Source organism: Saccharopolyspora sp. NPDC050642 (assembly GCF_040654735.1).
Lineage (GTDB): Bacteria > Actinomycetota > Actinomycetes > Mycobacteriales > Pseudonocardiaceae > Saccharopolyspora > Saccharopolyspora elongata.
On sequence record NZ_JBFAIN010000053.1, the window covers coordinates 1 to 48,358 of the forward strand.

Below are 48,358 nucleotides of genomic sequence, written 5' to 3' on the forward strand. Positions count from 1 at the left end.
TACCAGGACCCCACGCCCACACCTCTTCACCCCCCCCAGCACACACCACCTCACGACCTCAGCCCCCATTCCACTGAGATCACCTCAATGGAAATTGCGGGCCATCGGCGTGTCGGGTCCCGACACGCCGATGCCTGTGGACAACTCCCGCAATTTCAATGGAAATCAGAGGTTCGATTTCCATTGAAATTGCGGAACCTCGAGCCCGGATCCTCGAACGGCCCCGGTCCGAAGTGGACCGGGGCCGTTCGAGGTTCTTCGCACTCGACCGCGGGCGCCCTCGGGAGGCGCCGCCGGGTCAGGCGCGGCCGTCGAAGAGGCTGGTGACCGAGCCGTCCTCGAAGACCTGGTGGATCGCCTCCGCGACCAGCGGGGCGATCGACAGGACCGTCAGGTTCGGGAACCGGCGTTCTTCCGGGATCGGCAGCGTGTTGGTCAGCACGACCTCCTTCGCGCCGCAGGACGACAGCCGCTCCACCGCCGGGCCGGACAGCACCGCGTGGGTGGCCGCGATGATGACGTCCTTCGCGCCCGCCGCCAGCAGCTGCTCGGTGGCCTTGGTGATCGTGCCGCCGGTGTCGATCATGTCGTCGACCAGCACGCACAGCCGGCCCTCGACGTCACCGACGACGCGGTTGGCGACCACCTGGTTGGGCTTGCTGGGGTCGCGGGTCTTGTGGATGAACGCCAGCGGCGTGCCGCCGAGGTCGTCGGCCCACTTCTCCGCCACCCGGACCCGGCCCGAGTCGGGGGAGACCACGGTGATCTGCTCGCCCGCGTAGGTGTCGCGCATGTAGCTGGCCAGCAGCTTCTGGGCCATCAGGTGGTCCACCGGGCCGTCGAAGAAGCCCTGGATCTGGTCGGTGTGCAGGTCCACCGCCATGATCCGGTCCGCGCCGGCGGTCTTGAACAGGTCCGCCATCAGCCGCGCCGAGATCGGCTCGCGGCCCTTGTGCTTCTTGTCCTGGCGGGCGTAGCCGTAGAACGGCATGACCACGGTGATGCGCTTGGCGCTGGCGCGCTTGAGCGCGTCCACCATGATCAGCTGTTCCATGATCGCGTCGTTGAGCGGGTTGCAGTGCGACTGGATGACGAAGGCGTCGCACCCGCGAACCGACTCGTCGTAGCGCACGAAGATCTCGCCGTTGGCGAACTTGTAGGCAGCCTGGGGCGTGACCGTTACGTCGAGCTGCTTGGCCACCTCCTCGGCAAGTTCCGGGTGACTGCTGCCGGAGAAGAGCTTCAGGCTCTTCTTCGGAGTCGCAGACATCGCACTCACGGTCATCGTCCCTCCCCGTAAGACGCCCGTCATTGGGCGTCATTCGTCGGATTGGTGGTTGGTTCTTTCGACAAAGCCTGTTGTGCGGCCTGGTCTGCGGCGGTGCCGGGGCGGCGTCTGGCGACCCAGCCTTCGATGTTGCGTTGCTTCCCGCGGGCGACCGCCATCGCGCCGGGCGGGACATCCTGGGTGATCACCGAGCCGGCGGCGGTGTAGGCGCCGTCGCCGATCTCCACCGGGGCGACGAACATGTTGTCCGCGCCGGTCCGGGCGTGTGATCCGATCACGGTGTGGTGCTTGGCCACCCCGTCGTAGTTGACGAAGACCGTGGCGGCGCCGATGTTGCTCTGCTCGCCGATCGTCGCGTCGCCGACGTAGGTCAGGTGCGGCACCTTGGTGCCGTCGCCGATCGCGGCGTTCTTGGTCTCGACGAAGGTGCCGATCTTGCCCTTGGTGCCGAGCCGGGTGCCGGGGCGAAGGAACGCGAACGGCCCGACCTTGGCGTCCGGCCCGATCTCGGCGCCCTCGCCGTGGGTGCGCACCACCGACGCGCCGGGGTGGATCACGCAGCCGGTGAGCGTGGTGTCCGGGCCGACGACCGCGCCCTCGCCGACCTTGGTGCCGCCGCGCAGCTGCACGCCCGGCTCCAGCACGACGTCGCGGTCCAGCTCCACGTCGCAGTCCAGCCACACCGAGTTCGGGTCGATGATCGTGACGCCCGCGTGCATCCAGCGCAGCAGCAGCCGGCGGTTGAGCTCGGCGCCGAGGCGGGCCAGCTGCACCCGGTCGTTCACGCCCTCGACCAGCCACGGGTCGGTGCAGATCAGCGCGCCGACAGGGCGACCGTCGCCGCGCGCGATCGACAGCACGTCGGTCAGGTAGAGCTCGCCCTGGGCGTTGTCGGTGGACAGCCGCTTGAGCGCGTCGGCGAGCACTTCCGCGTCGAAGGCGTAGACGCCGGAGTTGATCTCGGTGATCGCCGCCTGCTCGGGGGTGGCGTCCTTCTGCTCGACGATCCCGGTCACCTGGCCGTCGGCATCGCGCAGCATCCGGCCGTAGCCGGTCGGCTCGTCGACGACCGCGGTCAGCACGGTGACGGCGTTGCCGGCTTCGCGGTGTTCGGAGAGCAGGGCGCGCAGCGCTTCGCTGTCGAGCAGCGGCACGTCGCCGTAGCTGACCAGCACCGTGCCCGTGAGGTCGGCCGGCAGCTCGGAAAGCCCGCAGGAGACAGCGTGTCCGGTGCCGAGCTGCTCCTCCTGCACCGCGGTGACGACCGTGCGGTCCAGGGCGTCGGCCAGGCCGGTCAGGTGCTCGGCCACGGCTTCGCGGCCGTGTCCCAGCACGACCACCAGCGAGTCGGGGTCGAGACCGGCCGCGGCGCGCACGGCGTGTTCGACCAGGGGCCTGCCCGCAAGCCGGTGCAGGACCTTCGGCGTCGCCGATCGCATCCGAGTGCCCTCGCCCGCGGCGAGCACGATCGTGCTGACGGTTTCCGAAGACGCATCGCTGCGGGAGGAGGGCTGGGCGGTGTCGCCCTGGAGCATCAGCGCTCTCCCTTGATCTCTAGATGCGGCTCGGCGGCGTGGTTCAGCCGTCGGGCCGACGGTGCCTGTTGCGTCCAAGCGGGTGAAGGGTAACCGGCCCGGTACCCCCACGGCTCCGGTGCCCCTGCGCGCCTGTCCAGCGGATGTGATGGTACCGCCGACCGGCCCTAATACGTGCTCGAAGCCAGCCTTCTAGCTGCGGTTATGTGATCTTCGATGCACTCCGGGCGGTCCGCGGTGGGCCTCGCTGTGGCCGATCACACGGGTGTTTCCGCGCCGATCGAACGGCGGGTCCGGTCGGCGCGGCCCGGCGGGGGAGGCCGCCGGGCAGCACCTGATCGGGTTAGAGAGCGTCCGGGGGAATCCACACCGAGTTATCCGACGGCCCCTCGGCAGGCGGGCTGCTCGGCGGCGTGGCGGTCACGCCGGAGAACGCCGAGACGCGGTTGCCGCCGCCGCGCTTGGCCTGGTACATCGCGGCATCCGCGCGAGCCAGCACCTGCGCGGCCGATTCCTGCGGGCGCATCGCGACGACGCCGATCGACAGGGTCACCCCGTACGAGACCTCGCTCGGCAGGCTGTCGACGGCCTCGGCGGTGCGCTGCAACGCCGCCTCGGCGGCGCCGAGCGTCGCGCCCGGCAGCAGCACGACGAACTCGTCACCGCCGTAGCGGGCCACGAAGTCGTCGGCTCGCAAGGTTTCGCGCAAGGTCATCGCGACCGTGCGCAGCACGTCGTCGCCTTCCGCGTGCGAGCAGCGGTCGTTGACGCCCTTGAACCCGTCGAGGTCCACCAGAGCCACTGCCAGCGGCTGCGCGTCGGGCGCGGTGAGCATCGTCTCCAGCCGGTCGTCCAGCGCGCGGCGGTTGGACAGGCCGGTAAGCGGATCTTGCAGCGCCTGCCGGGTGATCGCGTCGTGCTTGTGGGTCAGCCGCGAGTTCTCCAGCCTAATGACCAAAGTGGACAACCGGGCCTGGCGCATCGCCCACAGCTCGGTCTCCAGCTCCAGCGCGTAGTCCCGCAGCGCGGCGGGGCGGCCGCCGAGGTCGACCAGCTGCGCGTGCTCCCGGGCCAGCGAGATCCGCAGCGTCGGCTCCGAAGTGTCGGTCTCCATGTCGGCGCGGGCATCGGAGAGCACCTGCACCGCCTCGTCGCTGCGATCCGCGCGGGTCAGGCACCGGGACAGCGCGATCGCGACGATGATCTCCTCCCGCGGGTGGATCGCCCGGTCCAGGCTGCGCAGCACCTCCAGTCGCTCGATGTACTCGATGTGCGGCTGGGCCAGCGCGTGGGCGGCACCGAGCACCGGGACCTGTTCGGCGGCGGGGCGGTCGGACACGCGGGGGAACAGCGACTCCCGCCACGGGCCCTCCACCGCGACGGCGATCTGCGAGGCGGTGTCGAACCGGGTGTTCGCCTCCTCGTACTGCCCGATGCGCTCCAGCCGCAGGCCCCAGCCGAGCAGCATCCGGCACCGGTTGATCATGTGCACCGCGATCTCGTGCGGGCCGCCGCTCTCCCGGATCCGCTGGTGGGCGCGGGTCATCACCTCGTCGGCCGTCTCGTAGACGCCGAGCTGGGTGAGCACCAGGCCGATGTCGATCAGCGAGGTGGCAAGCAGCCGCTCCCACGACCGGCGGCCCAGCGTGCGGTCCGGGACCAGCTCGTCGTCGAGCATCGCCAGGCCGTGCGCCACTTCGGTCAGCGCGCTGTCCTCGCTGCCGCCGATCAGCGCGCGCCGGCTGCGCAGCGCGTGCGCGTCGGCTTCCAGGACCCTCAGCCCGTGCCGGCGGGTGTGCATGAGGAGCTCGTCGAGCAGCGGATCAGCGCTGTCGACCAGGCCGGGTGTCGCCAGCCGCATCGAGGCGCAGTGCCGCAGGAGCTGGCCGACGATGCGCGGCTCGCCGCGCCGCTGGGCCTCGGCGAGCAGGTCGTCCGCCTCGCGGATGGTGCTTCGCTGGCCGGACGCATCGCTGTGCTGGCCGACTGCGTTGAGTTCGCGTGCGCGCCCCACGAGCCAGGCGTCGGACACCTCGCTCAGCGTGGTCATCGGGTCTTCGCGCACGGCGGTCGTGTCGTCGCGCAGCGGCGCACACCCCCTGTTCACCATCGCTCCCCGGCGGCCCGGGCGGCGCGCTGGGCCTCACGAGGGGCTGCGCGCCGCGCCGGGTCCGGGAGGACCGCTCGCTCCGCCGCCAGGATTCGAACCTGGACCATCGGAACCAAAATCCGAGGTGCTGCCTTTACACCACGGCGGATCGGGCGCTGTCTGCCCGCGATGCCGGTTTGTGATCCCCGGCACCGCGGCCCGAGCTTACCGGCCCGGGCCGACAGGCGGTGGTACCCGGCCGACATCGTGGCATGCCCCCGTCGCCGGGTCGGCGTCGGGCTTGCGGGTTCTCGGGTTTCCTCGCGCGCTGGCACGTGGATGGGACGTACGCCGGCGTCCGCCGGTTGCGTACAAGATCACCGCTGTTCGGGTGAACAAGGGCGATTCGGACACGCCCGGAGGGGCGCGACACGCCGCAATGTGCCGTCCGGGGGTGACGATTCGGCATCGAATAACTTACGCTTGCGTAGGTTACGGTCCCGTAGGGTGGAGGTGTTGCGGGGTCGTGATTCCCGGCGCTGACCACAGTTTTCCCACCTCCCCAACGCCATTCGAGGTATTGAGTATGACCGCAGCAACCGAGCGCGTGGCCACGTCAGAGGCCCGCGCCGAGTCCGGGCCGAAGCCCCTGATCGCGGGTAGCCGACCGTGGGTGGCACAGCTGTCGGTGTATGTGTTCGTCCTGGTGCCGTTCCTCGCCCTCGTGCTGGCGGTGCCGGCGGCCTGGGGCTGGGGGCTCGGCTGGGTGGACATCACCTTGGCGCTGGTCTTCTACTTCGCGTCGGGGCTGGGTGTGACGGTCGGCTTCCACCGGTACTTCACGCACGGCTCGTTCAAGGCCAAGCGAGGGGTCAAGATCGCGTTGGCCATCTTCGGCATGATGGCCGTGCAGGGACCGGCGATCACGTGGGTCGCCGACCACCGCCGGCACCACGCCTTCTCCGACCGCGAGGGCGACCCGCACTCGCCGTGGCGCTTCGGCAGCTCGCCCGCCGCGCTGGCGAAGGGCTTCTGGCACGCGCACATGGGCTGGCTGTTCGAGCGCGACCTGACCAACGAGGACCGCTTCGCGCCGGACCTGCTCAAGGACGCGGAACTGGTGAAGGTCAACCGGCTGTTCCCGCTGTGGACGGCCCTCAGCCTCGTGCTGCCCGCCGTGCTGGGCGGGCTGTTCACCTGGTCGCTGTGGGGCGCGTTCACCGCGTTCTTCTGGGCCGGGCTGGTCCGGGTGTCCTTCCTGCACCACGTGACCTGGTCGGTGAACTCGATCTGCCACATGATCGGCGAGCGGCCGTTCAAGAGCCGGGACAAGGCGGCGAACTTCTGGCCGCTGGCGATCCTGTCCTTCGGCGAGTCGTGGCACAACCTGCACCACGCCGACCCGACCTGCGCCCGGCACGGCGTGCTGCGCGGCCAGATCGACATCTCGGCGCGCGTTATCTGGATCTTCGAGAAGCTCGGCTGGGCCTGGAACGTTCGCTGGTCCAACGAGAAGCGGCTCGCCCGGATCTCGGTCACCGAGTACAAGGGCTGATCCCCACCCGGTTCGAGGTGCCCGCGCGGCGAAATCGCGCGGGCACTTTTTCATCAGGCCTGGACATGCGTGTCGGGCCAGCACCTTAGGGTTGTGCGAGTGGTATCACGGCGACGCGGGCGGACTGCGCCCGAACCCGAGGCGCGGCCGAAAGGGCGCACCGCACGGGTCAGGATGACGGGCAAGGAACGTCGGCAGCAGCTGCTGGACGTCGCTAGGGCGCTGTTCGCGGAGAAGGGCTTCGACGGCACGTCCATCGAGGAGATCGCGCACCGCGCCGGGGTGTCGAAGCCGGTCGTCTACGAGCACTTCGGCGGCAAGGAAGGCGTCTACGCGGTGGTGGTCGACCGCGAGATGCGCAACCTGCTGGACCTGGTCGTCTCCGCCCTGTCGGCGGGGCATCCGCGGGACCTCCTGGAGCAGGCGGCGCGGGCGCTGCTGGACTACATCGACAACAACACCGACGGTTTCCGGGTGCTGGTGCGCGATTCGCCGGTGGCCAGCAACAGCGGCACCTTCTCCAGCCTGCTCAACGACATCGCGAGCCAGGTCGAGCACATCCTCGCCCTGCAGTTCAGCGCGCGGGGCTACGACGCGAAGCTCGCCCCGCTGTACAGCCAGGCGCTGGTCGGCATGGTGGCGCTGACCGGCCAGTGGTGGCTGGAGGCGCGCAAGCCGAAGAAGGAGGAGGTGGCCGCGCACCTGGTCAACCTCGCCTGGAACGGCCTCTCCCACCTGGAGCACAAGCCCCGCCTGTCCACGAAGTGACGGTCCGCAGTTTCAATTGAAACTGCGGACACCCGGGTACTGGATCCTGGTGATCCTGTGTGGAGATCACAGTTTCAATTGAAACCGTGGGTCAGGTCGTGGTGATGCGGAGGACCTTGTCGTCGGTTCCGTTGGACGTCGTCACGTAGAGGGCTCCGTCGGGGCCTTGGCGGGCCGCCCGGAGCCGGCCGTGGGTGTCGTTCAGCTCCGGCGGGATCGACACCTCGTCGATCGCGCCGTCCGGTCGCACCTCGAAGAGCAGCAGCTTGCTGCCCTTGAGCGCGGTGACCGCGAGCATCCCGTCGAAGCGGCCCCACTGCGAGCCGGTCAGGAACGCCGCCGCGCTGATCGCTTCGGTGCGATCGCCGGACGACCAGACCGCCTTGACCGCGTCCGGGAAGCGGTGCAGGTCGGTCATCGGCACCGACTCTTCGTAGCTGCGTTCGGCCCCGCCGCGCGACGGGTCCCAGCCGTAGTTCCCGCCCGGCCGCAGCAGGTTGATCTCGTCGTCGACGTCCGGCCCGTGCTCCGCGACGAACACCTGACCGCCCGGCCGCGGCGCGACGCCCTGCGGGTTGCGGTGCCCGTAGGTGTACAGCAGCCGCTCGCGCGGGTTCGGCGAAGCGATGAACGGGTTGTCCGGCAGGGGAGCGCCGGTGTCGATGTTCATCCGCAGGACCTTCCCGCCGAGCGAGCCGCGGTCCTGCGCGATCGCGGGCCGCGCCGTGTCCCCGGTGCTCACCAGCAGCGCGCCGTCCTCGGCCACCGCCAGCCGGCAGCCGGAGTGCCGCCCGCTGGGGTTCACCGGCAGCCCGGTGAGCAGGTCTCCGACCCGGTCCGCGCGCGAGCCGTCCTCGGCCAGCCGCCAGGTGATCAACCGGACGTCGACCGCGGCGCCGTTCTCCTGGTGCGTCTGGCAGGTGATGAACCGCCGGTTCTCGGCGAACGACGGGTGCACCAGCAGGCCCATCAGCCCGCCTTCGCCCTCCGCGAGCACGTCCCCGAGGTCCGCCTGCACCGGCCGCACCAGCGCTCCCGGCCGGTGATCGGCGAGCAGCGCGAGCCGGCCGGGGCGCTGGCCGACCAGCGCGGTGCCGTCCGGCAGGAACCCGATGTCCCAGGGGTGTTCCAGCCCGGCCGCGACGACCTCGACGCGCAGCGCCGACGGCCCCGGGGCGGCCGTGCTGACCGGTGCGGGCCGATCGTCGCTGCTCGCGATGGCGCAGCCGGTCAAGGCGCCGATCAGCGGGAGCAGCAGGGTGATCGCGGCGAACCGGCGCATGGGCATGCGCACAGTGTGACACCGGCCATGCGGTGCGTTCGGGTCGTCGCGTTCGTGTCGTAGCGGAGTCGTAGTCTGGAACGCGTCGCCCCTGCGGTCTCGGCGTTCGTCCCGGGCAGAGGTGTGCCCGCATTCGCCATGTCTTGCTGCGAGGTAGCTCCATGAGCCAGGCCGGTCCCCTGCGCGGACTGCTCGAAATCGTGCTGCGCGATCCCGCCATCCGGCAGGTCGTGGCGGCGGCCGGGCGTCCGCGCCTGGTGCTGGAAGGCCCTGTCGCGGCCCGGTCGCTGACCGCCGGCGCGCTGGCCGCCGAGGGCGGTGCCGGGCGGCCGGTGCTGCTGGTCACCGCCACCGGCCGGGAGGCGGAGGAGGCCGCGGCGGCGCTGTCGGACCTGCTCGGCCCGGCCGGCATCGAGGTGTTCCCGTCCTGGGAAACCCTGCCGCACGAACGACTTTCGCCGCGCGCCGACACCGTGGGCCGGCGGCTGTCGGTGCTGCGCCGCCTCGCGCATCCGGAGGAGCACGCGCACGGCGCCGTCCAGGTGCTGGTGACCACGGTGCGCAGCCTGATCCAGCCGATCGCGCCCGGGCTCGGCGAGCTGGCGCCGGTGCGGCTCGCGGTCGGCGTCGAGCACGACTTCGAGGAACTCGTCGAGCGGCTCGCGTCGCTGGCCTACGACCGGGTCGACATGGTCGAGAAGCGCGGCGAGTTCGCGGTGCGCGGCGGCATCGTCGACGTGTTCCCGCCGACCGACGAACACCCGCTGCGGGTGGAGTTCTGGGGCGACGAGGTCACCGAGATCCGCCCGTTCGCCGTCGCCGACCAGCGCTCGCTCGCGGACTCGCCGAGCACCGAGCTGTTCGCCCCGGCCTGCCGGGAGCTGCTGATCACCGAGCCGGTCGCCGAGCGCGCCGCGAAGCTCGCCGAGCAGCACCAGACCGACACGCACCTCGCCGAGATGCTGGAGAAGATCGCCGGCGGTGCCCCGGTGGAGGGCATGGAAGCGCTGATCCCGGCGCTGTGCGAAGGCGAGATGCGGCTGCTGACCGACCTGGTCCCGGCGGGCACGCACGTGCTGCTCGCCGACCCGGAGAAGATCCACGCCCGCGCCGCCGACCTGGTGCGCACCGGCCAGGAGTTCCTGGAGGCCTCCTGGATGGTCGCCGCCGACGGCGGCAAGGCGCCGATCGACCTGGGCGCCTCGGCCTACCGCAGCCTCGCGGAGGTCGCCGAGCACACCCGCTCGATCGACCTGCCGTGGTGGCCGCTGACCCAGCTGACCAGCGAGGAGGGCGAGGACGACGACGAGGTCATCCGGCTCGTCCTCAAGCAGGTCGATGCCTACCGCGGCGAGATCGAGCGCGCCTTCGCCGACCTGCGGGCGCACACCGCCGCAGGCGGCGCGGCGGTGCTGGTGGTGGCCGGTGCGGGCACCGCCCAGCGCGCGGTGCAGCAGCTGCGCGAAGCGGAGCTGCCCGCGCGGCTGGCCGAGGACGGCCTGGCGGCGGAGCCGGAAGCCGGCGTGGTGACGGTGGTGCGTGGCGGGCTGGAGGACGGCTTCGCCGCGCCCGGGATCGCGCTGGTGGTGCTCACCGAGGCGGACCTGACCGGCGGCCGGGGCGGCACCTCCACGAAGGACATGCGCCGGATGCCGTCGCGGCGGCGCAACGCGGTCGATCCGCTGGCGCTCAAGAACGGCGACTTCGTGGTGCACGATCAGCACGGCATCGGCAAGTACGTGGAGATGGTGCAGCGCACCGTCGCCGGTGCGACCCGCGAGTACCTGGTGCTGGAGTACGCGGCGAGCAAGCGCGGCCAGCCCGGCGACCGGCTGTTCGTGCCGACCGACCAACTCGACGAGGTCACCCGCTACGTCGGCGGCGAGGCGCCGTCGCTGAGCAAGCTCGGCGGCTCGGACTGGAAGAACACCAAGGCCAAGGCGCGCAAGGCGGTCAAGGAGATCGCCGCCGAGCTGGTGCAGCTGTACGCGGCCCGGCAGTCCTCGCCCGGGCACGCCTTCGGCGGGGACACGCCGTGGCAGCGGGAGCTGGAGGACGCCTTCCCCTACACCGAGACCGGCGACCAGCTGGCCGCCATCGACGAGGTGAAGGCCGACATGCAGCGCCCGGTGCCGATGGACCGGGTGATCTGCGGCGACGTCGGTTACGGCAAGACCGAGATCGCGGTGCGCGCGGCGTTCAAGGCGGTGCAGGACGGCAAGCAGGTCGCCGTGCTGGTGCCGACGACGCTGCTCGCCCAGCAGCACCTGAACACCTTCACCGACCGGATGCGGTCGTTCCCGGTGGCGGTCAAGGGCCTGTCCCGGTTCACCGACCCGATGGAGTCCGAGGAGACCATCAAGGGCCTGGCCGACGGCGCGGTCGACATCGTGATCGGCACGCACCGGCTGCTGCAGACCGGGATCCGCTACAAGGACCTGGGCCTGGTGATCGTCGACGAGGAGCAGCGCTTCGGCGTCGAGCACAAGGAGCACATCAAGGCCCTGCGCACGCACGTGGACGTGCTGACCATGTCGGCGACGCCGATCCCGCGGACGCTGGAGATGAGCATGGCGGGCATCCGGGAGATGTCGACCATCCTCACCCCGCCGGAGGAGCGGCACCCGATCCTGACCTACGTCGGCGCGTACGACCAGAAGCAGGTCGCCGCCGCGATCCGGCGCGAGCTGCTGCGCGACGGCCAGGTGTTCTTCGTGCACAACCGGGTGCACGACATCGAGAAGGTCGCGCGCCAGCTGCGGGAGCTGGTGCCGGAGGCGCGGATCGTCACGGCGCACGGGCAGATGAACGAGGACCGGCTGGAGAAGATCATCCAGGGGTTCTGGGAGCGCGAGCACGACGTGCTGGTGTGCACCACGATCGTCGAGACCGGCCTGGACATCTCCAACGCGAACACGCTGATCGTGGACCGCTCCGACCTGCTCGGCCTCGCCCAGCTGCACCAGCTGCGCGGCCGCGTCGGGCGGGCGCGGGAGCGCGGCTACGCCTACTTCCTGTACCCGCCGGAGAAGCCGCTGACCGACACGGCGCACGACCGGCTGGCGACCATCGCGCAGAACTCCGAGCTCGGCGCGGGCATGGCGGTCGCGATGAAGGACCTGGAGATCCGCGGCGCGGGCAACATCCTCGGCGCCGAGCAGTCCGGGCACATCGCGGGCGTCGGCTTCGACCTGTACGTGCGGCTGGTCGGCGAGGCCGTAGAGAGTTACAGGGCCGCGTTCTCGAAAGACTCCGGTGCGGAGCCGGGCGAGGTTGAGGAGGAGCTCACCGAGGTCCGGGTCGACCTGCCCATCGACGCGCACATCCCGCACGACTACGTGCCGGGGGAGCGGCTGCGGCTGGAGGCGTACCGCAAGCTCGCGGCGGCGTTCGACGTCGAGGCGCTGGAGGCGGTGCGAGCGGAGCTCGTCGACCGGTACGGGCAGCTGCCCGAGCCGGTGGAGCGGCTGCTGAAGGTGGCGCGGTTCCGGCAGATCTGCCGCGAGCACGGGGTCCGCGAGGCGACCCTGCAGGGCGCGTCGCTGCGGCTGGCGCCGCTGGAGCTGCCCGACTCGAAGCAGGTGCGGCTCAAGCGCCTCTACCCGAAGGCGGTGTACAAGCCGACGGTCCGCACGGTGTCGGTGCCGAGGCCGACGGAAGGCGCGGCGGGCGGCCGGATCGGCGCGCCGCAGCTGCGCGACGAGGCGCTGCTGGACTGGTGCACCAAGTTCCTGGAGGACCTCACCACCGCCCCGGCCCCGGTCGCCTGAGCGCCGGGAGCGCGAGGTTTCGCCTGGTGAAGCGCCCGTGAGCGCTTTGGGGCGCCACAGCACCCCGAAGCGCTCACGGGCGTTGCGCGCCTGGCCGCGGCCTCGTGGAGCTGAGATCTCCCAGGTGGGCGCGCCCGTGCTTCTGAGTTGCCGGGATCCCGCCCTGGCGTGACGGTTGATCCGGCTTCGCAGGGCGTCACGAGGAGGCGCGGCATCATGACCAGGAAGTCCTCGGAACCTAAGAAGGCGGGCAGCGGCATCCCGCAGTCCCCCGCCGCGTTCGCCGTCGAGCAGGCGCCCCGCACCGACTTCGTCGTCTTCGGGGTCACCGCCGCGATCACCGTCTTCTTCGTCTGCTGGGGTGTGTTCTCCACCGAATCGCTGGCGCGAACGTCGTCCGCCGCGCTGTCCTGGCTGGTCACCAACATCGGCTGGGGCTTCGTGCTCGCCGCCACCGGGTTCGTGGTGTTCGCGCTGTGGCTGGCGATCAGCCGCTACGGCGCGATCCCGCTCGGGCAGGACGACGAGCAGCCGGAATTCCGCACCGTGTCGTGGATCGCGATGATGTTCAGCGCCGGCATGGGCATCGGCCTGATGTTCTTCGGCGTCGCCGAGCCGCTGGCGCACTTCGTCAAGCCGCCGCCGGGCACGGTGCCGCCGCTGAGCGAGGCGGCGGTGGAGAACGCGATGGCGACGTCGCTGTTCCACTGGACGCTGCACCCGTGGTCGATCTACGCGGTCGTCGGGCTGACCATCGCCTACGGCAGCTTCCGGCGCGGCCGCAAGCAGCTGATCAGCGCGGCGTTCACGCCGCTGCTCGGCAGGCGCCACGCGGAGGGGTGGGTCGGCAAGCTGATCGACATCCTCGCGCTGTTCGCGACGCTGTTCGGCTCCGCCGCGTCGCTGGGGCTGGGGACGCTGCAGATCCAGAGCGGCATGCAGTCGGCCGGTTGGATCGCCGGCGTCGGCACCACGATCCTGGTGCTGATCATCGTGGTGCTGACGATCTGCTTCATCTTCTCGGCGGTGTCGGGCGTGGCCAAGGGCATCCAGTGGCTGTCCAACATCAACATGGTGCTGGCCGCGCTGCTCGCGGTCTTCGTGTTCGTGGTCGGCCCGACGGTGTTCGTCCTCGACCTGCTGCCCACCACGATCGGCGTCTACCTGCGCGACTTCGGCGAGATGGCCTCCCGGTCCGGCGCCACCGGCGGCGCGGCGATGAACGACTGGCTGTCCAGCTGGACGATCTTCTACTGGGCCTGGTGGATCTCGTGGACGCCGTTCGTGGGCATGTTCATCGCCCGCATCAGCCGCGGCCGCACCATCCGGCAGTTCGTGGCCGGCGTGATCCTGGTGCCCAGCGCGGTGAGCCTGGTGTGGTTCGCGATCTTCGGCGGCAGCGCGATCCAGGTGCAGCAGAGCGGTGTCGACGTGTACCGCAGCGGCGGCGAGGAGGCGCAGACGTTCGCCGTGCTGGACACGCTGCCGCTGTCGGCGATCACCACGGTGCTGGTGATGATCCTGGTGGCGATCTTCTTCGTCTCCGGCGCCGACGCGGCGTCGGTGGTGATGGGCACGCTGTCGCAGCGCGGTTCGATCGAGCCGAAGCGGTGGATGGTGGTCTTCTGGGGCTCGGCGACGGGCGCGGTGGCCGCGATCATGCTCATCGTCGGCGGCGAGAACGCGCTCAGCGGCATCCAGAACCTGACCTTCCTGGCGTCGGCGCCGTTCGCGGTGGTGATGGTGCTCCTGTGCGTCGCGCTGATGAAGGACCTGCGCGAGGACCCGATGATGCAGCGCGGCGTGAAGGGCGCGCAGGTGCTGGAGCAGGCGGTCATCCACGGAACGGAGCGCCACGGCGGGGACTTCCAGCTGGAAGTGGGTCCGGCCGAAGACGGTCCGAAGGAGTCCTGATCGTCCGCTGTGGATAGTCCACTGAGGACTTGTGGTCGCTGGTCCCCGGTGCGGTGGATCGAGCGCCAGATGTCCGGAAGATCAGTTCGGTGCGATGCGGAACCTCCCGCGCCGGGGTGCGTCTATGGGAGAAAGGCTTTCCCGGCGAGAGGTTCTGACGATGTCGTTGCGCAGCAAGCTGGTTCTGGCGACCGGTTCGATCGCGCTGTCCGCGCTGGCGTTGACCGGATGCGCCACGGGCGCCGAGACGCCGGCCCCCGCGCCCTCGGCCGGTGGTTCCGCGCCGATCGGTGGCGTGTCCAACCTGACGTCGTCGGCCACCAAGCCGGAGATCCGCGCCGGTGTGCACGGCGGCGAGGAGCGGGTCGTGTTCGACTTCAGCAAGCTCCCGAACGCTTCGGGCCTGAAGGTGATGAAGCACGAGATCAACTCGCAGTCGCCGGCCTGGGGTGGCTCGGGCGAGCCGGTCGAAGGCATGACCGGCAAGGTGTTCCTGCACATCTACGTGGAGATCGCCGACCAGGACCGCAGCACCGCCGGGCCCGAGCAGCTCGGCCAGAAGCTGGCGAAGAGCGCGGTCGTCAACGACAACTCGCACGGCACCGGCGAGCTGACCATCGGGCTTTCCCAGGGCGTCGACTACGAGGTGCTGGTCGAGGGCGAGAAGGTGATCGTCAACATGGCCGAGGGTCCGTTGGGCCGTTGAGTCCAACCGGTGTCACGAGCGTCGACTTCGGACTGTGTCGAGGCTTCACCGGAACGTGACTTCGTGAGAGGGTGCCCGCTGTGAGGTTCCGCATGCCGCGCCACGGGCGCCTTCTCGCATCGATCGCCGCAGCCGGCCTGCTGCTCGCCGGTTGCGGCTCCGGCCCCAGCCAGGTCGGTGCCGCCGCCATCGTCGGCGAAACCCGAATCCCGGTCTCCGAGGTCCAGTCCTGGTTCGGCGAGGTGCTCGCGAAGGAGCCGGACCTCAAACCGCAGCTGCAGCAGCAGGGGAACCTCGACGAGCTCGGCAGGCAGCTGGCCGCGCAGCTCGTCCGGCAGGAACTGGTCGACCAGGCGGCCCGCGACGAGCGGCTGACCGTCACCGATCAGCAGATCACCGACCGGATCAACCGGATGGGCGGCCCGCAGGCGGCGACCGAGGGCAAGATCTACACCCCGCAGAACCTCCGCGACGTGGTCCGGACCCAGCTGCTGACGACGGAACTCGGCCGCAAGTACTTCGACCGGCTCGAGATCACCTTCGACTACACCCAGGCGACCACGCGCGGCGAGGCGGAGGAGAAGGCGCGCCGCATGGCGCAGGGCCCGGCGGAGGCCGCCGCGGTCGTCAACGAGGCGGCCAGGGCGGGCGTCCCGGCCGCGCTCGACCAGAAGTTGCGCGCCACCGACAGCCCGCAGCTCGCGGCCTCGACGCCGCTGTTCGGCGCGCAGCCCGGCACGGTCCTGGCCTTCGAGCCCGAGCAGAACTCCGGCCAGTGGCTGATCGCGCGGATCAAGGAGCGCCGCACCGACGTGCCGCCGATGCCGGCCGCGGGCGGCGCGGACGAGCAGACGCTGCAAGGCGTCGGCGCGTACCTCCTCGGCATCACCGCGGATCGCGTCGGGGTGCGGCTCAGCCCGCGCTACGGGAAGTGGGACCCGGTGGGCCTGACCGCGGTCCCGAGCGAGGGCGAAACCACTGGATTCCGCCTCACCGGCCGACCCGCGGCCGGCTGACCTCGGGGGTCTGCAGTTTCAATTGAAACTGCAGACCTCGTGTCCGTGGTCCGCGGTTTCGATTGAAACTGCGGGTCCTGGTCATGGTGACCAACGCCTCTGCACCTGCGCCCACGGCACGGGTTGCGGCTGGGACAATCGCAGCATGAGGGAGGTCCGAGTGGCGGAAGGTTCTGCGGTCGTTCTGGTCGACGACCGGCTTGGCGAAGTCCTACCGGCCGCGGCGTTGCCGCTGCTGCGCAGCGCGGCCGCCGTCTACGCCGAACCCGGTCTCGCGCCCGCTACGCGCGCGGCGCTCGACGCTCCCGCCCCGCCTCCGGTCGCGGACCTGCTGGCGCAGGCCGCCCGGGAACCGGTCGTGCTGGTCGCAGGCGAGCTCGGCTCCGCCGAGGCCGACGGCTTGCGCGCCGCTGGTGCGCGGGTGATCGCGGCCCCGGCGCCGGCCGGGATCGAGCTGCTGGACGCGGTGACGGTGATGGATCGGCTGCGCTCGCCCGGCGGCTGCCCGTGGGACGCCGAGCAAGACCACGACACGCTGCGCAAATACCTTGTCGAGGAGACCTACGAGCTGCTCGACGCGATCGACCTCCGCGATCGGGAGGCGCTGCGCGAGGAGCTGGGCGACGTGCTGCTGCAGGTCCTGTTCCACGCGCGGGTGGCGACCGAGGATGCGGCCGATCCGTTCGACATCGACGCCGTTGCCGCGGGCCTGGTCAGCAAGCTCGTGTCGCGGCACCCGCACGTCTTCGCGGGCGACCCGGAGCTGCTGGACGCCGAGTCGCAGCACGCCCGCTGGGAAGAGCTGAAGCAGCGGGAGAAGCAGCGCGAATCCATTGTGGATGGTGTGGCGCTGGGGCAGCCCGCGGTGGCCCTGGCCGCCAAGCTGGTGCAGCGCGCGGACCGCGCCGGGATCCCGGCGGACGCGATGCCGCGCGGCGAAGCGCCAGGTGAGGCGCTGTTCGGCATCGCCGCGCAGGCGAAGCTGGCCGGTAGCGATCCGGAGGACGAGCTGCGCGCGGTCGCGCTGGCCTTCGCCGAGCGCATCCGGGTGGCCGAGCGGCGGGCCCGCGAGTCCGGCCGGGAGCCGGCGGCGCTCACGGCGGCCGACTGGCGGGAGCTCATGTCCGATTTGCCGGACCCTGCGGGTGTGCGCTCGGAGTAGTGACGCACACTGATCGCGGGCGCGTCGGCTGACGAAACGGCGACTCGCGGCGATATCTCTCGATGGGGCATGCCTGCTGGATCGGCGCCCCGTGCATCTGGGTGCGTTGAGGAGGTTGCTCTTGCCGCGTCGGTTATGGCTGCTGCTGGCTCCCGTGATCACGTTGTTGGCGTCTTGCGCGCCGCAGGTTCCGACGTCGTCGACGCGGAGCAGCGGCGAGTTCGCGCTGCCGTCCGCGGTCGCGCCGCCCGACCCGGGCGTCGATCCGCCGTCGGTGCGGCTGCTCGCACCGGGCGGGTCGCCGCTGCCGGTGAGCGCCCGGCCGCAGGGGCAGCTGGCCGGCTGGTCCGAGTCGATGGCCGACGAGCTCAACATCCCGCGCGCCGCGCTCCAGGCCTACGGCTACGCGCAGCAGCTCATCGCGGCGAACTCGCCGAACTGCGGCCTGAGCTGGTCGGTGCTCGCCGGGATCGGTGCGGTGGAATCCAGCCACGGCCGCTACGGCGGGGCGCGGCTGGACGAGACCGGGCGGCCGAGCATCCCGGTCATCGGGCTGCCGCTGGACGGCAGCACCGGGGTCAAGCGCATACCGGACACCGACGGCGGCGAGTTCGACGGCGACCGGGTGTGGGATCGCGCGGTGGGGCCGCTGCAGTTCATCCCGAGCACGTGGCGCGACTGGCAGTACGACGCGGACGGCGACGGAGTCGCGGATCCGCAGGACATCGACGACGCGGCCGTCGCGGCCGGCAACTACCTGTGCAGCGTGGGCGGCGACCTGCGCGATCCGGAGCGGTTCTGGAAGGCGCTGCTGACCTACAACGAGAGCCGCAGCTACGGCCAGGAAGTGCTGGACTACGCCGACTACTACGGCAAGGCGAGCCGCCGCATCCCGAGCGAGGGCTGAGCACCGCGACCCCGGGCAAAGCCCCGCCTGGGCATCCCGCAGTTTCAATTGAAACTGGGAATCTCCGGGACGGAACACCTCTGGTGCGGTCTGCGAGGAGGTCCGGACGCGCTTCGGGGCGTCCGACGAGTCCCGAACGGGCTCTTGGGCGGGGGAACCCCGCGTCCTGTCGGTGTGGCGCGCCGTCCGGGCTGTGGAACGACTGATCGGACGCTGGAGGTCCGGGGCTACTAGCAAGTAGCCTGGGCGGCGTGATCAAGACCACCTCGCCGCTGTCGGCCGCCTCCGGGCGGCTCGCGGTCGCGGTTGGGCTGCTGGCCGCGATGGTCGGCGGGGTGGGGCTGGTCAGCGCGTTCGCCGAGCCGCAGGCCGCCCCGGTGGCCGCGCCGCCGCCCGAGCAGCAGGAGGTCGAGCCCGCGCAGGTGGCGCCCGGCTCGGTCGCGCCCCCGATCGAGGAACCCCTCTCGCAGCCCGGCCCCGACCTCGACCCGGCGCGCGCCGACCCGGTGCGGGAGTGGGCCGACGAGGTGTCGGCGGTGGTGGACATCCCGGCCCGCGCGATCGTCTCCTACGTCAACGCCGACCTGGCGATGCGCCGGTACCAGCCCGGCTGCCGGATCTCCTGGGCGACCCTCGCGGGCATCGGGCGCATCGAATCGAACCACGGCCGCTTCGCCGGCCGGCAGCTGCGCGAGGACGGCCGCCCGTCGAGCCCGATCATCGGGGTGCCGCTCGACGGCGGGCCGGGCATCCGGCTGATCCCGGACACCGACGGCGGCGCGTTCGACGGCGACACCGTGCACGACCGCGCGGTCGGCCCGATGCAGTTCATCCCGTCCACGTGGCGGAGGTGGGCGACCGACGGCAACGGGGACGGCCTCGGCGATCCGCAGAGCCTCGACGACGCCGCGATGGCCGCGGCCCGCTACCTGTGCGCGGGCGGCCGGGACATGACCACCGGTTCGGGCTGGTGGGCCGGGGTCTTCTCGTACAACAACTCGGTGGAGTACGGCCAGAAGGTGTTCGCGCTGGCGGAGTCCTACGCCGAAGCGGGCAACCGCCGCCGCTGATCACGCGGCACCCGCACGCCGCGATGGTGGAGGACCGTGCGGGTCAGATGTCGCGGGTGGCGATGTGGGCGTTGATCTCGCCCAACGCTTCCTGGTAGGCGGGCACCGGGTGCATCGTGGCGGCCAGCCTGATCTGGGCGCGCGCTTCGTTCAGGCGGCCCAGGCGCTGCAGCGTTCGGCCCAGCACCAGGCGCGCGTAGTGGTCCGACGGATCGAACTCCAGCACGCGCAGGAACGCCCGCTCTGCACGGCGCAGCTGGGCCGAGAAGTAGTACGCCCGCCCGAGCAGCAGCTGCACGCTCGGCTTGTCGGCGGCGACGTCGAGCACGGGTTCTAGGACGCGGATGGCTTCCAATGGACGGCGTTGCGCGAGCAGTTCCTCTGCTCGGCGGAACGCTTCGACGGTGCCTTCGGTCGTCATGGCGGGGACAACGTTACGTGTCGATCGGCTGTTCCGAGACGTCCGTCCGGATGGTCTTCCGGTGTCTTCGATGCGAACGCGGGCCGAACGCCGGCTTGCCGATCGGGGGCGAAATGTCCGGCCGGGGGCGAAGGCGAGCGAGCCTGCGGCGGCGGCTCTACCGGCCCGGTTAGGCTCGTAGGCGGTCGTCGGGCGTTCGGCCGATTCGCTGCGTGCGGGAACGCCGGGGCGGCCCGCTTCGTCCATAGTTCAAAGGCTGGTTAGGAGCACACGTGGCGATCATCGAGCAGGTAGGCGCCCGCGAGATCCTGGACTCCCGCGGGAATCCCACCGTCGAGGTCGAAGTGGCATTGGAGGACGGCACGCTGACCCGCGCTGCGGTCCCCTCGGGTGCCTCGACCGGCGAGCACGAGGCCGTCGAGCTGCGCGACGGTGACGCCGGCCGCTACGGCGGCAAGGGCGTCGAGAACGCAGTCGCGGCGGTGCTGGACGAGATCGGCCCGGAGCTGGCCGGCCTGGACGCCACCGAGCAGCGCGTCGTCGACCAGAAGCTGGTCGACCTGGACGGCACGCCGGACAAGTCCCGGCTGGGCGCCAACGCGATCCTCGGCGTCTCGCTGGCGGTGGCCAAGGCCGCCGCAGAGACCTCCGGGCTGGAGCTGTTCCGCTACGTCGGCGGCCCGAACGCGCACGTGCTGCCGGTGCCGATGATGAACATCCTCAACGGTGGTGCGCACGCCGACACCGGCGTCGACATCCAGGAGTTCATGATCGCGCCGATCGGCGCGGACACCTTCTCCGAGGCGCTGCGCTGGGGCGCCGAGACCTACCACGCGCTGAAGTCGGTGCTGAAGACCAAGGGCCTGGCCACCGGCCTGGGCGACGAGGGCGGCTTCGCCCCGGACCTGCCGAACAACCGCGAGGCGCTGGACCTGATCGCCTCGGCGGTGGAGAAGGCCGGCTACAAGCTGGGCCGCGACATCGTGCTGGCCCTGGACGTCGCCGCGACCGAGTTCTTCACCGAGGGCACCTACAACTTCGAGGGCTCCAAGCGCACCGCCGAGCAGATGGCGGCGTACTACCAGGAACTGCTCGGCGCCTACCCGCTGGTGTCCATCGAGGACCCGCTGGCCGAGGACGACTGGGACGGCTGGGTGAGCCTGACCGAGCAGGTCGGCGACCAGGTGCAGCTGGTCGGCGACGACCTGTTCGTCACCAACCCGGAGCGCCTCGAAGACGGCATCAGCCGGGGCGCGGCGAACGCGCTGCTGGTCAAGGTCAACCAGATCGGCACGCTGTCGGAGACCCTGGACGCGGTCAGCCTGGCCACCTCGTGCGGCTACAAGAGCATGATGAGCCACCGCTCCGGCGAGACCGAGGACACCACCATCGCCGACCTGGCGGTGGCCACCGGCTGCGGCCAGATCAAGACCGGTGCCCCGGCCCGCAGCGAGCGCGTCGCCAAGTACAACCAGCTGCTGCGCATCGAGGAAGCCCTCGGTGACGCGGCTCGCTACGCGGGCGAGCTGGCCTTCCCGCGGTTCACCCCGGAGAGCTGAGCCATGCCGGTCGGGCGCGCATCCGATCCACAGCGGCGAAACCGCCGGGGGGACTCCCCGGCGGAGCGCCGCAGTGAGCGCGCCCGCCGGGACGGGACCAAGACCTCGGGCCGGAGACCGGGGCGGCCGACGCCGACCCGGTCCCGCCCGAAGTCCAGCACCGGGGGAGCGTTCAAGCTCTCCTCGACCAGGCGGGCCGCCGGCCTGGCGATGCTGGTCTGCGTGATGGCGCTGAGCGTGTCGGTGCCGCTGCGCACCTACCTGAGCCAGCGCGCGGAGCTGGCGGCGCAGGAACAGCAGCAGATCGAGCTGTCCCGGCAGGTCCAGGAGCTGGAGCAGCGCAAGGAGGAGCTCTCCGACCCGGCGCAGCTGGAAGCGGAAGCGCGGGCCCGGCTGGGCTACGTCCGGCCGGGCGAGACGCCGTACATCGTGGAGGTGCCGACGGCGCCGCCTCCGCCGCCCCCGGTCACGTCCTCCGACGACGGCGCGCCGTGGTACGAAGAACTCTGGAATTCGGTGATGGGAAAGGGATCTTGACGGTGAACTCGGGCGTGCCGGCGATCAGCGATGCGGATCGGGAGTGCATCCGGCGGCAGCTCGGTCGGCCGCCGCGCGGGCTGCACGCGATCGCGGCGCGGGACACGGCCGGAGATCCCACGGTGGTGCAGACCTGGCCCCGGCTGGAGGACGGCACCCCGTTCCCGACGCTGTACTACCTGACCGCGCCGCAGCTGGTGTCGCACGCCTCCACCTTCGAGGCCGAAGGCCTGATGCGGGAGATGGCCGACCGGCTCGCCGCCGACCCGGACCTGGCGGAGCGCTACCGCCGGGCGCACGAGTCCTACCTCGCGGAGCGCAACGCGCTCGAATCACTGGGCACCGAGGTCAGCGCGGGCGGCATGCCGGACCGGGTCAAGTGCCTCCACGTGCACATCGCCCACGCCCTGGCGAAGGGCCCCGGGGTGAACCCGTTCGGCGACGAGGCGGTCGACCTGATCGCCGAACGCTGGCCCGAACACCGCTACCTGCTCAACCGCTGACCCGCCCCGGCGCACCGCCCCGGAGGTCCGGGTCGGACGTCCGGCTCGGAGGTCCGGGGCGGAGGTTTGGCGGCTCGGAGGTCCGCAATTTCAATGGAAATCAGAGGTTCGATTTCCATTGAAATTGCGGGAGCGTCACCGCGTCACCGCATCGGAGCGATCCGGTCGAGGAGGGCGCGGGCGCCCGGGATCGACGTCGCACCGAAGGTGCGTCCCGAGGCGCCGAGCCGCGTAGCGGCGAACGCCTCCGCGACGTGCGACGGCGCGTAGCGCAGGAGCAGCGACGCCTGGAGCGTCAGCGACAGGAGCTCCGCGAGGCCGCGCGCCCGTTCGGGCGCCGGCGCGGCGAGCTCGCCGCGGAGCGTGCGCAGCGCAGCGTCGTAGTCGGCGTGGCCGCCGGAGGCGGCTTCGAGCTCAGCGAGGACGGCGTCCAGTGTGGACGGTTGCTTTTCCAGGGCTCGCAGGAGGTCCAGGGCCGTCACGTTGCCCGAGCCTTCCCAGATCGAGCTCAGCGGCGCTTCCCGGTACAGGCGCGGCATTCCCGATTCTTCGACGTAGCCGTTGCCGCCCAGGCATTCCAGCGCTTCCGCCACCACCGCCGGGGCTCGCTTGCAGACGTAGTACTTCGCCGCCGGTAGCGCCAGGCGCAGCAGGTCGTTCTCGCCCTGCTCGACCGCCGCCGCCAGGCGCATCGCCAGCGTCGTCGCCGCTTCCGATTCCAGCGCCAGGTCCGCCACCACGTTCTGCATCAGCGGCTGGTCCGCGAGCCGGTGGCCGAACGCGCTGCGGTGCCGCACGTGGTGGGCCGCCTCCGACAGCGCGATCCGGACGTTCGCCGCCGAGCCGAGCACGCAGTCGAGCCTGGTCATCGACACCATCTCGATGATGCAGCGGACCCCGCGCCCCTCCTCTCCGATCAGGTGGCCCAGCGCTCCCGCGTACTCGATCTCGGCCGATGCGTTGGACTTGTTGCCCAGCTTGTCCTTCAGCCGCTGCAGGCGGATCTCGTTGCGGGTGCCGTCCGGCAGCACCCGCGGCACCAGGAAGCAGCTCAGCCCGCCGGGCGCCTGCGCCAGGGTCAGGAACAGGTCGTTCATCGGCGCCGAGGTGAACCACTTGTGCCCGACGAGCCGGTAGGTGCCGTCCGCGAGGGGCTCGGCGGTGGTGGTGTTGGCCCGCACGTCCGAGCCGCCCTGCTTCTCCGTCATCGACATGCCCGCCAGCAGCGCCGACTTCTCCTGCGGCGGGCGCAGCCCGAACTCGTAGGCGGAAGCCGCCAGCTTCGGCTCGTACTCGCCGGCCAGCTCCGGCGCGTACCGCAGCGCGGGCACGGCGGAGTACGTCATGGAGATCGGGCAGCCGTGCCCGGCCTCGACCTGCGACCAGAGGTAGAAACCCGCCGCGCGGCGCAGGTGCGCGCCCGGTCCCAGCGACCACGGCGCCGCGTGCAGGCCGTGGTCGATCGCGCGCGACATCAGCCAGTGCCAGGACGGGTGGAAGTCGACCTCGTCGACCCGGTTGCCGTAGCGGTCGTGGGTGCGCAGCACCGGCGGGTGCTCGTTGGCCAGCCGACCGTGCTCGCGTGCCTCGGCCGAGCCCGCCTCCAGCGCCAGCGCGGTGAGATCGCCGACGGCGTAGCGGGTGAGCGCTGCGCCCAGGGCCGGGTCGCAGGCGAGCGGGTCGAACCCGGCCAGCGGCGGCGGCTGGTTGGCCACGCCGTGGGTGGTGAACGCGGTCGGCTCGTCGATGAGCGTCATGCTCGGAGAGTAGGCGCAAACCCCCTCCGGAAAGCACGGGTTCGGGTGATCATTTCCGCCCGCACGGAGCAATGGGGCCGGTTGGCCGGGGCCGCCGCCAGTCGTACGGGTGATGTGCCCGCCCGCCATCCGGCGTTCCTCGAACCGGTGGTGTATCCAGGGATCCGTCTCGGTTTTTCCGGTGATGTTCGATCTGGGGATGGAGCTAGTGACGGCTCGCAACAAGCGCCACGGCAAGCACGAGTGGAAGTCGGTGCCGCGGCTCGGTGCCGCAGCGCGGCGGAGGGCGCGGAGGTGGGTCGCGCTGACGGCCCTGGCTCCGGTGCTGCTGGTGCCGACCACGTTGATGGCGGCGTCGAGTTCGTTCCTGGCGGAGCCGCGGCACCCGGTCCTGGGGGATCCGGACTCGCGCGAACTGGGCGTCAACGGAAACCTCCCGCAGGCACCGCTGCTCAGCCCCGAGGTGCTGGAACGGGCGGCCGATCCGCAGCGGCTCGCCGCCGAGGCGGAACACCAGGTGGAGCTGCCGACCGGGTCGCTGGGCATCCCGGAGCCGATGCTGGGCGCGTACGTCAAGGCCGCGCGCCAGGTGGAGCGCAGCTGCGGCCTGCACTGGTCCGTGCTCGCGTCGATCGGCCGGATCGAGTCGGGCCACGCGCGTTCCGGCAGCGTCGACGTGCTCGGCACGACGGTCCGGGCGGTCCTCGGCCCGCGGCTGTCCGGCGGGCCGGGCATCGCGGCGATCCCGGACACCGACGCGGGCCGCTACGACGGCGACCCGGTGTGGGACCGGGCGGTCGGGCCGATGCAGTTCATCCCGTCGACGTGGAACAAGTTCGCCGTCGACGGCAACGACGACGGCGTCGCCAGCCCGCACAACATCCACGACGCGAGCCTCGCGGCGGCGCGCTACCTCTGCAGCGGCGGCGGTGACCTGCACGATCCGCAGAGCCTCGCGGCGGCGGTGTTCCGCTACAACCACTCCGACAGCTACGTGCGGACGGTGCTGATCTGGGCGGCGGCGTACGCGAAGGGCGTGACGCCGACGCCGTCGGAGCTGGCACCGGAGGTCGGCGACGTGCTCGACGGCGAGCGCCTGCCGGACGGCCCGCAGGTGCTGGCGATGGGACCGGCGGCCCCGGCGCCCGCGCAAGCACCGTCCCCGGCGTCTGCGCCGCCTGCCGCGCCCGCGCCGACCGGCCCGCCGCCGCCCGCGCCGGAATCCCGTCCCGCGGAGCCGCAGATCAGCATCGCGCCGCCGGAGATCGCGCGGCCGTCCGCGCCGGAGCTCGACCCGCCGGTCGAGACCCCGCCGAACTCGACGCAACCGGGCCAGCTGCCCGTGCCCCAACCGGCACCGCCGGGCGCGACGCAGCCGGGCCCGCCGGCGACGGCGCCCCAGCCCGGTCCGCCGCCGAGCTCGACACCGCCCAGTCCGCCGAGCGGGACGCAGCCCAGCCCGCCGCCGAATGGGACGCAGCCCGGCCCACCGCCGAGCACGACGCAGCCCGGCCCGCCGTCGAACGGGACGCAGCCCGGCCCGCCGTCGAACGGGACTCAGCCGGGCCCGCCGCCCGACTCGTCCCAGCCCGGCCCGCCGCCTCCGGCAGACCCGGCCACGCCGCCAGGCGCCCCGCAGGACCCGCCGCCTCCGGCGGAGCAGCCCGCGGCTCCGCCGCCGGAACCGACGAGCCCGCCCTCGTCGACGCCGGACGAGGCGCCGAAGGCTTGCGATCCGACGGTTCTCGCCAACGGCGAGTTCGCCATGTCGCCGGGCGGGGTCCCCGGCGCGAGCGATCCGCACAGCGCGGTGCCGGGCCAGACCGTCTACGTCGATCAGGGAACGGCGGGTCAGCTCGCACCCTGCATCGTCCCGGACGGCTTCGCCGCCCCGCCTCAGTGAGCCTTCGGGGCCGCCGCACGGGCTGTCGGGCCCTCGTGCTGCGCGGTTTCGCGCGAAAACGGCTTCGCCACGCCTGTCGCGAAAACGGCGCCCCGCACCGAGCGGCCACCGCCACGTCGGGAACAGCCTCCGCAGCGGGTCTGAGGGCTCGTCGTCGCCGCATGTCGGGGTCGTCCGGGGAGCTCTGGGTGGCCGGTAGCGTTAGCGGTGGGTGCGCGGTGGGCGGCCCCGGCGAGCGAGGAGGACGCGGATGTCACGGGTGGCGGCTATCGACTGCGGGACCAATTCGATCCGCCTGCTGGTGGCAGACGTGACCGTGCACGACGATGGTCGGCGCGACCTGCGCGACATCTACCGCGCGATGAAGATCGTCCGGCTGGGGCAGGGCGTGGACGCCACCGGGCGGCTGGCCGACGAGGCGCTGGAGCGCACCCGGGCGGCGCTGGTCGACTACGCCGCGATCGCCGTCCGAAAGGGCGTCGAGCGGATCCGCATGGTCGCCACCTCGGCCACCCGGGACGCGTCCAACCGCGAGGACTTCTTCGCGATGGTGCGGGAAACGCTCGGGGTCGACGCCGAGGTGATCACCGGCGACGAGGAGGCGCGGCTGTCGTTCACCGGCGCGGTCGGCGACCTCGACCCGGAGGACGGGCCGTTCGTGGTGACCGACATCGGCGGTGGCTCCACCGAGCTGGTCGTGGGCACCTGGGACGGCGTGCGCGCGGACATCACCGCGGCGCATTCCGCCGACGTCGGCTGCGTGCGGCTGACCGAGCGCTGCCTGCACAGCGATCCGCCCACCGACGAGGAGGTGCGGGAGGCCGAGAAGGTGACCCGGCAGATCCTCGACGACGCGTTCGCCGCCGTGGACTGCTCGGGGGCGCGAACCTGGGTCGGGGTGGCCGGCACGGTCACCACTTTGTCCGCCATCGCGCAGGAACTGCCCGAATACGATCCGGTGGCAATTCATCTTTCCCATGTTTCCCAGAAAAGAGTCGAACAAATCACCGAGAACTTGCTCGGGATGTCGCACGACGAGCGCGCCGCGATCGGCGCCATGCATCCGGGACGGGTGGACGTGATCGGGGGAGGTGCGCTGGTCGTGAAGGTGTTGGCGGAGGAATTGGCGGAGCGCGCGGGCATTTCCGCCATGACTGTCAGTGAGCATGACATTCTCGACGGTATAGCCCTGTCTATCAGCTAGTTCCCGGTATGTGGACACCACATTCCACCTTTTGGGTGAAGAATCGACTGTACCGATTCAGAAAGTGACGGCTTTGTGACAGGGCATTGCCGTGAACGGGTTCTCACTTATGTTTACGCTCGTCTGACGCGGCGGTGAATGATCCGCCGCGCGTGATGACCCCGGAAATCACTGCTGGGGCACGCGTGGAAGCGGGAGGACCTACATGCGAAAGGGACGTTTGGCCGCAATGGTCGCGGCCCCGCTGGCGGTGGCGATGCTCGCCACTGCTTGCGGTGGTGGCGGCAGCGGCTCCGGAGAGGACGGCATCATCACCCTCGACTGGGGTGAGCCGGAGAATCCTCTGGTCCCGGCGAACACCACCGAGGAAAACGGTGGCTTCATCGTCAACGCCATGTTCACCGGCCTGGTCGAGTACCGAGCCAGTGATCTGAAGGTGGAGAACCAGGTCGCGGACTCGATCGAGAGCACCGACCACCAGAACTACACGATCAAGCTGAAGCCGGGCTGGACGTTCCACGACGGGACCCCGGTCAAGGCCAAGAACTTCGTGGACGCCTGGAACTACAACGCATACGGTCCGAACGGCCTCCAGGGTGCCAGCTTCTTCGAGCTGATCGACGGCTACGACCAGATGCAGTCCGAAGACCCGGACGGCGAGGACGGCCCGCAGCAGGCCCCGGCGCCGGCGGCCAAGGAGCTGGCCGGCCTCAAGGTCGTCGACGACAACACCTTCACGGTCAAGCTGAAGCAGCCGTTCACGATCTTCCCGGTGGTGCTGGGCTACTCCGCCTACATGCCGCTCCCGGACTCGTTCTTCAAGGACCCGAAGGCCTTCGAGGCCCACCCGGTCGGCAACGGGCCGTTCAAGTTCGAGTCCCGCGTTCCGAACCAGGAGCTCAACCTCGCCGCGTACGAGAACTACGCGGGCACGAACAAGCCGACCATCAAGGGCGCCAAGTTCAAGGTCTACGAGCAGCTCGACGGCGCCTACCAGGACCTGGTCTCGGGCAACCTGGACTTCCTGCGGGCCATCCCGGTCTCCGCGCTGGTCGGCGACAAGTGGAAGCAGGACCTCGGCGAGCGCGCGAAGCAGAAGCCGGGCCTGCTGACCCAGACGATGGGCTTCCCGATCTACGACGAGAAGTTCAAGAACCCCTTGCTGCGCAAGGCGATCTCGATGTCGGTCGACCGCAAGACGATCACCCAGCAGGTGTTCGCCGGCGGTCGTGACCCGATGGACGGCTTCGCCACCCCGGCTGTCGAGGGCTACCGCCCGAACCAGTGCGGTGAGGCCTGCGAGTTCAACCCGGAGAAGGCCAAGCAGTACCTGCAGCAGGCGGGTGGCTTCCAGGGCGTGCTGACCGTCGAGACCAACGGCGACGGCGGCCACAACGAGTGGGCGCAGGCCGTGGCCGCGAGCATCAAGCAGAACCTCGGCATCGAGACCCAGTTCGTCCCGGTCCCGACGTTCGGTGAGTTCCGGCAGAAGGCCAACTCGTTCAAGTTCTCCGGCCTGTTCCGGACCGGCTGGAAGGCCGACTACCCGAACATCGAGACCTTCCTGACCCAGCTGTACCGCACGAACGCGTCGTCGAACGACTACAAGTACAGCAACCCGGCGTTCGACGCGGCGCTTGACAGGGCGAACGCGGCTCCCACCGTCGAGGAGGCCACCGCCGCCTACGCCGATGCGGAGAAGCTGCTGGCCGACGACCTGCCGCTGGTCCCGCTGTGGTCGCAGCCGGTGCAGTACGGCTTCTCGGAGCGGATCGCTGAAGGTGAGGTCAAGGCTTACCGTGAGCTTGACCTGACCACGGTGCGCCTGAAGTAAGAACCGAGCCGGAGCCCGGCCCGCCGTGATCCGGCGGGCCGGGCCCTGCATTGGCTGTGATTAGGAGGCCCGAATGGGTCGCTACGTGTTGCGGCGGCTGCTGCAACTGATCCCGGTGTTCATCGGGACAACTCTGATCATCTACTTGCTCGTCTGGGCGATTCCGGGTGACCCGTTCGCGGGAAAGTGCGGCGACCGCGGCTGTCCGCCCGCCTACATCGCCGAGATGCACGCGAAGTACAACCTCGACGATCCGCTGGTCGTCCAGTACTTCAAATACCTGGGGAAGCTCCTCACCGGTGACTTCGGGGAGACCTACGCGGGCGTGCAGATCAGCACGCTGATCCAGAACGCCTACCCGACCACCATCAAGCTCGCCGTCGTCGCGCTGATCATCGAGGGTGTCATCGGCCTGGCGGCCGGCATCCTGACCGGCCTGCGCGGCCGCGGCTTCCTGGACAACCTGGTCCTGGTGTCCACCCTGTTCCTGATCTCGCTGCCGGTGTTCGTCACCGGTTTCGTGCTGCAGATCACCCTGGGCAGCGAACTCGGCATCATCAAGCCGACGGTCAGCGCGAATCCGTCCATCGGTGAGCTGATCGTGCCCGGCTTCGTGCTCGGCTCGCTGTCCATGGCCTACGTGGCGCGGCTGACCAGGACCAGCATGATGGAGAACCGCCACGCGGACTTCGTCCGGACCGCGGTCGCCAAGGGCCTGGAGCCCAAGCGCGTGGTCGGCGTGCACCTGCTGCGGAACTCGCTGATCCCGGTGATCACCTTCCTGGGGACCGACCTCGGCACGCTGATGGGTGGCGCGATCGTCACCGAGGGCGTGTTCAACATCCGCGGTATCGGCGGCCTGGTCTTCAAGTCGATCCTGACCAAGGAAGGCGCCACGGTGACCGGGATCGTCACCCTGCTGGTGCTGGTTTACCTGCTGATGAACCTGCTCGTGGACATCCTCTACGCGGTTCTCGACCCGAGGATCCGATATGACTGACCAAAGCGCTTCCAGTCTGGTCACAGGCCCGGCCGTCGGGCCGGACGAACCGGTGCCCGCCACCAGCGGCGGCAAGAACAGGAAGCCCCGCGGCCTCTGGGGCGACGCGTGGCTGGACCTGCGGCGCCGCCCGCTGTTCCTCGCGGCGTCGCTGATCATCCTGGCGCTGCTGTTCATCGCCGCGTTCCCGAGCGTGTTCACCTCGGCCGACCCGGCCTTCCAGGACCTCTCCAAGGTGCGGCAGACCCCGTCCGCGGACGCCTGGTTCGGCTACGACAACCTCGGCCGGGACATCTTCGCCCGGGCCGTCTACGGCACCCGTGCGTCGATCGCGGTGGGCCTGCTGGCCACGCTGCTGACCGTGGTGCTCGGCGGCGCCGTCGGCATCATCGCCGGCTACTTCGGCGGCTGGGTGGACAACCTGCTGTCCCGGTTCTCCGAGATCTTCCTGGGCCTGCCGTTCGTGCTGGGCGCGATCGTCATCCTGACCACCTTCAACGCCGAGGTGGCCATCCCCAGCTCGACGCGGATCATCGCCCAGGTGGTGCTGACGATCGCCGTGCTGTCGTGGCCGATCTCGATGCGCATCATGCGGTCGGCGGCGATCTCGGCGAAGCAGCAGGACTACGTGAAGGCGGCTCGGGCGCTCGGTGCCAGCGCGCCGCGGATCATCATGCGGCACATGCTGCCGAACTGCCTCGCGCCGGTCCTGGTGTACTCCACGATCGCGCTGGGCGGCTTCATCGGTGCCGAGGCGACGCTGTCGTTCCTGGGCATCGGGTTGCGCGACCCGGTCGTGTCGTGGGGCGTGATGATCGCCGAGTCGCGGAACTACATCCAGGCGGCGCCGCACCTGCTGTTCTTCCCGGCCGGGTTCCTGGTCGTCACGGTGCTGGCGTTCGTGATGCTCGGTGACGCCGTGCGCGACGCGCTCGACCCGAAGCAGAAGTAGGAGAAACCGCTTTGTCTACTGTGGACAACAAGGCCCCGGCGGAGCGGCTGCTGGAGGTCGAGGACCTGCACGTGGAGTTCCGCACCCGGGACGGCGTCGCCAAGGTCCTCAATGGCGTCAGCTACCACGTCGACGCCGGTGAAACCCTCGCGGTGCTGGGCGAATCCGGCTCGGGCAAGAGCGTCACCGCGCAGACCATCATGGGCATCCTGGACATCCCGCCGGGTGCGATCACCGGTGGGACGATCAAGTACCAGGGCGAGGACCTGCTCGCCGCGTCGGACCGCCGCCGGCGGGAGCTGCGCGGCGAGTCGATGGCGATGATCTTCCAGGACGCGCTGTCCGCGCTGAACCCGGTCTACACCGTCGGGTTCCAGATCGCCGAGCAGCTGCGGACCCGCCGCGGCATGTCCCGCAAGGACGCCATGGTCAGGGCCGTCGAGCTGCTGGACCAGGTGAAGATCCCGAACGCGAAGCAGCGCGTGAAGGAGTACCCGCACCAGTTCTCCGGCGGCATGCGGCAGCGCGCGATGATCGCGATGTCGCTGGCGCTGGACCCGGACCTGCTCATCGCCGACGAGCCGACCACGGCGCTGGACGTCACGGTGCAGGCCCAGATCATGGACCTGCTCGACGAGCTGCGCCGGGACCGCGGCATGGGCCTCATCCTGATCACCCACGACCTGGGCGTGGTCGCCGAGGTCGCGGACCGGATCGTGGTGATGTACGCGGGCCGGATCGTGGAGAGCGCGGACGCGTACTCGCTCTACAAGCAGCCGGGCCACCCGTACACCGAGGGCCTGATGCGGTCGATCCCGCGCCTGGACCTCAAGGGGCAGGAGCTGGAGACCATCAAGGGGCTGCCGCCGAACCTGCTCGCGGTGCCCCCGGGCTGCCCGTTCCACCCGCGCTGCGCGCGCGCCGAGGCACGCTGCAGCCAGGAGGTCCCGACCTACCACCAGCTGGGCCTGGGGCGGGTCAGTGCCTGCCACTTCGCCGAGGAGTTGATTACCCGTGGCTGAGCCGATCCTCCAGGTGCGGGACCTGGTCAAGCACTTCCCGGTGACCCAGGGCGTGCTGTTCAAGCGCACCATCGGCCACGTGCGTGCCGTCGACGGCGTGTCGTTCGACCTCAACCGCGGCGAGACCCTCGGCGTGGTGGGCGAGTCCGGCTGCGGCAAGTCGACCCTGGCGCAGGTGCTGATGCGGCTGGAGAAGCCGACCAGCGGCAGCGCGCTGTTCGAGGGTCGCGACATGTTCAAGATGCACGGCGCCGAGCTGCGCAAGCTGCGGCGCGATCTGCAGATCGTGCTGCAGGACCCGTACACCTCGCTGAACCCGCGGCGCACCGTCGGCGACATCATCGGGGAGCCGTTCGAGATCCACCCCGAGGTGGCGCCGAAGGGCGAGCGGCGGCGGAAGGTGCAGGAGCTGCTGGAGGTGGTCGGGCTCAACCCGGAGCACATCCAGCGCTACCCGCACCAGTTCTCCGGCGGTCAGCGGCAGCGCATCGGCATCGCGCGGGCGCTGGCGCTGCGGCCGAAGGTGATCATCTGCGACGAGCCGGTGTCGGCGCTGGACGTGTCGATCCAGGCGCAGGTGATGAACCTGCTCGGCGACCTGCAGCAGGAGTTCGGGCTGTCGTACGTGTTCATCGCCCACGACCTCGGCGTGGTCCGCCACCTGTCGGACCGCGTGGCGGTGATGTACCTGGGCAAGGTCGTGGAGATCGGCTCCGACGAGCAGATCTACGAGCACCCGCAGCACCCGTACACGCAGGCGCTGCTGTCGTCGGTGCCGGTGCCGGACCCGACGCTGCGCGGCAAGCGCGAGGTGATCCGCCTGACCGGCGACGTGCCGAGCCCGGCGAACCCGCCCTCGGGCTGCCGCTTCCGCACCCGCTGCTGGAAGGCGCAGGACATCTGCGCGGAGCAGGTCCCGGAGCTCGAGGTCCGCCTGGGCAGCCACCCGTCGGCCTGCCACTTCGCGGAGGAACGCCCCCGCGTGGTGTCCTGACGGGAGAGTTTCGAGGCGGAGGCGCCTTCGAGCCGCTGGCTCGGAGGCGCCTTTCGCTTGTCCGATGGCTCGGTTCGGTCGGAGTCGCGAGCGGTTCGGATCGCGGTGGCGCTCCAAAGCGCTCGCGAGCCCGGGGGTCAGCCGAGCGGGCGGAGGCCTGCGTAGAGGACCGCCAGTTCGCTGGCCGGGCGTTGTTCGGCGACCGCTCGGCGGTACATGTTCAGGCCCCCCACGATCAGCGACCGCAGCTCCGCCGTCGTCAGGTCCGCGCGTACCGCGCTCGCCTGCTGCGCGCGTTCCAGGAGGGTGCCGATGGCGTCGTTGAAGTCGGTTTCCAAGCAGGCCGTTCTCGGTGGCTGCCCGGTCGATTCCAGCGCGTCGCAGATGTCCTTGTTCAGCGCGGCGTGCTCGATGACGCGCTGGAAGTAGTCGAAGAACGCGCGGCCGGGATCGCCGGACTCCGCCTGGTCGCGGGCGTCGTCGACCATCGCGCGGATCCGCTCCGCCACGACGGCCTCGAAAAGCGCTTCCTTGGTGGGGAAGTGGCGGTAGACGGTGCCGGGGCCGACGCCGGCGCGGCGGGCGATGTCGTCCAGCGGGACGGCCAGTCCTTCGGCGGCGAACAGCTCCTGGGCCGCGGCGAGGACCCGTTCGCGGTTGCGCTGGGCGTCCGCGCGCAGCCGTTTTCCGGGGGCGTTCTCGGTCGTCACGGGTCGAGCCTACCGCTTTCGTGGACAACCGGGGCGATCGTTCCGTATCGTGCGAAGCGGGGCGCACGTTCCGGTTGCGCCCGTCGATGCGGAGGCCGAAGTGTCCAAACCAGAAGGAATCGTGCTCGTCGTCGGAGCCACCGGGCAGCAGGGCGGCGCCACGGCCACCCGGCTGCTCGCCCGCGGCTGGCGCGTTCGAGCACTCACCCGCAACGCCACCGGAGCCGCCGCGCGGCGGCTGGCCGGGGCCGGCGCGGAACTGGTCCAAGGCGACATGGACGACCGGGAAGCGCTCGATGCCGCGATGCGGGGCGTGCACGGCGTTTTCAGCGTCCAGCCGACCTTCATCACGCCCGAGCTGTCCCCGGGCATCAGCCACGAGGACGAACGCCGCTGGGGCAAGAACGTCGCGGACGCCGCGAAAGGCACCGGCGTGCAGCACCTCGTCTACGCCTCGGCGGTCAACGCGGATCGGTGCACCGGCGTCGTCACGCTGGAGAACAAGAGGGAGATCGAGGAGCACATACGCGCGCTGGGAATTCCGGCCACGATGCTGCGGCCGGTGTCGTTCATGGAGAACTACGTGGCGATGATGCCCGGCCAGGCCGCCGCGGGTGACGAACTGGTGAGCGCGGTCCGGGCCGACGTGTCGCAGCCGCTGATCGCGCTCGACGACATCGGCGAGTTCGCCGCGCTGGCCTTCGAGAATCCCGGCGACTACACCGGCCGGGCGGTGGAGATCGCCGGGGATTCGCTGACACCGCCGGAGATCGCGGACGCGCTGTCCCGCGCGACCGGTCGGCGGCTCCGCCACGTCGAGCTGCCGCTGGAGCCGCTGCGCGAGCAGAACCCCGACCTCCACCGCGCCTACACGGCGATCAACGAGCTCGACATGACGGTGGACATCCCGGCCCTGCGCCGCCGCCACCCGGGCCTGATGACCTTCGAAACCTGGCTGTCGACCCGGGGCCGGGCCCTGCTCGGCGCCTGAATGCGTCGTGAGTGCTGGGTCCGGTGAGAACCGGACCCAGCACTCACGAGCCGGCTCAGGCGGAGCGTTCTCCCGTGCCGATGCGGGGGAAGGGGTGGATGGAGAACACCACTTCGACCGGCACCTCGAAGTGCTCCGCGATGCGCAACGCCAGGTGCAGGCTCGGGCTGTACTCGCCGCGCTCCAGGTAGCCGATCGTCTGGTAGTGCACGCCGAGTGCTTCGGAGAGCTGCCGGCGGCTGATCCCGCGTTCGGCCCGCAACATCGCGATGCGGTTGTAGATCGTCTCGCTCATGTTCTCCTCCGCCACGTCAGCGAATTCGCTGTATGGCCTTCTCGCGGCGCGCGGCCACGCTCGACCCCGACTCGCGCCGCGCCATCCGGCGCAGCACGACAGGAGCCACCACCAGCCCGATCACGGCCCACAGGCCGAGCACCCCGACAGTCTCCAGGTGCCGCCAGGATTCGCCGATCTCGGCCGCCGCCATCGCGTCCGGCAGCAGCGCCGAGCGCATGCCCAGCCCCAGCCAGTACATCGGGAACGCCTGCGCGATCCACTGCAGCCACTGCGGGTACTCGGTGATGGGGTAGAAGATCCCGGAGATCGCGATCAGCCCCATCATCGGCACCATGACCATGCCCAGGCTCCGCGGGCTGGAGAACAGCGAGCCGATGATCGCCCCGATCGGCATCGTCGCGACCAGCCCCAGCACCAGCACCCACGCGAGGGTCAGCCAGGTGTCGACGCCGGTGGCGAGGCCGTCGAACATCACCAGGCCGGGCACCAGCAGGACCAGCAGGCTGACCAGCGACATGCAGCCGACCAGCGTGATCTTGCCGATCAGGTAGCCGAGCATCCCGTCGGGGGTCGCCTTGGCGCGCAGCAGGGTGCCGTCCTCGCGCTCGACGGTCAGCAGCTGGGCGATGTTGATCAGCCCGGCGAACCCGATGCCCATGCCGAGCGCCCCGGGCAGCGTCATCGCGCCCAGCGAGAAACCGGCCACGGTGGACCCGCTCTGGAACGACATCACGACCAGCAGGATCACGGTGGGGAACAGGTAGCCCCACAGGTCCAGGGCGGTGGTCAGGGTCTGGCGGAATTCGATCCAGCCGCGCTGCAGGCCGGCTCGTGCTGCGGTCGCCTTCACCGGTTCGCCTCCTCGGTGCCGCCGTTGTTCTCCGTGGAGCCGTTGTTCTCCGTGGAAAAGGCCAGCGCGACGTTCTCGCCCCGCCCGGATTCGTGGGCGCGCACCATCGCCATGTAGGTGTCCTCCAGGGTCGCCCGGCGCACCTCCAGTTCGGTGATCTCGTCGCCGTGCTGCGCGAACAGGCCCCGGACGAACCGGGTGGCGTCGGCGGTCGGGTGCACGAAGCGCTGACCGTTCCGGGTCCACTTCACCTCGGACTCGGCGGCCACCTGCCGGGACAGCTCGTCGGCGGAGCCGTCGGCGACGATCCGGCCGCCGGCCAGGATCAGGATGCGGTCGGCCAGCTTCTCGGCCTCGTCCAGGTCGTGCGTGGTGAGCAGGATGCCGGTGTTGTCGTCGTCGGCGAGCCGGTGCACGAGGTCGTGGAACTCGCGGCGGGCCTGCGGGTCGAAGCCGACCGTGGGCTCGTCCAGGAACAGCAGCTCCGGGCGCCCGACGATGCCGATCGCCACGTCGAGCCGGCGGCGCTGGCCACCGGAGAGCTGGCCGACCCGCTTGTTCTCGTGCTCGGACAGGCCGACCGCCGCGACGAGTTCGCCGACGTCCCAGGGGCGGGTGATCCGGTCCGTGGAGTACGGCGCGTAGTAGGTCCCGAGGTGCGCCAGCAGTTCCCGGACTCGCCACTTGCTGTGGTCGCGCCAGGACTGCAGCACGACGCCGAGCCGCGCCCGCCAGCGCTCGTCGCCGTGCGCCGGGTCGGCGCCGAGCACCTGGACGTCGCCGCCGGAGCGCATCCGGAAGCCCTCCAGGATCTCGATCGTCGTGGTCTTGCCCGCCCCGTTCGGCCCCAGCAGCGCGACCACCTCGCCGCGGCGCGCGGTGAGGTCGACGCCCTTGAGGACATCGGTCGTGCCGTAGCGCATCCGCAGGTCGCGGACGTCGAGCACGGTGTCCTCGTCCGGTAACCGCACCGGCGGCGGTGGCGCCTCCGATTCATTCGCGACTGTCATAACCCCAGTGCCTCTCGTAGCAGTGGTAGCCCAGTATGTAGCACACATACTACACATCGAAGGATCACTGCTCCGGTCGCCGCGGAGACCGCGGCGGGCGGCGGGGCGAGTGGGACGAATCGGGAAGACTGCCGCGATTGCCTGGTCGTGCGATTGTGATCATTGGCGAATTCGCTCGGCGAAGTCTCGACGTGAAATTGCTTTCGGATTCGTCATCGTGCTATTCCGGCGTGATCGAATGGCGCATCGGAAATGATCTCTGTGGGTGGATCAAACCTTGCTCCCCGCGTGTCGCGAAAAAGGGTGCAGTGCGCCTTCGGTCTGCTGCTGGTATCTCGTTGAGCTGGGAAAATGACCATCACAGTTGCGCTCACCGATTCGTGTCCCCGTTTTCCTGAAAGTGGTATCACCGAATGAGGTGAGTGCTTGGATTTCGAGTTGTCGTCCTTTGTGGAGCGGCCGATACGGTATTCAGTGCGAGGCCTCCGGGGGAGCATTGGGCTGGATCCGGTTCGCCTCGTCCGAATCGATCGGCGCGAAACTCGTCGCCGCACGTCCCGGTTCTCATGGAAGGAAGTGCCTTGATGCGTACTGCGAAGCGCGTGCTGGCTGTTGCCGCGGTGAGCTTCCCGCTGCTGCTCGGAGCGACGGCCGTGGCGATGGCCGACGGCCACCACGACGGATCTCCCACGCAGCAGCAGAACCAGGACGAAGTCCAGGTGAGCAAGCCGACGAACACGAACGTCTCGCCCGCGAACGTGATCCAGATCGGCGGCCACAAACAGGTCGCCGTCACCGGCTCGAACCAGACCAACAACGCCGACCAGAACCAGGAAGGCGACTGGGACGGCAACGCCCAGGCCCAGCTGGTCAAGGACGGCGGCTCGCCGACGCAGGTGCAGAACCAGGACGAGATCCAGGTGAGCAAGCCGACGAACACGAACGTCTCGCCCGCGAACGTGATCCAGATCGGCGGCAAGGAGCAGAGCGCCGTCACCGGCTCGACGCAGACCAACAACGCGAACCAGAACCAGGTCGGGGACTGGGAGGACAACACCCAGGCCCAGGTGGTCGGCCACCACTGACCTCTCAAGGCCCCGTTCCTGTTCGGAGCTGGGCCTTCTGGCGGGTTCGGTCCGCTGCGGCGTGTCCCGGTTCAGGGGGAGATCGCCCGGCGGGCGGCGGCGATCAGCCAGTGGTGGACCAGCGGCCCGAACAGCGCGGCGAAGTACGGCAAGCAGCTGCCCGGGCCGGTCTGGCTGCGGGAAGGGATATCGCCCGAGCACGCCAGGGTGGCCATCTCGCTGATGGGGCTGATCATGCTCGCGGCGTCGGCCGAGCGAATCGCGGCCCCCGCTCCGATCCGAGCGGGGGCCGCGATTCGCACCGGGCTACGGGCGGGTGCTCACGAACTCCGCGAGGTCCGCCGACTGCTGGATTCGGGACTCCTCGTGGACGTACATCATGTGGCCCGCCGGGTAGTAGCGGACGTCGATGTTCTCCCGCAGCCGCTCCGGGATCGGCACCTGCGCCAGCACGTGCTCGGCGGCGAAGTACGGGGTCGCGCCGTCGGTGTAGCCGCAGCCGACGTGGACCCGCAGGTGCGGGTTGGCCTGGAACGCCGCGCCGAGCTTGTCCACAACGGACACGCTCGCGCCCTCGAACTCCTTGTACGACCAGGGATGCACCCGGCTGGACAGCGTCTCGTACGGCAGATCGCTGGCGTAGTCGAGCTCTTCGCGCAGGTAGTGGTTGATCGCCGCCGAGTAGGCGCCGCGGATGCCGGAGATGCTCGGGTCGTCGGTGAAGTGCTCCCCGGCGGCATCCCGCTCCCAGCCGGTGAACCGGCCGTCCATCCGGCCCACCGTCTCCCGCCGGTCGCGCAGCAGCTCCGTGAAGAACCGGATGTGCTCGATGCGCAGGTTCGCGCGGTCCACGTAGTCCTCGGACAGCCCGGACAGCGAGGCGACCCGCCGCACGATGTCCTCGCGCTCGGACGCGCTCAGCCGCGCGCCGCGCGCCAGCGCCCACGGGTAGTCCTCGGCGGCGAACTTCTCCGCCTCGTCCAGCACCTCGCGCAACGGGCGGTCGCCGTGCTTGCCGTGGTAGTGCGCGATCGCCGCGTACGTCGGCAGGAACAGCGAGTACGGCAGGTCGTTGCCCTCGGTGAACCGGATCGTTCCCATGTCCAGCACGGACGAGATCAGCAGCAGGCCGTTCGGGTAGAGGCCGTGCCGCGACTGGAGGTGCTCGGCGAGCGCGGCCGCGCGCAGCGTGCCGTAGGACTCGCCGGCGAGGTACTTCGGCGACATCCAGCGGCCGTTGCGGGTGGTCCACAGCCGGATCACCTCGGCGATGGACTCGATGTCCTTCTGGTATCCGTGGAAATCGCCGGGAGTGCCGCCCTCGACCGCCCTCGAGTACCCGGTGGACACCGGGTCGATGAACACCAGATCGCTGTGCCGCAGAAGGGTTTCCGGGTTGTCGGCCAGCCCGTACGGCGGCGGCGCGAGGTCGCCGGCGTCACCGGAGACGACCCGCCGCGGGCCGAGCAGTCCGACGTGCAGCCACACGCTGGAGGAGCCAGGGCCACCGTTGAACGCGAACGTCACCGGGCGGCTGCCGGGTTCGCCGTCGGCCACGTACGAGGTCAGGAAGACCTCGGCCTTCGGCTTGAAACCCTCGAACTTGCCGTCGGCGTGGACCTCCTCGCGCAGCACGATGCGGCCCGTCGTCGCGGTGTAGGCCAGTTCCGCGCCGTCGGCGGTGATCGTGTGGTGGGTGCTGACCAGATCGTCGACCGGCTCGGCCGGGGTGGTGGATTCCTGCTTCGCCTCGTCGGCCTTGTCCTCGCTGGCTGCCATGCCGCCCACATTACGTGCCGTCGAACGGGTTTTCTGCCACTTTTGGGAGGTGCCAGAAACGACCTCCCGGCTGATCGACGACCCGATCGACGACCCCTCCGCCGCGGCCCCGGGGGCCGCCGACCTGGCCGGCCTGGACGAGCTGGTCACCCGCTGCACGGCCTGCCCGCGGCTGGTCGAGTGGCGGGAGGAGGTCGCGCGGGTCAAGCGCGCGGCGTTCCGCGACCAGGAGTACTGGGGCCGGCCGGTGCCCGGCTTCGGCCCGCCGGACGCGGCGATCGCGATCGTCGGGCTGGCGCCGGCGGCGCACGGCGGCAACCGGACGGGCCGGATCTTCACCGGCGACCGCTCCGGCGACGTCCTCTTCCAGGCGCTCTACGACGTCGGCCTGGCGTCCCAGCCCGAGGCGTGGCACATCGACGACGGTTTGACGTTGCACAGCACCAGGATCACGGCGCCGGTGCACTGCGCCCCGCCCGCCAACAAGCCGACGCCGGCGGAGCGCGACACCTGCCGCCCGTGGCTGGTCCGCGAGCTCGACCTGCTGCGCCCGACGCTGCGAGCGGTCGTGGTGCTGGGGGCGTTCGGCTGGCAGGCCCTGCTGCCGGTGCTGGCGGACGCGGCCTGGCAGGTCCCGAAGCCCCGCCCGAAGTTCGGCCACGACGCCCACGCGGAACTCCCGGCCACGGACGGCGGAGCAGCCCTCCACCTCCTCGGCTGCTACCACGTCAGCCAGCAGAACACCTTCACGGGAAAGCTGACCCCGGCGATGCTGCGCGGCGTGCTGGAGCACGCGAAGGAACTCGCCGGGGTGCGTCGGCGGTGAGTGGCGTGATCGCGAAGTGGGTTCGCCGCGACCGGCGATCTCCGCTCCGCCGCGTCGCTACCATCTGCCGATGGTCCGCAGCAGGAAGAAGGCTCGACGCCTCGTGATCGACGACGCGACCTTCTTGTGGTCGGTGCGTCACCAGCACCACGTCGAGCAGGACCGGGGCCAGGTCTGCCGCGAGGTCCTCGCGATCGGCCGTGCCGGAGCGCGTGGGCGAGTCCGGATCGTCTTCCAGGGAGGCGCCGGGCGGCTGGTCCCCGATGGCCTGCTGCACTCCGGAGGCGTTGGCGCCGGGGGGAGTTGGCTCAACCTGCACGAGCCGGGCACCGTTCGAGCCCTGCTCGACGAGGCTTTGGCCGGCGGCTGGGACCCGAACGATCCGTCGACCAAGCAGATCGACGGCTGGCTCCTGTTCGACGCGGTGTCTGCGCGCCGGAACGCGCCCCAGTCCGTCTGACCGTGCCCCGGCGGAACGGTTCTGTGAACACCTCGTTACGCGTCGAGGCCGGTCGGCCGGTTCCTGGCAGCATGTCGGGATGGCCGCGAAATTGGTGGTCCGGGACGCCGAAGCCGGTGACGCGGAAGCGATCGGCGAGCTGTTCCGGGGGTACGTCGAGACAACCGTGACGACGTTCGAGGAAGTGCCGCCGACGGCGCAGGACTGGCGGGTCAAGATCGGCGCGGTAGCGCGAGACGGCTGGCCGTTCCTGGTGGCGACGCTGGAAGGCGATCTGGTCGGCTACGCCTACGTGTCCCCGTGGCGACCCAAGCCCGCCTACCGCCACACCGTCGAGAACACGATCTACCTGCACCCGGGCCACGTCGGGCGCGGCATCGGCCGCCACCTGCTCGGCGAACTCCTGCGGCGCGCGGCAGCGGCGGGCGCGCACCAGGTCATCGCCGTGATCGCGGATACCGGCAACCCGGCATCGGAGGTACTGCACCGCAAAGCGGGGTTCGAGGCCGTCGGGAAGCTGAACGAGGTCGGCCACAAGAAGGGGAAGTGGATCGACACGACCCTGATGCAACTCGACCTGACGACCCAGAACACCCGCTGACCGGCCTCTGGAGACGTTCCGCGTGACTCGAACGAGTGGACCTCATTTCAGTCATCGATGCAGGTAGACGGGTGTTTACCACTGTCGGTAGCATTGTCGCATGAGTGCCGTGCCGCATGAGCCTGCAGGTGGGCTTCCGGGTAGAGATGCCGACTTCGCCGAGCGGTTGGCCTGGCTGTTGAGCCAGTACCGCGAACTCGACTCGAGAGCGGCTGCGCCCGAAGGCGCTCCGGATCTCGACTCCGCGCGCAACGTGCGGTCGCTCGGGCGGGCTCGCAAGGTCAGCGTGTCCATGCCCGAAGACCTGACCTCGGCCGTCCAGCACCGGGTGGGGCGGGGAGCGTTCAGCCAGTACGTCACCGACGCGGTGGCCAAGCAGCTCGAGCTCGATCTCGTGGCCGAACTCGCCGAGCTGCTCGAGGCGGAGCACGGGCCTGTACCGGAGGAGTACTTGGCGGAGGCGGGGGCGGCATGGCCGGACGTCGAGTAGCCGCAGGCGGGGCGCTCGTTCTCGACAGCGGGGGCCTGTCGAAGCTCGCCACCGGGGATGGGCGTGCCCGCGCGTACCTCGAGACTGCGCGGCTTCGGCGCTCCAGGGTCGTGGTCAGTGCGATCACGCTGACCGAGGTGCTTCGCGGATGCGCGCGAGATGCCCTGGTGCACCGCGTGCTGTCCCGGGTCTCGGTCGTTCCTGTGACGCCCGAACTCGCCCGCGCCGCCGGAGAACTCCTTGGTGCGACTGGATTGTCGGGGCATCGCTGTGCGATCGACGCGGTGGTGGCCGCCACGGCGCTGGAGCTCGCGCGGCCGGTGGTGCTGCTGACGAGCGGCCCTGACGATCTGAGCAAGCTCGTCGAAGCGCCTGCGCGTCCGAAGGCTGAGCGGGTGGTCGTGGCGCACGTGTGAGCTCGGGCCTGGTCGGAGCTCGCACGTTCCGGCCCGGTGGGGGCGATCTTCCCGGAAGAATTTTCGCGAGCGTGGGCATCGGCGCTCAAGATTCGGTAGGGTGGCCTGAACCAGCCTCCATGACACCTCGGTGACGTCACTCTGACGTCACCCGCCGCCGCCCCTGCGGTGCGCGTACGCAGCGCGTTTGTTCGTGCACAACGCGTTGACCGTGATCGATGCCACCCGCGACTGGCGTCACATTAAGGGGGGTCGGCGCAGCGCGAATACGGTCAGTGGTGCGACCATGAAGGCATGGCTGGTAAATCCGATCCCACGCGGATTCTCATCCTCGGCGGCGGTTACGTCGGCATGTACACGGCACTTCAGCTGCAGAAGAAGCTGGGTCGCCGCGAGGCCTCCGTGACGGTCGTCGATCCTCAGCCGCACATGACCTACCAGCCCTTCCTCCCGGAAGCGGCCGCGGGTTCGGTCGAACCCCGCCACGTGGTAGCGCCACTGCGACGAGTGTTGAAGCGGTGCCATGTGGTCACCGCCGCTGTCACCGAGATCAAGCACGACGAGAAGGTCGTGACGGTCGAGAACCCGCAGACCGGTTCCGAGGACATCGCCTACGACGTGCTGGTCGTGGCGCTCGGTTCGGTTTCGCGGCTGCTGCCGATCCCCGGCCTCGCCGAGGAGGGCATCTCGCTGAAGACCGTTGGCGAAGCCACCTACCTGCGCAACCACGTGCTGGGCAAGATGGACGCCGCGGCCAACACCGACGACCCCGAGCTGCGCAACCGGCTGCTGACGTTCACCTTCGTCGGCGGCGGCTTCGCAGGCGTCGAGGCGCTGGCGGAGCTGGAGGACATGGCCCGCTACGCCACGCGCTACTACGACAACATCAAGCCCGACGACATGTCCTGGGCGCTCGTCGAGGCCGCCGGCCGGGTGATGCCCGAGGTCAGCGAGAAGATGGGCGTCTACGTCGTCAAGGCCCTCGAAGAGCGCGGCATCAAGGTCTACCTGAACACCTTCCTGAAGTCCGTCGAGGGCGGGCACGCGGTGCTCTCCGACGGCACGGAGTTCGACACCGACACCCTGGTGTGGAACGCGGGTGTGAAGGCCAACCCGGTGCTGAAGAACAGCGACCTGCCGCTGGACGAGCGCGGCCGGGTCAAGGCCACCGCGCACCTGCAGGTCGAGGGTCTGCCCGGCGTGTGGGCGGCCGGTGACTGCGCCGCGGTCCCGGACCTGTCCAAGACCGAGGAGAACCCCGGCGCCACCTGCGCTCCTTCCGCGCAGCACGCGGTGCGGCAGGCCAACCAGCTGGCCAAGAACATGTTGGCCTCGCTGCGCGGCAAGTCGACCAAGGAGTACCGCCACGCCTACGCCGGCTCGGTCGCCGGCATGGGGCTGTACAAGGGCGTCGCCGACGTCTACGGCTTCAAGGCCAAGGGCTTCATCGCGTGGTTCATGCACCGCTCGTACCACGTGAGCCGGATGCCCACGTTCAACCGCAAGCTGCGCATCATCATCGACTGGACGCTGGCGTTCCTGTTCAAGCGCGAAGTCGTGTCGATGGGTCAGATCCAGAACCCGCGGGCCGCGTTCGAGCGGGCCGCCGAGAGCTGACCGGCGCCGAAGGGCCGGGCACTCGCAGCTACGGGGCCGCGTGCCGGAATGGGCACGCGGCCTTCTTATCCCCGACGCCGTGCTCCGTGCGGGCTATCTGGAGGGCGGCTGACCTTGACAATCCGTAGCGGGAAATCGAAGACTATAGCGAGTTCGTCACCTGAAAGGATGCGTCACACGGGGGAAGGGGTGAATCCCTTGACGCTGAAAGAACTTGCCGCCCTACTGCGGAGCGGCGCAGTTGAGGAAGGTCCGCTCGCGGACTTCGCGGAGGACTACCAGGAAGCATCTCGGGTCTTCCGGAAGAAGGACGACTGAGCATGGACGAGGCCGAGGGACGGCCCGCCGACCTCGGAAACCCGCCCGGGGCGGCCGCCCAGCCGTTCCTCCGTCCGACCCCGATGCTGCTGCAGGGGCAGGACTACTTCTTCCGCTCGCCGGACACGCCGCTGGACTTCCAGGAGCGGATGTTCGGCGCGGACCTCGTCGCCGATGAGCCCGGCGATCCGGTGCCGTGCGTGCTGGTCCTGGCGCGCGCCGCCGACATGGAGATGAACGAGCTGTCGCTGGCGCTGGCCGAGCACGACATCCGCATGGTGCGCATCGATGCCGACCGCAGCCTGGACCTCGCCCTCACCATCTACACGGACACGCCGCTGATCGAGTTCCAGCGCTGGCTGCTGCGGCCGGTCCTGGTCTGGCGGCGGCACTTCGACATCAGCGCGATCCCGGTCGACCCGACCACGGTGCACGGCGCCTACGTCCGCGAGCAGTGGAGCGCGGTCGCGAACTGGCTCGCCTGCCGGGGTGACTGGGATCAGGTGAACTCGGTGCGCTCCACCGAACACCTCGACCGGCTGACGCAGCTGCAGGGCGCGTCGGCGGTCGGCCTGCGGGTGCCCCGGACCGCGGTGACCACCATGCCCGGGCGGAGCCGTCCGGGCGGCGGCCGGTGCATCGTCAAGACGGCCGGGCACCACCTGCTCGAACCCGAGCCGGGCGCGCTGCGCGGCCTCTTCCCGCGCCCCCTGGACATCCGGCTCACCGGCGAGGCCCGCGAGCCGGCGCCGGTGCTGGTCCAGCAGTACCTCGACGCGGATCACGAGCTGCGCGTGTTCGTCATCGGCGATCGGGCGATCGGCTTCCGGGTGCAGAAGCTGGACCCGGCGCAGTTGTGGGTCGATCCTGATTCCGTCGTGGTGGAACGCGTGGAGGTGCCCGAGGACCTGGCCCAGCGGCTGTTGGCGCTGTGCCGGCAGTGGCGGCTGGACGTGGCCGGCTTCGACTTACTCGGCGTCGGCGGCGAATGGGTGTTCCTCGAGGTCAACGTCAACTGCGACTGGCGCTGGTTCGAGCACCGGGCCGACTGCGCGGACGTCTCGACCGCCGTGCACGACTGGGTGCGGAGCCGCTTCACCGAGCTGTCGACCGCGAAGAGCGGGTGGGCGAGCTGGTGACCGAGCGCCCGTCGGAACGCCGAGGTGTCCTTCGGCGGTTCGAGGGAACCGAGCGAAGCGCCACTGCGTCGTAACGTGTGCGGCACACGCCGCGACGAGTTGCTGACCGCCCCCGTAGCCCAACTGGCAGAGGCAGACGACTTAAAATCGTCCAAGTGTCGGTTCGAACCCGACCGGGGGCACTCATCATCGCAGGTCAGTGACCTGGAGGGGCGTTTTCGGGGCTAGCGGGACGGTGGGGGTATCCATCGTCTACTCATCGCTTTGGTCCTCGGCAAGGGAGTCGGAGATGGGGCGACCGCCCCTCCAGATCGGCACTCACGGCAAGATCAACACGACGCAGTTGGACGACGTCGCCTGGCGGGCTCGCACGCGGTTCCGGGCCTTCGACGGCAAGACGCGGCTCGTCGAGCGCTCCGGCCAGACGGAGAAGCGCGCCGTCGAACGGTTGGAGTCCGCGATCGAGCAGCTGCAGAAGTCCCGGGCTCGGCTGACCGTCGACTTCAGGTTCCGTGACGTGGCTGAGGTATGGCTGGGCAAGGTCGCGCAGCGCCGGGCGGCGACGACCCGCGACACCTATGAGCAGACCTTGAAGAGCGTCGTGCTCGACCGGATCGGCGACCTGCGTCTGCGGGAGATCAGCATTCCGGTCCTCGAAGAGTTTTTCGAGAAGCTGGAAGCGGACGGGTATTCGGCGGGCTACCGGCGATCGGTCCGCACGACCGTCCGGGGCACCCTCCAGGTCGCAGTTCGTCATGGGCTGTTGCACAGCAATCCGATGCGGGAGGTCAGCCCGATCGAGGGCCGTCCGCGGAAGGTCCGCGCGCTCACCGCGGAGGAGAGGCGTCGGCTGTTCGCGGGCATGGACGGGTTCGTCCTCGACAGCCGCTGCTCCAGCGGGGCGGATCTCCCGGACCTCGTCCGGTTCCTCCTCGGGACCGGCTGCCGCATCGGCGAAGCCGTGGCGGTGCGGTGGAAGGATGTCAACCTCACCGACAAGCCCGTGGTCGTCGACGGCACGGCAATCCCGCCACGCTCGGTCTGGATCAACGGCAACATCGTCAACGTCAAGGGCAAGGGGTTGGTCCGGCACGGCGGCAAGACGGAGAACGCCGTTCGCATGGTTGCCCTCCCGGAGTTCGTCGTCACGATGCTGACGGTGCGCTGGCTCACTGTGTGGTCGGCAGCCCAGGCAGAGCGGCTCCGTGTGGACCCGCGTGGGACGCTCGACCAGGCGGACAGGCAGGAGCATCCGGCTTGGGGAGCGGAGGGCACTGTTCAGGTCGAGCGCGGCCAGGCGTTCATGGCCGACCGTCTCGAGGAGTCTGTGTTCCCGTCCCGAACGCTGGGGTGGAAGAACCCGAACAACGTGCGGCTCGGCTGGCGAGTGATCCGGGAGGCGATCGGTCTCGGGTGGGTCACGCCGCACGTGTTCCGGAGGACGGCTGCCACTCTGCTCGATGATGCGAAGCTGACCGCACGCCAGATCGCCGACGTCCTGGGCCATTCCCGGCCGTCGATGACCCAGGACCACTACTTGGGGCGTGGATCGGTCCATCCGGCAGCCGCGGCTGCCCTAGACTCCGCCTTCCGGCAAGCGAGCAGGATGCCGCTGTGACGTCGTGTTCGCCTTGCGTCGCGACAAAGCCCTTTTCTCGCCACAACCCTCTCAGCCCACACCCGTTCAGGCGGTTAGGCAAACCCGTAGAGACTCCAGGCGGCTCGACGTGACGCCCTCGCGACTTTGGAAGCCCGACTTGGGTGTCACGGTGGTCAGTACCGACACTTTGCCGTGAGCAGGGTGTCCCAGCGTTGGTCGTGGGCGCGAACAGCCTGCCCGCGGCCAACGCCCTGCGGGCAGGCCCACGACTTCACTGGTGGCGGTATGCGGTGGTGGTTCCGGTGGTGGCGTTCCATTCGATGTAGCCGCCTTGGAAGTCGTTTCGGCGTCCGGCGGGCACCGGGTATTCGTTGCTGGTGGGGTAGCCCAGCCAGGACGTTTCCCAGCCGAGGGCGCCCCAGTGCTCCCGGATGGCTCCGTAGACGAGGTGGGCGTCGGTGGTGGATGTCCAGTAGATGGAGGCGTTCTTGGTGAAGTGGTTGTAGCGGCCGATGGTGTCGGGGGTGGTGAGTTCGTCGGTGGTGGGGTAGCCGGCGGGGCCTGCTTCCCAGCCGTTGGCGGCCCAGGCGTTGCGGATGGCTCCGTGGACGGCGTGCGCGCCGGTGTCCGGTGTCCAGTAGATCGAGGCGTCATGGGTGAAGTGGTTGAAACGGCCGATCGCGTCAGGTGTGGCCAGTTCGTCGGTGGTGGGGTAGACGCCCGCGTTCGGGCCGCCGAGCCGTTGGTAGGTGGCGTGGATGTCGCCCTTGACCCAGTGCGCTGCGAGGTCGCTGCGCCGGGCGATGGTGGAGAAGCCGCTACCGAACACCGTGGCTCGGCCCCCTTCGGGCCAGTTGGTTTCCACCGCGTAGACCGGGCCTGCCGCGTTCTCGCCACCGAGTGCTTGCCATTTCTGGTGGATCGGCCCGCTGCGCCAGTCCCCGGCCAGTTGCGCGGCGCGGTCGCGGACCGATCCGAGGGAGTTGTAGCCGAAGTTGCCGGGGCAGCTGGTTCGACCGACGTCGCGGTGGGCGAAGATGGTGGGCATCGTGACCGGCGTTCCCGCGGCGTACTTCGAGGTGCCACCACCGGCGCTGACGAGTGTGACGCCGCCGAGAGGATCGGCGTAGCTGTTGGCGAGTTTCCACGCGATCATCTGCGACACGGATTCCAGCGTCGCGGCGCTGGGCGAGACCGCGTCGTAGTCACCGATCATCGAGATGCCGAAGACGTGCCGGTTGAATCCGCCGGTGTGGGCGCCGATGGCAGGCAGGTGCAGGCCGCCGGTGCGGCCTTCGAAGATGGTGCCGCACTTGTCGACCAGTGCGTTGTAGCCGATGTCGCCCCATCCGTTGGTCACCGAGTGGTAGTAGTAGATGCCGCGCACCAGTGCTGCGGATTGGTCGCAGGTGTAGTCGTT

42 protein-coding genes and 2 tRNA genes are annotated in these 48,358 nt (G+C 70.1%); 30 read left to right on the forward strand and 14 right to left on the reverse strand.

The features are described from left to right. Window positions 1-298: 298 nt before the first annotated feature. The 4 genes from AB0H93_RS40480 to AB0H93_RS40495 form a co-directional block, all read right to left on the reverse strand. Window positions 299-1,270 (reverse strand): ribose-phosphate diphosphokinase, encoded by a 972-nt coding sequence (locus AB0H93_RS40480; protein ID WP_218157324.1) that lies wholly within the window; start codon window positions 1,268-1,270, stop codon window positions 299-301. A gap of 38 nt (window positions 1,271-1,308) precedes the next feature. Then, window positions 1,309-2,823, reverse strand: coding sequence for a bifunctional UDP-N-acetylglucosamine diphosphorylase/glucosamine-1-phosphate N-acetyltransferase GlmU (gene glmU / locus AB0H93_RS40485; RefSeq protein ID WP_358581343.1), 1,515 nt, complete (start codon window positions 2,821-2,823; stop codon window positions 1,309-1,311). A 343-nt stretch (window positions 2,824-3,166) separates the two neighbouring features. Beyond that, a complete protein-coding gene (locus AB0H93_RS40490) occupies window positions 3,167-4,873 on the reverse strand; it encodes a tetratricopeptide repeat-containing diguanylate cyclase (protein WP_358581423.1) in 1,707 nt (568 codons plus the stop codon). Window positions 4,874-5,010: 137 nt separating this feature from the next. Beyond that, window positions 5,011-5,081 (reverse strand) — tRNA-Gln (locus AB0H93_RS40495). 417 nt (window positions 5,082-5,498) lie between these two features. Here AB0H93_RS40495 and AB0H93_RS40500 point away from each other — a divergent pair. Further along, window positions 5,499-6,467, forward strand: a complete 969-nt coding sequence (locus AB0H93_RS40500) for an acyl-CoA desaturase (RefSeq protein ID WP_358581345.1) — start codon at window positions 5,499-5,501, stop codon at window positions 6,465-6,467. Window positions 6,468-6,641: 174 nt separating this feature from the next. Next, entirely contained in the window at window positions 6,642-7,235 is a 594-nt protein-coding gene (locus AB0H93_RS40505) for a TetR/AcrR family transcriptional regulator (protein WP_093265895.1), read from the forward strand. A 91-nt stretch (window positions 7,236-7,326) separates the two neighbouring features. Here AB0H93_RS40505 and AB0H93_RS40510 read toward each other — a convergent pair whose 3' ends face one another. Next, entirely contained in the window at window positions 7,327-8,517 is a 1,191-nt protein-coding gene (locus AB0H93_RS40510) for a PQQ-dependent sugar dehydrogenase (protein ID WP_358581426.1), read from the reverse strand. Between the two features lie 161 nt (window positions 8,518-8,678). Between AB0H93_RS40510 and mfd the strand changes: the two genes are divergently transcribed. The 7 genes from mfd (at window position 8,679) to AB0H93_RS40545 (ending at window position 19,062) form a co-directional block, all read left to right on the forward strand. Then, the gene (gene mfd / locus AB0H93_RS40515) at window positions 8,679-12,287 is read left to right on the forward strand and encodes a transcription-repair coupling factor (RefSeq protein WP_358581347.1); all 3,609 of its coding nucleotides are present in this window, start codon (window positions 8,679-8,681) and stop codon (window positions 12,285-12,287) included. Between the two features lie 216 nt (window positions 12,288-12,503). Then, window positions 12,504-14,201 carry a BCCT family transporter gene (locus AB0H93_RS40520; RefSeq protein ID WP_358581349.1) on the forward strand — a complete coding sequence of 566 codons (1,698 nt, stop codon included), beginning with the start codon at window positions 12,504-12,506 and terminating at the stop codon, window positions 14,199-14,201. Between the two features lie 160 nt (window positions 14,202-14,361). Next, complete coding sequence (locus AB0H93_RS40525; protein ID WP_358581352.1) at window positions 14,362-14,907, forward strand: hypothetical protein; 546 nt, start codon at window positions 14,362-14,364, stop codon at window positions 14,905-14,907. 92 nt (window positions 14,908-14,999) lie between these two features. Then, window positions 15,000-15,923, forward strand: a complete 924-nt coding sequence (locus AB0H93_RS40530; protein WP_358581354.1) for a SurA N-terminal domain-containing protein — start codon at window positions 15,000-15,002, stop codon at window positions 15,921-15,923. Window positions 15,924-16,068: 145 nt separating this feature from the next. Continuing rightward, a complete protein-coding gene (locus AB0H93_RS40535) occupies window positions 16,069-17,085 on the forward strand; it encodes a MazG family protein (protein ID WP_358581356.1) in 1,017 nt (338 codons plus the stop codon). A 121-nt stretch (window positions 17,086-17,206) separates the two neighbouring features. Continuing rightward, a complete protein-coding gene (locus tag AB0H93_RS40540; RefSeq protein ID WP_358581358.1) occupies window positions 17,207-17,992 on the forward strand; it encodes a lytic murein transglycosylase in 786 nt (261 codons plus the stop codon). A gap of 251 nt (window positions 17,993-18,243) precedes the next feature. Continuing rightward, window positions 18,244-19,062, forward strand: coding sequence for a lytic murein transglycosylase (locus tag AB0H93_RS40545; RefSeq protein ID WP_358581360.1), 819 nt, complete (start codon window positions 18,244-18,246; stop codon window positions 19,060-19,062). 43 nt (window positions 19,063-19,105) lie between these two features. Here AB0H93_RS40545 and AB0H93_RS40550 read toward each other — a convergent pair whose 3' ends face one another. Then, the gene (locus tag AB0H93_RS40550; protein WP_132488620.1) at window positions 19,106-19,483 is read right to left on the reverse strand and encodes a tetratricopeptide repeat protein; all 378 of its coding nucleotides are present in this window, start codon (window positions 19,481-19,483) and stop codon (window positions 19,106-19,108) included. 272 nt (window positions 19,484-19,755) lie between these two features. Between AB0H93_RS40550 and eno the strand changes: the two genes are divergently transcribed. Genes eno through AB0H93_RS40565 form a run of 3 tightly spaced genes read left to right on the forward strand, consistent with a single transcriptional unit; the run spans window position 19,756 to window position 22,082 of the window. Beyond that, complete coding sequence (gene eno / locus AB0H93_RS40555; RefSeq protein ID WP_358581362.1) at window positions 19,756-21,042, forward strand: phosphopyruvate hydratase; 1,287 nt, start codon at window positions 19,756-19,758, stop codon at window positions 21,040-21,042. Between the two features lie 3 nt (window positions 21,043-21,045). Next, window positions 21,046-21,579 carry a septum formation initiator family protein gene (locus tag AB0H93_RS40560; protein WP_358581365.1) on the forward strand — a complete coding sequence of 178 codons (534 nt, stop codon included), beginning with the start codon at window positions 21,046-21,048 and terminating at the stop codon, window positions 21,577-21,579. A 2-nt stretch (window positions 21,580-21,581) separates the two neighbouring features. Continuing rightward, complete coding sequence (locus AB0H93_RS40565; protein ID WP_358581367.1) at window positions 21,582-22,082, forward strand: DUF501 domain-containing protein; 501 nt, start codon at window positions 21,582-21,584, stop codon at window positions 22,080-22,082. A gap of 143 nt (window positions 22,083-22,225) precedes the next feature. Here AB0H93_RS40565 and AB0H93_RS40570 read toward each other — a convergent pair whose 3' ends face one another. Continuing rightward, a complete protein-coding gene (locus AB0H93_RS40570) occupies window positions 22,226-23,839 on the reverse strand; it encodes an acyl-CoA dehydrogenase family protein (protein WP_358581370.1) in 1,614 nt (537 codons plus the stop codon). Between the two features lie 199 nt (window positions 23,840-24,038). On the opposite strand from AB0H93_RS40570, the gene AB0H93_RS40575 reads away from it, so the two are divergent. The 7 genes from AB0H93_RS40575 (at window position 24,039) to AB0H93_RS40605 (ending at window position 32,748) form a co-directional block, all read left to right on the forward strand. Then, window positions 24,039-25,742: a lytic murein transglycosylase gene (locus AB0H93_RS40575; RefSeq protein ID WP_358581372.1), complete on the forward strand. Its 1,704-nt coding sequence runs from the start codon at window positions 24,039-24,041 to the stop codon at window positions 25,740-25,742. 250 nt (window positions 25,743-25,992) lie between these two features. Then, entirely contained in the window at window positions 25,993-26,946 is a 954-nt protein-coding gene (locus AB0H93_RS40580) for a Ppx/GppA phosphatase family protein (protein ID WP_358581374.1), read from the forward strand. Between the two features lie 205 nt (window positions 26,947-27,151). Next, window positions 27,152-28,780 carry an ABC transporter substrate-binding protein gene (locus AB0H93_RS40585; protein ID WP_358581377.1) on the forward strand — a complete coding sequence of 543 codons (1,629 nt, stop codon included), beginning with the start codon at window positions 27,152-27,154 and terminating at the stop codon, window positions 28,778-28,780. 73 nt (window positions 28,781-28,853) lie between these two features. Further along, window positions 28,854-29,780 carry an ABC transporter permease gene (locus AB0H93_RS40590; protein ID WP_358581380.1) on the forward strand — a complete coding sequence of 309 codons (927 nt, stop codon included), beginning with the start codon at window positions 28,854-28,856 and terminating at the stop codon, window positions 29,778-29,780. Next, window positions 29,773-30,732, forward strand: coding sequence for an ABC transporter permease (locus AB0H93_RS40595; RefSeq protein WP_358581382.1), 960 nt, complete (start codon window positions 29,773-29,775; stop codon window positions 30,730-30,732). Before AB0H93_RS40590 ends, AB0H93_RS40595 begins: the two co-directional genes overlap by 8 nt. A 20-nt stretch (window positions 30,733-30,752) precedes the next feature. Next, the gene (locus AB0H93_RS40600; RefSeq protein ID WP_358581428.1) at window positions 30,753-31,754 is read left to right on the forward strand and encodes an ABC transporter ATP-binding protein; all 1,002 of its coding nucleotides are present in this window, start codon (window positions 30,753-30,755) and stop codon (window positions 31,752-31,754) included. Next, complete coding sequence (locus tag AB0H93_RS40605; RefSeq protein WP_132488638.1) at window positions 31,747-32,748, forward strand: dipeptide ABC transporter ATP-binding protein; 1,002 nt, start codon at window positions 31,747-31,749, stop codon at window positions 32,746-32,748. Before AB0H93_RS40600 ends, AB0H93_RS40605 begins: the two co-directional genes overlap by 8 nt. Window positions 32,749-32,885: 137 nt before the next feature. Here AB0H93_RS40605 and AB0H93_RS40610 read toward each other — a convergent pair whose 3' ends face one another. Beyond that, window positions 32,886-33,458, reverse strand: coding sequence for a helix-turn-helix domain-containing protein (locus tag AB0H93_RS40610; protein ID WP_358581386.1), 573 nt, complete (start codon window positions 33,456-33,458; stop codon window positions 32,886-32,888). A 100-nt stretch (window positions 33,459-33,558) separates the two neighbouring features. Here AB0H93_RS40610 and AB0H93_RS40615 point away from each other — a divergent pair, with 100 nt between their 5' ends. Beyond that, entirely contained in the window at window positions 33,559-34,449 is an 891-nt protein-coding gene (locus AB0H93_RS40615) for an NmrA/HSCARG family protein (protein WP_358581389.1), read from the forward strand. A gap of 55 nt (window positions 34,450-34,504) precedes the next feature. On the opposite strand, the gene AB0H93_RS40620 is transcribed toward AB0H93_RS40615, so the two are convergent. From AB0H93_RS40620 to AB0H93_RS40630, 3 genes are read right to left on the reverse strand one after another with little or no spacing between them, the layout of a single operon-like run. Beyond that, window positions 34,505-34,744, reverse strand: coding sequence for a helix-turn-helix transcriptional regulator (locus AB0H93_RS40620; protein WP_132488644.1), 240 nt, complete (start codon window positions 34,742-34,744; stop codon window positions 34,505-34,507). Between the two features lie 16 nt (window positions 34,745-34,760). Further along, entirely contained in the window at window positions 34,761-35,597 is an 837-nt protein-coding gene (locus AB0H93_RS40625) for an ABC transporter permease (RefSeq protein WP_358581392.1), read from the reverse strand. Then, window positions 35,594-36,607, reverse strand: coding sequence for an ABC transporter ATP-binding protein (locus AB0H93_RS40630; protein ID WP_358581395.1), 1,014 nt, complete (start codon window positions 36,605-36,607; stop codon window positions 35,594-35,596). Before AB0H93_RS40630 ends, AB0H93_RS40625 begins: the two co-directional genes overlap by 4 nt. A 584-nt stretch (window positions 36,608-37,191) precedes the next feature. Between AB0H93_RS40630 and AB0H93_RS40635 the strand changes: the two genes are divergently transcribed. Beyond that, complete coding sequence (locus tag AB0H93_RS40635) at window positions 37,192-37,692, forward strand: hypothetical protein (protein ID WP_358581397.1); 501 nt, start codon at window positions 37,192-37,194, stop codon at window positions 37,690-37,692. Window positions 37,693-37,763: 71 nt separating this feature from the next. On the opposite strand, the gene AB0H93_RS40640 is transcribed toward AB0H93_RS40635, so the two are convergent. After that, window positions 37,764-37,928, reverse strand: coding sequence for a hypothetical protein (locus AB0H93_RS40640; RefSeq protein WP_358581400.1), 165 nt, complete (start codon window positions 37,926-37,928; stop codon window positions 37,764-37,766). Window positions 37,929-37,998: 70 nt separating this feature from the next. After that, window positions 37,999-39,471, reverse strand: coding sequence for a peptidase S10 (locus AB0H93_RS40645; protein WP_358581403.1), 1,473 nt, complete (start codon window positions 39,469-39,471; stop codon window positions 37,999-38,001). An 85-nt stretch (window positions 39,472-39,556) separates the two neighbouring features. On the opposite strand from AB0H93_RS40645, the gene AB0H93_RS40650 reads away from it, so the two are divergent. The 9 genes from AB0H93_RS40650 (at window position 39,557) to AB0H93_RS40690 (ending at window position 46,956) form a co-directional block, all read left to right on the forward strand. Next, window positions 39,557-40,297: a uracil-DNA glycosylase gene (locus AB0H93_RS40650; protein ID WP_358581430.1), complete on the forward strand. Its 741-nt coding sequence runs from the start codon at window positions 39,557-39,559 to the stop codon at window positions 40,295-40,297. A 70-nt stretch (window positions 40,298-40,367) separates the two neighbouring features. Next, the gene (locus tag AB0H93_RS40655) at window positions 40,368-40,757 is read left to right on the forward strand and encodes a hypothetical protein (RefSeq protein WP_358581405.1); all 390 of its coding nucleotides are present in this window, start codon (window positions 40,368-40,370) and stop codon (window positions 40,755-40,757) included. Window positions 40,758-40,836: 79 nt separating this feature from the next. Continuing rightward, window positions 40,837-41,358, forward strand: coding sequence for an N-acetyltransferase family protein (locus AB0H93_RS40660; RefSeq protein ID WP_358581408.1), 522 nt, complete (start codon window positions 40,837-40,839; stop codon window positions 41,356-41,358). A 100-nt stretch (window positions 41,359-41,458) separates the two neighbouring features. After that, complete coding sequence (locus tag AB0H93_RS40665; protein WP_358581410.1) at window positions 41,459-41,848, forward strand: hypothetical protein; 390 nt, start codon at window positions 41,459-41,461, stop codon at window positions 41,846-41,848. Further along, window positions 41,830-42,264, forward strand: coding sequence for a PIN domain-containing protein (locus AB0H93_RS40670; RefSeq protein WP_358581412.1), 435 nt, complete (start codon window positions 41,830-41,832; stop codon window positions 42,262-42,264). The genes AB0H93_RS40665 and AB0H93_RS40670 overlap by 19 nt, the downstream gene beginning before the upstream one ends. Before the next feature lie 294 nt (window positions 42,265-42,558). Continuing rightward, entirely contained in the window at window positions 42,559-43,881 is a 1,323-nt protein-coding gene (locus AB0H93_RS40675; RefSeq protein WP_358581414.1) for an NAD(P)/FAD-dependent oxidoreductase, read from the forward strand. A 320-nt stretch (window positions 43,882-44,201) separates the two neighbouring features. Then, window positions 44,202-45,338 carry a hypothetical protein gene (locus AB0H93_RS40680; protein ID WP_358581416.1) on the forward strand — a complete coding sequence of 379 codons (1,137 nt, stop codon included), beginning with the start codon at window positions 44,202-44,204 and terminating at the stop codon, window positions 45,336-45,338. 108 nt (window positions 45,339-45,446) lie between these two features. Further along, window positions 45,447-45,520 (forward strand) — tRNA-Leu (locus tag AB0H93_RS40685). 17 nt (window positions 45,521-45,537) lie between these two features. Then, window positions 45,538-46,956 carry a tyrosine-type recombinase/integrase gene (locus AB0H93_RS40690; protein ID WP_358581418.1) on the forward strand — a complete coding sequence of 473 codons (1,419 nt, stop codon included), beginning with the start codon at window positions 45,538-45,540 and terminating at the stop codon, window positions 46,954-46,956. Window positions 46,957-47,209: 253 nt separating this feature from the next. Here the strand turns inward: AB0H93_RS40690 and AB0H93_RS40695 are convergent. After that, on the reverse strand, window positions 47,210-48,358 hold a 1,149-nt coding region (locus AB0H93_RS40695; protein WP_358581421.1), incomplete at its 5' end, for an N-acetylmuramoyl-L-alanine amidase.

Coding starts and splice junctions, on each gene's coding strand:
- AB0H93_RS40630 (WP_358581395.1), bottom strand. CDS start 36,607: ATGACAGTCGCGAATGAATCGGAGGCGCCACCGCCGCCGGTGCGGTTA.
- AB0H93_RS40480 (WP_218157324.1), bottom strand. CDS start 1,270: ATGTCTGCGACTCCGAAGAAGAGCCTGAAGCTCTTCTCCGGCAGCAGT.
- AB0H93_RS40500 (WP_358581345.1), top strand. CDS start 5,499: ATGACCGCAGCAACCGAGCGCGTGGCCACGTCAGAGGCCCGCGCCGAG.
- AB0H93_RS40595 (WP_358581382.1), top strand. CDS start 29,773: ATGACTGACCAAAGCGCTTCCAGTCTGGTCACAGGCCCGGCCGTCGGG.
- AB0H93_RS40530 (WP_358581354.1), top strand. CDS start 15,000: ATGCCGCGCCACGGGCGCCTTCTCGCATCGATCGCCGCAGCCGGCCTG.
- AB0H93_RS40550 (WP_132488620.1), bottom strand. CDS start 19,483: ATGACGACCGAAGGCACCGTCGAAGCGTTCCGCCGAGCAGAGGAACTG.
- AB0H93_RS40520 (WP_358581349.1), top strand. CDS start 12,504: ATGACCAGGAAGTCCTCGGAACCTAAGAAGGCGGGCAGCGGCATCCCG.
- AB0H93_RS40525 (WP_358581352.1), top strand. CDS start 14,362: ATGTCGTTGCGCAGCAAGCTGGTTCTGGCGACCGGTTCGATCGCGCTG.
- AB0H93_RS40505 (WP_093265895.1), top strand. CDS start 6,642: ATGACGGGCAAGGAACGTCGGCAGCAGCTGCTGGACGTCGCTAGGGCG.
- glmU (WP_358581343.1), bottom strand. CDS start 2,823: ATGCTCCAGGGCGACACCGCCCAGCCCTCCTCCCGCAGCGATGCGTCT.
- AB0H93_RS40490 (WP_358581423.1), bottom strand. CDS start 4,873: ATGACCACGCTGAGCGAGGTGTCCGACGCCTGGCTCGTGGGGCGCGCA.
- AB0H93_RS40510 (WP_358581426.1), bottom strand. CDS start 8,517: ATGCGCCGGTTCGCCGCGATCACCCTGCTGCTCCCGCTGATCGGCGCC.
- AB0H93_RS40585 (WP_358581377.1), top strand. CDS start 27,152: ATGCGAAAGGGACGTTTGGCCGCAATGGTCGCGGCCCCGCTGGCGGTG.
- AB0H93_RS40570 (WP_358581370.1), bottom strand. CDS start 23,839: ATGACGCTCATCGACGAGCCGACCGCGTTCACCACCCACGGCGTGGCC.
- AB0H93_RS40655 (WP_358581405.1), top strand. CDS start 40,368: ATGGTCCGCAGCAGGAAGAAGGCTCGACGCCTCGTGATCGACGACGCG.
- AB0H93_RS40620 (WP_132488644.1), bottom strand. CDS start 34,744: ATGAGCGAGACGATCTACAACCGCATCGCGATGTTGCGGGCCGAACGC.
- AB0H93_RS40560 (WP_358581365.1), top strand. CDS start 21,046: ATGCCGGTCGGGCGCGCATCCGATCCACAGCGGCGAAACCGCCGGGGG.
- AB0H93_RS40535 (WP_358581356.1), top strand. CDS start 16,069: ATGAGGGAGGTCCGAGTGGCGGAAGGTTCTGCGGTCGTTCTGGTCGAC.
- AB0H93_RS40575 (WP_358581372.1), top strand. CDS start 24,039: ATGGAGCTAGTGACGGCTCGCAACAAGCGCCACGGCAAGCACGAGTGG.
- AB0H93_RS40665 (WP_358581410.1), top strand. CDS start 41,459: ATGAGTGCCGTGCCGCATGAGCCTGCAGGTGGGCTTCCGGGTAGAGAT.
- AB0H93_RS40680 (WP_358581416.1), top strand. CDS start 44,202: ATGGACGAGGCCGAGGGACGGCCCGCCGACCTCGGAAACCCGCCCGGG.
- AB0H93_RS40645 (WP_358581403.1), bottom strand. CDS start 39,471: ATGGCAGCCAGCGAGGACAAGGCCGACGAGGCGAAGCAGGAATCCACC.
- AB0H93_RS40590 (WP_358581380.1), top strand. CDS start 28,854: ATGGGTCGCTACGTGTTGCGGCGGCTGCTGCAACTGATCCCGGTGTTC.
- AB0H93_RS40675 (WP_358581414.1), top strand. CDS start 42,559: ATGGCTGGTAAATCCGATCCCACGCGGATTCTCATCCTCGGCGGCGGT.
- AB0H93_RS40670 (WP_358581412.1), top strand. CDS start 41,830: ATGGCCGGACGTCGAGTAGCCGCAGGCGGGGCGCTCGTTCTCGACAGC.
- mfd (WP_358581347.1), top strand. CDS start 8,679: ATGAGCCAGGCCGGTCCCCTGCGCGGACTGCTCGAAATCGTGCTGCGC.
- AB0H93_RS40640 (WP_358581400.1), bottom strand. CDS start 37,928: ATGATCAGCCCCATCAGCGAGATGGCCACCCTGGCGTGCTCGGGCGAT.
- AB0H93_RS40660 (WP_358581408.1), top strand. CDS start 40,837: ATGGCCGCGAAATTGGTGGTCCGGGACGCCGAAGCCGGTGACGCGGAA.
- AB0H93_RS40635 (WP_358581397.1), top strand. CDS start 37,192: ATGCGTACTGCGAAGCGCGTGCTGGCTGTTGCCGCGGTGAGCTTCCCG.
- AB0H93_RS40580 (WP_358581374.1), top strand. CDS start 25,993: ATGTCACGGGTGGCGGCTATCGACTGCGGGACCAATTCGATCCGCCTG.